42 protein-coding genes (1 of these 42 running past the window's edge) are annotated in these 57671 nt (G+C 68.0%); 21 read left to right on the plus strand and 21 right to left on the minus strand.

The genetic code is table 11. The features are described from left to right. Positions 1-145: 145 nt before the first annotated feature. The 3 genes from VQ042_RS08705 to groES all read right to left on the minus strand — a co-directional run bounded on the left by VQ042_RS08705 (position 146) and on the right by groES (position 2554). Entirely contained in the window at positions 146-328 is a 183-nt protein-coding gene (locus VQ042_RS08705) for a CsbD family protein (protein ID WP_331818226.1), read from the minus strand. Positions 329-519: 191 nt separating this feature from the next. Further along, positions 520-2175 carry a chaperonin GroEL gene (gene groL / locus VQ042_RS08710; RefSeq protein WP_331818228.1) on the minus strand — a complete coding sequence of 552 codons (1656 nt, stop codon included), beginning with the start codon at positions 2173-2175 and terminating at the stop codon, positions 520-522. Between the two features lie 82 nt (positions 2176-2257). Continuing rightward, positions 2258-2554 (minus strand): co-chaperone GroES, encoded by a 297-nt coding sequence (groES, locus tag VQ042_RS08715; protein ID WP_331818230.1) that lies wholly within the window; start codon positions 2552-2554, stop codon positions 2258-2260. Between the two features lie 297 nt (positions 2555-2851). Between groES and VQ042_RS08720 the strand changes: the two genes are divergently transcribed. The 4 genes from VQ042_RS08720 to VQ042_RS08735 all read left to right on the plus strand — a co-directional run bounded on the left by VQ042_RS08720 (position 2852) and on the right by VQ042_RS08735 (position 8920). Next, a complete protein-coding gene (locus tag VQ042_RS08720; protein WP_331818232.1) occupies positions 2852-3745 on the plus strand; it encodes a TIGR01459 family HAD-type hydrolase in 894 nt (297 codons plus the stop codon). After that, complete coding sequence (locus tag VQ042_RS08725; RefSeq protein ID WP_331818234.1) at positions 3742-4725, plus strand: bifunctional riboflavin kinase/FAD synthetase; 984 nt, start codon at positions 3742-3744, stop codon at positions 4723-4725. Before VQ042_RS08720 ends, VQ042_RS08725 begins: the two co-directional genes overlap by 4 nt. Before the next feature lie 226 nt (positions 4726-4951). Beyond that, the gene (gene ileS / locus VQ042_RS08730) at positions 4952-8053 is read left to right on the plus strand and encodes an isoleucine--tRNA ligase (protein ID WP_331818236.1); all 3102 of its coding nucleotides are present in this window, start codon (positions 4952-4954) and stop codon (positions 8051-8053) included. Between the two features lie 183 nt (positions 8054-8236). Beyond that, positions 8237-8920, plus strand: coding sequence for a hypothetical protein (locus tag VQ042_RS08735; protein WP_331818238.1), 684 nt, complete (start codon positions 8237-8239; stop codon positions 8918-8920). Positions 8921-8969: 49 nt separating this feature from the next. Here the strand turns inward: VQ042_RS08735 and VQ042_RS08740 are convergent, their stop codons facing one another. Then, entirely contained in the window at positions 8970-9401 is a 432-nt protein-coding gene (locus tag VQ042_RS08740) for a nucleoside deaminase (protein ID WP_331818240.1), read from the minus strand. Positions 9402-9643: 242 nt separating this feature from the next. On the opposite strand from VQ042_RS08740, the gene VQ042_RS08745 reads away from it, so the two are divergent. The 5 genes from VQ042_RS08745 (at position 9644) to VQ042_RS08765 (ending at position 15777) form a co-directional block, all read left to right on the plus strand. Further along, on the plus strand, positions 9644-11407 hold the full coding sequence (locus VQ042_RS08745; RefSeq protein WP_331818242.1) for a pseudouridine synthase: 1764 nt from the start codon (positions 9644-9646) through the stop codon (positions 11405-11407). Between the two features lie 6 nt (positions 11408-11413). Beyond that, positions 11414-11998, plus strand: a complete 585-nt coding sequence (gene rsmD / locus VQ042_RS08750; RefSeq protein ID WP_331818244.1) for a 16S rRNA (guanine(966)-N(2))-methyltransferase RsmD — start codon at positions 11414-11416, stop codon at positions 11996-11998. A gap of 86 nt (positions 11999-12084) precedes the next feature. Further along, positions 12085-13539, plus strand: coding sequence for a M16 family metallopeptidase (locus VQ042_RS08755; protein ID WP_331818246.1), 1455 nt, complete (start codon positions 12085-12087; stop codon positions 13537-13539). Between the two features lie 28 nt (positions 13540-13567). After that, positions 13568-14899 carry a M16 family metallopeptidase gene (locus VQ042_RS08760; protein ID WP_331818248.1) on the plus strand — a complete coding sequence of 444 codons (1332 nt, stop codon included), beginning with the start codon at positions 13568-13570 and terminating at the stop codon, positions 14897-14899. A gap of 5 nt (positions 14900-14904) precedes the next feature. Next, positions 14905-15777, plus strand: coding sequence for a patatin-like phospholipase family protein (locus VQ042_RS08765; RefSeq protein WP_331818250.1), 873 nt, complete (start codon positions 14905-14907; stop codon positions 15775-15777). A 20-nt stretch (positions 15778-15797) separates the two neighbouring features. On the opposite strand, the gene VQ042_RS08770 is transcribed toward VQ042_RS08765, so the two are convergent. Beyond that, positions 15798-16922: a DNA topoisomerase IB gene (locus VQ042_RS08770; RefSeq protein WP_331818252.1), complete on the minus strand. Its 1125-nt coding sequence runs from the start codon at positions 16920-16922 to the stop codon at positions 15798-15800. Positions 16923-17102: 180 nt separating this feature from the next. Here VQ042_RS08770 and VQ042_RS08775 point away from each other — a divergent pair, with 180 nt between their 5' ends. After that, positions 17103-17321, plus strand: coding sequence for a DUF2945 domain-containing protein (locus VQ042_RS08775; protein WP_331818254.1), 219 nt, complete (start codon positions 17103-17105; stop codon positions 17319-17321). A 51-nt stretch (positions 17322-17372) separates the two neighbouring features. Here the strand turns inward: VQ042_RS08775 and VQ042_RS08780 are convergent, their stop codons facing one another. Further along, entirely contained in the window at positions 17373-19265 is a 1893-nt protein-coding gene (locus VQ042_RS08780; RefSeq protein ID WP_331818256.1) for a monovalent cation:proton antiporter-2 (CPA2) family protein, read from the minus strand. 119 nt (positions 19266-19384) lie between these two features. Here VQ042_RS08780 and VQ042_RS08785 point away from each other — a divergent pair, with 119 nt between their 5' ends. The 6 genes from VQ042_RS08785 (at position 19385) to lpxK (ending at position 25153) form a co-directional block, all read left to right on the plus strand. Further along, positions 19385-20728 (plus strand): TldD/PmbA family protein, encoded by a 1344-nt coding sequence (locus VQ042_RS08785; RefSeq protein ID WP_331818258.1) that lies wholly within the window; start codon positions 19385-19387, stop codon positions 20726-20728. Beyond that, positions 20725-21522: a 3'(2'),5'-bisphosphate nucleotidase CysQ gene (locus tag VQ042_RS08790; protein WP_331818260.1), complete on the plus strand. Its 798-nt coding sequence runs from the start codon at positions 20725-20727 to the stop codon at positions 21520-21522. The genes VQ042_RS08785 and VQ042_RS08790 overlap by 4 nt, the downstream gene beginning before the upstream one ends. Positions 21523-21635: 113 nt before the next feature. Further along, positions 21636-21869: a DUF4170 domain-containing protein gene (locus VQ042_RS08795; protein WP_331818262.1), complete on the plus strand. Its 234-nt coding sequence runs from the start codon at positions 21636-21638 to the stop codon at positions 21867-21869. A gap of 52 nt (positions 21870-21921) precedes the next feature. After that, the gene (locus tag VQ042_RS08800; protein ID WP_331818264.1) at positions 21922-22710 is read left to right on the plus strand and encodes a lysophospholipid acyltransferase family protein; all 789 of its coding nucleotides are present in this window, start codon (positions 21922-21924) and stop codon (positions 22708-22710) included. Beyond that, positions 22707-24125: a 3-deoxy-D-manno-octulosonic acid transferase gene (locus VQ042_RS08805; RefSeq protein ID WP_331818266.1), complete on the plus strand. Its 1419-nt coding sequence runs from the start codon at positions 22707-22709 to the stop codon at positions 24123-24125. The genes VQ042_RS08800 and VQ042_RS08805 overlap by 4 nt, the downstream gene beginning before the upstream one ends. Further along, positions 24122-25153 carry a tetraacyldisaccharide 4'-kinase gene (lpxK, locus tag VQ042_RS08810; RefSeq protein ID WP_331818268.1) on the plus strand — a complete coding sequence of 344 codons (1032 nt, stop codon included), beginning with the start codon at positions 24122-24124 and terminating at the stop codon, positions 25151-25153. The genes VQ042_RS08805 and lpxK overlap by 4 nt, the downstream gene beginning before the upstream one ends. Positions 25154-25160: 7 nt before the next feature. On the opposite strand, the gene VQ042_RS08815 is transcribed toward lpxK, so the two are convergent. The 12 genes from VQ042_RS08815 to VQ042_RS08870 all read right to left on the minus strand — a co-directional run bounded on the left by VQ042_RS08815 (position 25161) and on the right by VQ042_RS08870 (position 48470). Then, entirely contained in the window at positions 25161-25373 is a 213-nt protein-coding gene (locus tag VQ042_RS08815) for a DUF2093 domain-containing protein (protein ID WP_331818270.1), read from the minus strand. 100 nt (positions 25374-25473) lie between these two features. Further along, complete coding sequence (mutL, locus tag VQ042_RS08820) at positions 25474-27324, minus strand: DNA mismatch repair endonuclease MutL (protein WP_331818272.1); 1851 nt, start codon at positions 27322-27324, stop codon at positions 25474-25476. 133 nt (positions 27325-27457) lie between these two features. Then, positions 27458-29512, minus strand: a complete 2055-nt coding sequence (glgX, locus tag VQ042_RS08825) for a glycogen debranching protein GlgX (RefSeq protein ID WP_331818274.1) — start codon at positions 29510-29512, stop codon at positions 27458-27460. Positions 29513-29525: 13 nt separating this feature from the next. After that, a complete protein-coding gene (locus VQ042_RS08830; protein WP_331818276.1) occupies positions 29526-31154 on the minus strand; it encodes an alpha-D-glucose phosphate-specific phosphoglucomutase in 1629 nt (542 codons plus the stop codon). Beyond that, the gene (gene glgA, locus VQ042_RS08835) at positions 31151-32602 is read right to left on the minus strand and encodes a glycogen synthase GlgA (protein WP_331818278.1); all 1452 of its coding nucleotides are present in this window, start codon (positions 32600-32602) and stop codon (positions 31151-31153) included. Before glgA ends, VQ042_RS08830 begins: the two co-directional genes overlap by 4 nt. Next, complete coding sequence (glgC, locus tag VQ042_RS08840; protein WP_331818280.1) at positions 32602-33873, minus strand: glucose-1-phosphate adenylyltransferase; 1272 nt, start codon at positions 33871-33873, stop codon at positions 32602-32604. Before glgC ends, glgA begins: the two co-directional genes overlap by 1 nt. A gap of 158 nt (positions 33874-34031) precedes the next feature. Continuing rightward, positions 34032-36530 (minus strand): glycogen/starch/alpha-glucan phosphorylase, encoded by a 2499-nt coding sequence (locus VQ042_RS08845; protein ID WP_331818282.1) that lies wholly within the window; start codon positions 36528-36530, stop codon positions 34032-34034. After that, on the minus strand, positions 36527-38179 hold the full coding sequence (pgi, locus tag VQ042_RS08850; RefSeq protein WP_331818284.1) for a glucose-6-phosphate isomerase: 1653 nt from the start codon (positions 38177-38179) through the stop codon (positions 36527-36529). The genes VQ042_RS08845 and pgi overlap by 4 nt, the downstream gene beginning before the upstream one ends. Positions 38180-38398: 219 nt before the next feature. Next, positions 38399-39760 (minus strand): NAD-dependent succinate-semialdehyde dehydrogenase, encoded by a 1362-nt coding sequence (locus VQ042_RS08855; RefSeq protein WP_331818286.1) that lies wholly within the window; start codon positions 39758-39760, stop codon positions 38399-38401. Between the two features lie 135 nt (positions 39761-39895). Continuing rightward, positions 39896-40120: a hypothetical protein gene (locus VQ042_RS08860; protein ID WP_331818288.1), complete on the minus strand. Its 225-nt coding sequence runs from the start codon at positions 40118-40120 to the stop codon at positions 39896-39898. Between the two features lie 170 nt (positions 40121-40290). Beyond that, positions 40291-46569, minus strand: a complete 6279-nt coding sequence (locus VQ042_RS08865; RefSeq protein ID WP_331818290.1) for a translocation/assembly module TamB domain-containing protein — start codon at positions 46567-46569, stop codon at positions 40291-40293. Then, entirely contained in the window at positions 46569-48470 is a 1902-nt protein-coding gene (locus VQ042_RS08870) for an autotransporter assembly complex protein TamA (RefSeq protein WP_331818293.1), read from the minus strand. Before VQ042_RS08870 ends, VQ042_RS08865 begins: the two co-directional genes overlap by 1 nt. A 546-nt stretch (positions 48471-49016) precedes the next feature. Between VQ042_RS08870 and VQ042_RS08875 the strand changes: the two genes are divergently transcribed. The 5 genes from VQ042_RS08875 to VQ042_RS08895 all read left to right on the plus strand — a co-directional run bounded on the left by VQ042_RS08875 (position 49017) and on the right by VQ042_RS08895 (position 55858). Continuing rightward, positions 49017-49505, plus strand: a complete 489-nt coding sequence (locus VQ042_RS08875) for a (2Fe-2S)-binding protein (protein ID WP_331818295.1) — start codon at positions 49017-49019, stop codon at positions 49503-49505. A 98-nt stretch (positions 49506-49603) separates the two neighbouring features. After that, positions 49604-51949, plus strand: coding sequence for a xanthine dehydrogenase family protein molybdopterin-binding subunit (locus tag VQ042_RS08880; protein WP_331818297.1), 2346 nt, complete (start codon positions 49604-49606; stop codon positions 51947-51949). A gap of 137 nt (positions 51950-52086) precedes the next feature. Continuing rightward, positions 52087-52893 carry an FAD binding domain-containing protein gene (locus VQ042_RS08885; RefSeq protein WP_331818299.1) on the plus strand — a complete coding sequence of 269 codons (807 nt, stop codon included), beginning with the start codon at positions 52087-52089 and terminating at the stop codon, positions 52891-52893. Between the two features lie 148 nt (positions 52894-53041). Beyond that, a complete protein-coding gene (locus tag VQ042_RS08890; protein ID WP_331818301.1) occupies positions 53042-54286 on the plus strand; it encodes a putative DNA modification/repair radical SAM protein in 1245 nt (414 codons plus the stop codon). A 108-nt stretch (positions 54287-54394) separates the two neighbouring features. Continuing rightward, positions 54395-55858, plus strand: coding sequence for a UdgX family uracil-DNA binding protein (locus VQ042_RS08895; RefSeq protein ID WP_331818303.1), 1464 nt, complete (start codon positions 54395-54397; stop codon positions 55856-55858). Here VQ042_RS08895 and VQ042_RS08900 read toward each other — a convergent pair whose 3' ends face one another. The 3 genes in view from VQ042_RS08900 to VQ042_RS08910 are tightly spaced (at most 13 nt apart) and all read right to left on the minus strand, a layout consistent with a single transcriptional unit that may run on beyond the window. After that, the gene (locus tag VQ042_RS08900; RefSeq protein ID WP_331818305.1) at positions 55859-56011 is read right to left on the minus strand and encodes a DUF2474 domain-containing protein; all 153 of its coding nucleotides are present in this window, start codon (positions 56009-56011) and stop codon (positions 55859-55861) included. It lies immediately after the preceding gene. Further along, entirely contained in the window at positions 56008-57009 is a 1002-nt protein-coding gene (cydB, locus tag VQ042_RS08905) for a cytochrome d ubiquinol oxidase subunit II (protein WP_331818307.1), read from the minus strand. The genes VQ042_RS08900 and cydB overlap by 4 nt, the downstream gene beginning before the upstream one ends. Positions 57010-57022: 13 nt before the next feature. Beyond that, on the minus strand, positions 57023-57671 hold the end of the coding sequence (locus VQ042_RS08910; protein ID WP_331818309.1) for a cytochrome ubiquinol oxidase subunit I. It continues 776 nt past the right edge of the window; the window shows 649 of its 1425 coding nt (coding positions 777-1425); its start codon lies beyond the right edge, outside the window; the stop codon is at positions 57023-57025.

Genomic DNA, 57671 nt, shown 5'->3' on the forward strand with positions numbered 1-57671 from the left:
CTCCATTCGTCGGCAGAAAGGTTCATGGCGGCGGCTCCTCGAATCAAACCGCCCCAATGGAATCAGCCGACGCGCAATCCGTCACCTACTGTCACATGAGTTCGGAGCCCTGGACGGCCTTCGGTGACCATTGACTGGCAGATGGTCAGCTCGTCTGGTCTCTGACCGCGTCCTTGACCTTGCCGTAGTTCTTCTGGGTCTTGCCCTCGATTTCGTCGGCGGCGCCTTCGGCCTTCAGCCGATCGTTGCCCGAGAGATCGCCAGCGGCCTGCTTGAGCTTGCCGCCCGCTTCCTTGAACGCGCCCTTGATCTCGTTCTTGTCAACCATCGGAACACTCCTTCTTCGTTGCCGGCTGTCTGCCAAGCTTCGCCACCTAAACGATTTCCCAGGATGCTGGTTCCGGACGGGAAGGCCGCGGCAGGTTCAGCGCAGGAGGCCGACGGTGCGCACGCAAAAAGGGCCCGGCGATGCCGAGCCCCTCGATTGTCCGGAGTTGATGTCCGGCCGGTTCGGACTTCTTAGAAGTCCATGCCGCCCATGCCACCCATGCCGCCCATGCCACCCGGCATGCCGCCGCCGCCACCGGCCGACTCCTTCTTGGGAGCCTCCGAGATCATGGCTTCGGTGGTGACCAGCAGGCCGGCGACCGACGCCGCGTCCTGGAGAGCCGAACGCACGACCTTGACCGGATCGACGATGCCCATCTGGATCATGTCGCCATACTCGCCGGTCGCGGCGTTGTAGCCGAAGGACAGGGACTCGTTCTCGAGGATCTTGCCCACGATGATCGAGCCCTCGGCACCGGCGTTCTGGACGATCTGACGGATCGGAGCCTGAAGCGCCTTGCGGACGATGGCGATGCCGGCGTCCTGGTCGGAGTTGATGCCCTTGATCGTCACGGCGTTGGAGGCGCGCAGCAGCGCCACGCCACCACCGGCCACGATGCCTTCTTCGACGGCCGCACGGGTCGCGTTGAGGGCGTCGTCGACGCGGTCCTTCTTCTCCTTGACTTCGACTTCCGTCGCGCCGCCGACGCGGATCACCGCGACACCGCCTGCGAGCTTGGCGAGACGCTCCTGCAGCTTCTCGCGGTCGTAATCGGAGGTGGTCTCCTCGATCTGACCCTTGATCTGGCCGACGCGGGCCTCGATCTGGGTCTTCTCACCGGCACCATCGACGATGGTGGTGTTTTCCTTGGTGATGGAGACCTTCTTGGCGCGGCCGAGCATGTCGAGCGTGACATTCTCGAGCTTGATGCCGACGTCCTCGGAGATGACCGTGCCGCCGGTGAGGACAGCGATGTCCTCCAGCATGGCCTTGCGGCGATCGCCGAAGCCCGGCGCCTTGACGGCGGCGATCTTCAGGCCGCCACGCAGCTTGTTGACGACCAGCGTGGCCAGAGCCTCGCCCTCGACGTCCTCGGCGATGATGAGGAGCGGCTTGGAGGACTGCACGACCGATTCGAGGACCGGCAGCAGTGCCTGCAGGTTGGAGAGCTTCTTCTCGTGCAGGAGGATGTAGCAATCCTCGAGCTCGGCGACCATCTTCTCGGGGTTGGTCACGAAGTACGGCGAAAGGTAGCCGCGGTCGAACTGCATGCCTTCGACGACTTCGAGCTCGGTCTCGGCGGTCTTGGCTTCCTCGACGGTGATGACACCCTCGTTGCCGACCTTCTGCATCGCCGAAGCGATCATCTCGCCGATCTCACGCTCGCCATTGGCCGAAATCGTGCCGACCTGGGCAACCTCGTCGGAGGTGTCGATGGAGCGGGCGGCTTCGCCGAGCGCCTCGACGACCTTCAGGACGGCCGCGTCGATGCCGCGCTTGACGTCCATCGGGTTCATGCCGGCGGCAACAGCCTTGGCACCCTCGCGAACGATCGCCTGGGCCAGAACCGTGGCGGTCGTGGTGCCGTCACCGGCCTTGTCGTTGGTCTTCGAGGCCACTTCGCGCACCATCTGGGCGCCCATGTTCTCGAACTTGTCCTCGAGCTCGATTTCCTTGGCGACGGTGACGCCGTCCTTGGTGATGCGCGGCGCGCCGAAGGACTTGTCGATGACGACGTTACGGCCCTTGGGGCCGAGGGTCACCTTCACCGCGTCGGCCAGGATGTCGACACCGCGCAGCATGCGTTCACGTGCGTCGCGGCCGAATTTTACTTCTTTAGCTGCCATGTTCGTATTTCTCCCGGGCGCGCCATCAGAGAGGCTGCGCCGTTTCGAAGTTTCGTGGAATTCGGGTTTCGCAGGCGCCTGATCAGGCGACGACGCCCATGATGTCGGATTCCTTCATGATCAGAAGGTCTTCGCCGTTCAGCTTGACCTCGGTGCCCGACCACTTGCCGAAGAGGACGCGGTCGCCCGCCTTGACGTCGAGGGGCACGATCTTGCCGGACTCGTCACGAGCGCCGGAACCGACGGCGATGATCTCGCCTTCCTGGGGCTTCTCCTTGGCCGTGTCCGGGATGATGATTCCGCCGGCCGTCTTGGCTTCGGATTCCACCCGGCGGACCACTACGCGGTCGTGCAAGGGACGGAAATTCACTGCTGCCATGTTCGTTGAACCCTTCGTTGACGGATGTGGCCGGAGCCGATGGCGGCGTCCGGCATGAACAACTGGCACTCACCCGAGGCGAGTGCTAACGAGGATGGAGATAGTGGCCCGGGCGCCTCGCTGTCAAGCCGTCACGCATGGCTGTCATGCAAGTTTCGTGAATCGCGGCAGGCCATCCAGGTCCGCCCAGAGGCTGGCCAAACGAGGACACACAGGCGCTTGCGACAGCCGCATCCCTTGACCGGTCCGCGGGCCGCCTCTATCGCCACAGGTCAATCAAAGGCAGCGTGGGCATCCATGGAAACTTCTCTCTCCGATACCAGCCGCGGGGCCGCCGGCACCGGGGGGCGTCCGCAGGACGGCCGGCCGATCGCTTCGCTGGCCGAGGTCTGCGGCGCCTACGACGCGATCTTCTGTGACGTCTGGGGTGTCGTGCACAATGGCGTCGTCAAGCATCCGGCGGCAGAGGCGGCGCTCACCGCGGCGCGCCAGCGCGGGATCAAGGTGGTGCTCCTGACCAATTCGCCGCGCCCGGCGGCCGGCGTGGTGGCGCAGCTCGACATGATGGACCTGTCGCGCGACTGCTATGACGCCATCGTCACCTCGGGCGACGCGACACGCGCGCTGATCGCCGATGTCGCGGGGCCGGTCTTCCATATCGGGCCGGAACGCGACTACGACCTGTTCGAGGGCATCGATGTCGAACTGGTCGGCGAGACCGATGCCGCCGCGGTGATCGTCACCGGCCTCAACAATGACGAGGTCGAGACGCCCGAGGATTATGCCGGCCTGCTGGCGCGCCTGCAGGCGCTCGGGCTGCCGATGATCTGCGCCAATCCGGACATCGTCGTGCATCGCGGCGAGCGCCTGATCCCGTGCTCCGGCGCCCTGGCGCGCGACTACGAGGCGATCGGCGGGACCGTGCGCCTCGCCGGCAAGCCGCACCGCCCGATCTATGACGTCGCCTCGCGCATCGTCGACATCGCGTCGCCCTCGCGGGTGCTGGCGATCGGCGACGGCCTGATGACCGACGTGAAGGGCGCCAACGATTTCGGCCCCGACGCACTGCTGATCACGGACGGCATCCATGGCGAAGAACTGGCGGCCTCCGAATCGGCGACGCAGACCGTGGCTGCGGTGCTGCGCGAACGCGGGTTGACGGCGCGCTACTTCATGGCTGCCCTGACATGATCCCAGGCGCCATCGCGCGTCTCGGCTCGGTTGCCGACGTGCCGCCCGAGCTGCGAGGCGCCGTGGTGGCGGTAGGCAATTTCGACGGCGTCCATCGCGGCCATCAGGCCGTGCTGGAACAGGCCCGCGCCATTGCCGCGGCCGAAGCGCGGCCGCTCGTCTGCCTGACCTTCGAGCCGCATCCGCGCTCGGTGTTCCGGCCCGACAAGCCGGTCGCCCGGCTGACGCCGGCGCCGATGAAGGCCCGCCTGCTGCAGATGCTCGGCTTCGACGCGGTGGTCGAGCAGGGGTTCACCCGCGACTTTGCCGGACTGGCGCCCGAGGCCTTCGTCGGGACGGTGCTGGTGCAGGCGATGGGGGCCCATCACGTGGTCGCCGGCTTCGACTTCCACTATGGCGCCCGTCGCGGCGGCACGCCGCAGACGCTGGCCGAGGCCGGCCGCCATCACGGCTTCGGTGCGACTCTGGTGCCCGCTTTCGTCGACGAGGGCGGCGAGACGGTGTCGTCCAGCCGGATCCGGGACCTGCTCGCCGAGGGCGACGTTGCGCAGGCCGGGGGCCTGCTCGGCTATCGCTGGACGGTCGCCGGCGCCATCGTCGGCGGCGCGAAGCTCGGCCGCACGCTGGGTTATCCGACCGCCAACATGGTGATCGAGCCCGACAGCCTCTTGCGGCACGGCATCTACGCGGTGCGCCTGCGCCGCGCCGACGGCTCGCTGCATGACGGCGTCGCGAGCTTCGGCCGGCGCCCCACCTTCGACAATGGCGCGGCGCTGTTCGAGACCTTCCTGTTCGACTTCTCGGGCGATCTCTACGGCGAGACGGTCGCGGTATCGCTGTTCGGCTTCCTGCGCGGCGAGGAGCGCTTCGACGGGGCCGAGGCGCTGATCGCCCAGATGGACCGGGACGCCGAGGAAGCCCGTGCGATGCTCGCCTCCGCCACGCCGCTGGGCGATCTCGACCGGCGCCTGGCGTTCTGAGCCGCCCGGCCGCGGCTGCCCATCCAGGCTCGCCACGGCGCGTTCTTTCCATCCGGGCGCGGAGTTGCTAAAGCCACGCCATGTTGGATCTTCGCGCAATATCCCGCCCGGGCCGAATTAGCCGCCCGGCCTTCTGACCGGCCCGGCCGGAGAAGGTCCGGGTTGCCGGCCATTGCGCCACCACGCCTCCTTTTCTCGCGCCGCCGTTCCGACCGCGGCAGACGACATGGCTGAATTCATGAGCGACACCAAGAACGACACTGCGGCCGGTTCGGCCACCGGCATCGACTACGCAAAGACGCTGTTCCTGCCCGAGACGCCGTTTCCCATGCGCGCCGGCCTGCCCAAGGCCGAGCCCGAATGGATCGGCAAGTGGGACGCGATGGACCTCTACGGCACCTTGCGCAAGGAATCGGCCGGCCGGCCGAAATACGTCCTTCATGACGGGCCGCCCTATGCCAACGGCAACCTGCATATCGGCCACGCGCTCAACAAGGTGCTCAAGGACGTCATCACCCGCTCGTTCCAGATGCGCGGCTACGACGCCAATTACGTGCCGGGCTGGGACTGTCACGGCCTGCCGATCGAGTGGAAGATCGAGGAGCAGTACCGTGCTAAGGGCCTGAACAAGGACGAGGTGCCGGTCAACGAGTTCCGCAAGGAATGCCGTGACTTCGCCGCCCATTGGGTGGACGTGCAGACCGAGGAGTTCCGCCGGCTCGGCGTCGAGGGCGACTTCAAGGACCCCTATCTGACCATGGCCTACGGAGCCGAGTCGGTGATCGCCGGCGAGCTGCTGAAATTCGCTATGTCCGGCCAGCTCTATCGCGGCTCCAAGCCGATCATGTGGTCGGTGGTCGAGAAGACCGCGCTGGCCGAGGCCGAGGTCGAGTATCATGACCACGAGTCGGACACGATCTGGGCGAAGTTTCCGGTGTGGGCTGCGGTCCGTGATGGATCGACCGTATCAAATCTGCTGGACGCTTCCGTAGTCATCTGGACGACGACGCCCTGGACCATCCCGGGCAATCGCGCGATCGCCTTCTCGCCACGCGTTGCCTACGGGCTCTACGAAGTGACGGCGTCGGAGGATCCGGCCACACCTCGATGGGCCAACAAGGGCGACAGACTGATTCTTGCCGACGCGCTGGCTGGCGATGTTTTCGCCAAGGCTCGCGTCCCAGAGGATGGATGGAAGCGGGTTCAGGCCGTTGACTCCCCTGAGTTGGAGGGATTGCTGTGCCGGCATCCCCTGCAGAACGTACCTGGGGGCTATGATTTCGCTGTGCCGCTGCTCGAAGGCGACCACGTCACCGACGAGGCTGGCACGGGCTTCGTCCACACCGCGCCGGGCCACGGCCGCGAGGATTTCGACGCCTGGATGGATGCGCGCCGTGACCTCGATGCGCGCGGCATCGACACGACCATCCCCTTCACCGTCGACGACGACGGCTTCTACACGAAGGATGCGCCGGGCTTCGGGCCGGACGCCGAGGGCGGGCCGGCGCGGGTCATCGACGACAAGGGCAAGAAGGGCGACGCCAACAAGCGCGTCATCGATGCGCTGATCGCTGCGGGCAACCTGCTGGCCCGCGGCCGGCTGAGGCATTCCTATCCCCATAGCTGGCGCTCGAAGAAGCCGGTGATCTTCCGCAACACGCCGCAATGGTTCGTCCACATGGACAAGGACCTCGGCGGTTACGGGGTCGAATCCGCCGCAGGCGGCAAGCCTGACCGGGCGTCGGCCGGCCAGGCCGCCCCCGCGGCGCGAAGCCGCGTGAGCGGCGACAGCGGAAGCGAGCAACAGGACACGCTGCGGGGCCGCGCCCTCAAAGCCATCGAAGACACCCGCTTCGTACCGGCCTCGGGCCAGAACCGGCTGCGCGGCATGATCGCCGACCGGCCGGACTGGGTGCTGTCGCGCCAGCGCGCCTGGGGCGTGCCGATCTGCGTCTTCGCCGACGAGGACGGCAATGTCCTGAAGGACGAAGCGGTCAACGCCCGCATCCTGGAGGCGTTCGCGCAGGAGGGCGCCGACGCCTGGTTCGCCGACGGCGCCAAGGAGCGCTTCCTGGGCAACGAGCACGACGGGACCAAGTGGACGATGATCCGCGACATTCTCGACGTGTGGTTCGATTCGGGCTCCACGCACGCCTTCTGCCTGGAAAAGCGGCCGGACCTGAAATGGCCCGCCGACCTCTATCTGGAAGGCTCGGACCAGCATCGCGGCTGGTTCCACTCCTCACTGCTGGAATCCTGCGGCACCCGCGGCCGGGCGCCCTATGACGCCGTCCTCACCCATGGCTTCGTCATGGACGAGGAGGGGCGCAAGATGTCGAAATCGCTCGGCAACGTCGTCACCCCGCAGGAGGTGATCAAGCAGTCCGGCGCCGACATCCTGCGGCTGTGGGTGGTCAGTTCCGACTATTCGGAGGATCTGCGGCTCGGCAAGACGATCCTGCAGACCAACATCGACAGTTACCGCAAGCTGCGCAACACACTGCGCTGGATGCTCGGGACGCTGTCCCACGACGAGGGCGAGACGGTCCCGCTGGCCGAGATGCCGGAGCTGGAGCGGCTGATGCTGAACCGGCTGGCCGAGATCGACGAGATTGTCCGCAAGGGCTACGATTCCTTCGACTTCAAGCGGATCAGCCGGACCCTGCTCGACTTCGTCGTGGTGGAGCTGTCGGCGTTCTATTTCGACATCCGCAAGGACACGCTCTATTGCGACCCGCTGTCCTCGACCCGGCGCAAGGCGTCGCTGCAGGTGGTCCGGATCCTGTTCGACCATCTCGTGACCTGGCTCGCGCCGATGCTGCCCTTCACCATGGAAGAGGCGTGGCTGTCGCGCTATCCGCAGGCGAAGTCGGTGCATCTGGAGAGCTTCCGTGCGGCCGATCCGGAATGGCGCGACGAGGCGCTGGCCGCCCGCTGGCAGAAGCTGCGCCGGGTGCGGCGCGTCGTCATGGGTGCGCTGGAGGAAAAGCGCCGCGACAAGGTGATCGGTTCGTCGCTGGAGGCCGCGCCGGTCGTGCATGTCGAGGATGCCGATCTGCGCGAACTGGCGGCCTCGGTCGATTTCGCCGAGATCGCGATCACCTCGGGACTGGCGATCTCCGCCGATCCGGCACCGGCGGACGCCTTCCGGCTCGCCGATACGCCGGGCGTCGCGGTGGTCTTCCGCAAGGCGGAAGGCACCAAATGCGCCCGCTCGTGGAGGATCACCGGCGATGTCGGGTCCGACCCGGCGTTCCCGGACGTGTCGGCCCGTGATGCGGCTGCGCTGCACGAGTTGAAGGCGGCCCGGCGCCTGACCGCCGCCTGATCGATCGCCGGGTGAATCATTGCATGCGGCGACGCGGATCGTCGGCGCATGCTTGCAGAAGCCTTTGGGGCAGCCTAGAACTGCGCCCGGAATTCGCCAGATTTCCGTGGCATGCGCATGGTCCGCCGACCGGCCGCATGCCGGTGTGGGGGGCGGAAAGATTCGGCTAGGGGGCCGTACCGGATGACATCGAAGACAGTCCGCATCGCGCTTTACGCTACGGCGATCGGAGCGGCCAGTCTGACGCTGACCGGCTGCTTGGGGCCGACCTACGGCACCGGCAAGTCCCAGGGCGAGACCCTGTTCGACGATCTCAACAACGTCGTTTCCCTCGGCTCGCAGGACAGGGGCTCCGAGATCGCCTATGCGCCACGCCCGGAACTGGTCGAGCCGGAAAATACCAGCGTTTTGCCCGCGCCCCAGACGGCGCGGAACACGACGGGCGATCCCAACTGGCCGGAATCGCCGGAGCAGCGCAGTGCCCGGCGCCAGGCTGAGGCCTATCAGGGTGATGGCCCGATCCCGGCCGATATCGCCACCGCCCGCAAGGAAGGGGTGACCCAGGCCTATCTCGATCGCACCAGCGGCGACGGCTACGATTTCAACAAGAACAGCGATGACGCCGGTCTTCTGACGCCGCAGCAGCTGCGCAGCCGGGGCGAACTGGTGCAGGCCCGCATCAGGGATCAGGCGCAGGGAAGCCCCACCCAGCGCAAATATCTGAGCGAGCCGCCGGTGGCGTATCGTCAGCCCGCGGCGAGCGCCCCTGTCGGCGATCCGGGTGTCGACGAGAGCGTCAAGGAACGCCGGCTGCGTGGCAGCGGCGAAGGCCTCGGCTCCAAGATCCGCGACCTCCTGCCGTTCTGACCGGGCTTCCCGTTACGGTGCGATCTCTGGACCGATCCGGGCGCAGGCGTCAGGGTCGCCTGGCCTGGAAGAACGCGCGCAGAAGCGCCGCGCTCTCGTTCGCGCCGATATCGGGATAGACCTCCGGCGCGTGATGGCAGGTCGGCTGGCCGAAGAAGCGCGGCCCGGCATCGACGCCGCCGCCCTTGGGATCGGCTGCGCCGTAATAGAGCCGCCGGATGCGCGCGAAGGATATCGCCGCCGCGCACATGGCGCAGGGTTCCAGCGTGACGTAGAGGTCGCAGTCCGGCAGGCGTTCCGAGCCGAGCTGTGCGGCCGCCGCCCGGATCACGACGATCTCGGCATGGGCGGTCGGATCGCTGCGGGCCCGGGTCTCGTTGCCGCCGCGGGCAAGAATCTCGTCGCCGCGCACGATGACAGCCCCCACGGGCGTCTCGTGTCTGGCGGCAGCCAGCCGCGCCTCTTCGAGCGCGATATCCATGAAGGTCGGACGGGGCAGGATCGGCTCCTCTGACTGTCGGTCCGGCCGCCTTTCGCGGTCCGAATCCCGTTCCCCTTTGCAGGGCGATGCTGTAGAGCCACCTGCAGTCCATTCGCGGGTCGGCGCAAGCGTTCCTGGTCCATCGAGGCGAACCGGTACGCCGATCCTTCCACCATCTCAACGGTGGTGGGCCGGCCCGGGCGCCGGCCAGGGCAGATAGCCGCCGCATGAGAGGCAGTTGCATGAGCGATACGACGAACGGCGACGACGGAAAAGGTCGGGGGCGCAAGCCCGGTGGCAAGAGCGGGCCCGGCGGCGACAAGGGCCGCGAGCGCGGCGGGCCACCCCGCGGCGACCGGCCGAAGGGCGGCGAGGCCGGCAAGCGGCCCTTCCGGCCGCGCACCGAGCGACAGGCCGATGCCCCGCGCCCGGACCGCCCCAAGGTCGAGCGTCCGCGCGTTTCGCGCCCAGCGGGTGAGGGCGGCAAGCCCTTCGCGCCGAAGAGCCGCGGCATGTTTTCCCATGGCGGCGCACGCGACGAGAGCGGTGAGGGCGGCAAGCCCCGCAGCTACGGGCGCCTGCAGCATGACGGCCCGAAGGGCGATCGCAAGGAGCGCCCCAGTGGTGATCGCCGTCCGCCGCGCGACGACCGGCCCCGGAGCGCCCCGCGCGACGACCGTCCGGCCCGCAGCGAGGTCGAGTCCGCCACGACCGGCTCGATGCGCATCGCCAAGCGCCTGGCGCGCGCCGGCATCGCCTCGCGCCGCGACGCCGAGGGCATGATCGCCGACGGCCGCGTCAAGGTGAACGGCAAGCTGCTCGACAGCCCGGCTCTGATCGTCACCTCGTCCGACCGGATCGAGATCGACAACGCGCCGTTGCCGGCCATCGAGCGGACGCGGCTCTGGCTGTTCCACAAGGCCGCCGGCACGGTAACGACCAACCGCGATCCGGAAGGCCGGCCGACGATCTTCGACCGCCTGCCCCATGACATGCCGCGGGTGCTCACGGTCGGACGCCTCGACATCAACACCGAGGGGCTGCTGCTGCTGACCAATGACGGCGGTCTGGCCCGGATCCTGGAACTGCCGGCGACCGGCTGGCTGCGGCGCTACCGCGTCCGCGCCCATGGCTCGATCAACCAGGCGCGGCTCGACGAACTGCGCCAGGGCATCGCCATCGACGGCGTGTTCTACGGCGCCATCGAGGCGACGATGGACCGGGAGCAGGGCTCGAATGTGTGGCTCACTCTCGGCCTGCGCGAAGGCAAGAACCGCGAGGTCAAGAAGGTGCTGTCGCATCTCGGGCTCGAGGTGAACCGCCTGATCCGCCTGTCCTTCGGCCCGTTCCAGCTCGGCGACCTCAAGGAGGGCGCCGTTCAGGAGATCAAGGGGCGGATGCTGCGCGACCAGCTCGGCGATCGCCTGATCGAGGAATCGGGCGCCGATTTCGACGCGCCCGTGGCCAGGCCCTTCTCCAATCGTCCGGTCGAGGCCGAACGCGAGAGCATGTCCGAGCGGCCAAAGAAGTCCGGCGAATGGATTTCGGCGAGCGAGACGGCGCCAAACAAGAAGCGGGTCCGCGAGGCCAAGCGCGAGGATGCGCTGGGGCGCCTGGACACACGCGCCGGACGGCCAGAGCGTAGCGACCGGGGCGAGCGCAAGGCCTATGGCGATCGTCCGCCCAAGCGCTTCGAGGGGCCTAAGAAGCCCTATGGCGCTCGCGAGGGGGCGGGCCGCGACGATGCGGACAGCCCGCCGAAGCGGCCGATCGATGCGCCGAAGCGCGGTGCCAATGTCTGGATGGCGCCCGGCGCGCGGCCGCAGGGTACCAAGAAGGCCTTGGGCGCGCAGGCCGGCCGGTCAGAACGCGGCATGTCCCGCAGCGAGCGGCCGTCAGGGCCCCGCAGTGCTCCCGGCAAGCCGGCCACCGGCCGCCCGCCCCGTAGCGGGGGCGATGCGCCGCAGCGCGGCGGCCGTCCGCCGCGTCCGCCGCGCAAGGGCTGACCCGGCATGCGGATCGTCGGTGGCGACATGCGGGGACGGCGGCTCGCCGTCCCGAAGAGCGATGCCATCCGGCCGACCACGGATCGCAACCGCGAGACCCTGTTCAACATCCTTCTGCACCGTCCGGGCTTCGAACTCGACGGTGCCCGGGTGCTCGACCTGTTCTCCGGCACCGGCGCGCTGGGCCTGGAGGCGCTGTCGCGTGGCGCGCGCTTCTGCCTCTTCGTCGAGGAGGGGGTCGAGGGCCGCGGCCTAATCCGCGAGAATGTCGAGACCTTCGGCCTGCAGGGGCGTTCGAAGATTTTCCGGCGCGACGCCACCCGGCTCGGCATCGTGGGCACGATGGAGCCGTTCGACTGCCTTGTCGCCGATCCGCCCTATGGGCGTGGCCTCGGCGAGGCGGCGCTCGTCTCGGCGCGCGACGGCGGATGGCTGAAGCCCGGCGCGCTGGCGATCGTGGAGGAAGCCGAGGCGGCACCCTTTGCGGTGCCGGATGGCTTCGACCTCTCCGACGAGCGGGCCATGGGCGAAACGGTGATGCGGTTTCTGGTCGTGGCCGGAGGGCGAGGACCGCAGGTCACGGCGACCTAAACAAACCTTAATTGGCAAGGATTCTCCGCATCCTGCATAGTCGCCGGGCTTGCGACAGGGTGCAACAACGAGGACCTGACCGAACGATGACGCATCATTTCCGCCCAATCGGACTGTCGACGATTGCCGTCGCCTTCGTGTTGCCGCTGGCCCTGCCGGCCGGCGCGCAGACCTCCCCGGCTCAGCCGCAGACCGAGACGACGGCACCTGCCGACGTTCAGCCGGCGACGCCGGAACAGGCCGCGCGGGAGGCCGGGCCCAACCTGACGACCTTCACGCTCGACAACGGCCTGCAGGTCGTGATCCTGCCCGACGACCGCGCGCCGATCGTCACCCAGATGATCTACTACAATGTCGGGTCGGCAGACGAAGCCCCCGGCAAGAGCGGCATCGCGCATTTCCTCGAACATCTCATGTTCAAGGGCACGAAAGATCATCCCGAGGGCGAGTTCTCGCGCCGCGTCGCCGATATCGGCGGCCAGGAGAACGCCTTCACCACCTCCGACTATACCGGCTACTACCAGCAGGTCCCAGCCGACGCCCTGGAAATGGTGATGACGCTGGAAGCCGACCGGATGGAAAATCTCGTCCTGTCCGAGGAAGCCGTGCTGCCCGAGCGCGACGTCATCCTGGAGGAGCGGCGCATGCGGATCGACAACAATCCGGGCTCGCAGTTGTCCGAGGCCGTGCAGGCCGCGCTGTTCCAGAACAGCCCCTACGGCACGCCGGTGATCGGCTGGCGCCAGGAGATGGAAGCGCTGACGCGCGACGACGCGATAGCGTTTTACGACAAATACTACACGCCGAACAACGCGACCCTGCTGATTGCCGGCGACGTCGATGTCGCGGCCGTTCGCGATCTCGTCGAAAAGACCTATGGCAAGGTGGAGCGGCGCGCCGATCCGGGACAGCGCGAGCGCCCGGTCGAACCGGAGCCGCTGGCCGCGCGCACCGTGACGCTGACCGATCCGCGCGTCACACAACCGTCGCTGCAGACGGCCTATCTGGTGCCGTCGGAAACGACCGACGAAAACGGCGAGGCCGAGGCACTGGACATCTTGGCGGACGTCCTGGGTGGCGGCACCACCAGCCGCCTCTATCGCGGCCTCGTGGTCGACCGGGCGCTCGCGGCCGGCACCGGCGCCTATTACGGTGGTACGGCGCTGAAGGAAGGCCAGTTCGTGGTCTATGGCACGCCGCGGGACGGAGCGTCGCTGGACGCCGTCGAAACGGCACTCGACGAGGAGATCGCGACGCTGATCGACGATGGCATCACCGAGGCCGAACTGGAACGTGCCAAGAACCGGGTGCGCAAGAACATGATCTATCTGCGCGACAGCCAGACCTCCATGGCCCGGCGCTATGCGGCCGCGCTGGCGACCGGCCGCACCATTGCGGATGTCGAGGCCTGGCCGGAGCGCATCGAGGCGGTGACCGTCGACGACGTCAACGCCGTCGCCCGCAAATATCTGAGGCCGCAGCGTTCGGTCACCGGCTATCTCCGGCCCGAGCCGCAGCCGGACGCCGACACGCGCTCCTGATCCCTCGCTTCGCAGAAGGAATGTTCCGTTGAAGTCATTCGCCCCCGCGCTTGGCGGCACGATCGCCGCACTGACCCTGTCGCTCAGCCTGTCCCTTGCCTCGGTGAACACCGCCGAGGCCGTCGAGATCCAGAAGGTGACCAGCCCCGGCGGCATCGAGGCCCTTCTGGTGGAGGACCATACCAATCCGCTCCTCGCCATGGAGTTCGCCTTCAAGGGCGGCGGCTCGAGCCAGGATCTGGACGGCAAGGAGGGGACGGCAAACCTCCTCTCCGGCCTGCTCGACGAGGGCGCCGGCGACATCACCAGCCAGGATTTCCAGGCGCGCCTCGACGATCTCGGCGTGTCGCTCAGCTATGACGCCAGCCTCGACAATTTCTCGGGCAGCTTCCGCACCATCACCGAGGTAGACGACGACGCCTTTGCGTTGCTGAAGGCGTCGCTCAACGATCCGCGCTTCGACGAGGAGCCGGTGTCGCGGATCCGCGGCCAGATCATGGCCGGGATCGTCGCCGACCAGAACGATCCCGGCGATCTTGCCGGGAAGGCATTCTCGAAGGCGGTCTTTGCCGACCATCCTTATGCCCGCCCGACCGAAGGCACGCTGGAGACGCTCGGGACGGTGACGGCCGAGGATCTGGAAGCGTTTCGCCGCCGCATCTTCGCGCAAGACAATCTCTATGTCGGCGTGGTCGGTGCGATCACCCCCGAGGAACTGGGCAAGCGGCTCGACGAGGTCTTCGGCGCGCTGCCCAAGCAACCGGACCTGACGCCGGTCGCCGATGTCCAGCCGATTCTCGGCAAGACCGAGGCCGTCGACCTGGCGGTGCCGCAGACGACGATCCAGATGGCGCTTCCCGGCGTCATGCGCGACGACGATTCGTTCTTCGCGGCCTATCTGATGAACCACATCCTCGGCGGTGGCTCCTTCACGTCGCGGCTGTACGAGGAGATCCGCGAGAAGCGGGGCCTGGCCTATGGCGCCGGATCGTTCCTGGCCAGCTACGACCATGCAGCGCTGCTGGGCATCAGCACCGCGACGCGCGCGGAAAAGGCCGAGGAGAGCATCGCGATCATCCGCGAGCAGCTCGCCGATCTCGCCGAGAACGGCCCGTCTGCCGAGGAACTGGAGAAGGCCAAGGCTTACGTGAAGGGGGCCTATGCCATCCGCAACCTCGACTCTTCCCCGGCGATCGCCTCGACCCTGCTCGGCATCCAGCTCGACGATCTCGGCATCGACTACATCGACGAGCGCCAGGAACTGATCGACGCCGTCACGCTCGACGACGTGAAGGCCCAGGCCAAGGCGCTGTTGTCGGTGGCACCGACCATCATCACCGTCGGCCCCGCGGGAGCCTGACGGCGGTGACGACCCTGGGACTGGCCCTCGGCGGCGGCGGCGCGCGGGGGCTTGCCCATATCCATGTGCTCGAAGCCTTGGACGAACTCGGCGTCGTGCCGGACCGAATCGTCGGCTCGTCGATCGGCGCCATCATGGGCGCCGGTCGCGCCGCCGGCATGGGCGGCAGCGATATCCGCGACTTCGTGCTCGACTGTTTCGCCGGCAAAAGCCTCGTCTTCGGCCGGCTGTGGCGGACACGGCCCGGCAGCTTCCAGGAATTCCTCGCCGATGGGGGCCTGCGCTTCGGCCAGCTCAATGCCGAGCGCGTGGTGCGGGCCTTCCTGCCGCTCGACCTGCCGCTGCAGTTCGAGGATCTGCACATCCCGCTCGGCGTGATGACGACCGATTTCTACGGCAAGCTGGAATGCGAGATCGATTCCGGCGACCTGTTCAGCGCGCTGGCGGCGACCGCGGCCCTGCCGGCAGTATTCCGGCCGGTCAGGCGTTCCGGCCGTGTGCTGATCGATGGCGGCATCTTCAATCCGCTGCCCTTCGACCGGCTGCAGGGGAAGGTCGACAAGGTGATCGCGGTCGACGTGAATGGCGGACCCAGGGGCGGTCCGGACACCATGCCGACACCGCTGGAGGCCCTGTTCGGCGCCTCGCAGCTGATGATGCAGTCGATCATCGACAGCAAGGTCCACACGCATCCGCCGGATCTCCTGATCTGTCCGCCGGTATCCCATTACGGCGTCCTCGACTTCCTGCGGACCAAGCAGATTCTCGAAGAGACGTCTCCGGTGAAGGAAGAGACCAAGCGGGCGCTCGACGGGCTGCTGTCGGGTCGCAAGGCTCACGCTCGCAAGAACAGGGTCGCCGCCGCCGAGGCCGGCTGATCGGACGGCCGGCAAGGCCGTCACTCCGCCGCTTCCAGGATGACCGTTTCCGCAACGTTATCGAGCGCTGCTTCGGCGGGTTTTGTCGGGGCGCCTTCCGGCAGGCTGGCGGGCTGTCGCGCGGCCTGTTCGAGAAAGCGCATCAGGCCGGTCTCGACGCGGGTCAGGCCTTCGCGGCTGCGGCCCTTCAGGAGATCCGGCGACAGGCGCCCCTCCTCGAAGGCCGAGACGATCTGGGGGTGGACATAAGACGCGCGGGCGACGGCTGGCGTGTTGCGCAGGATGATCGAGACCGCGCGCATGGCTACGGCCACGGCGCGCTTGCGCCGGGATTTCGTGTCGGCCTTGCCGCCGACCTCTTCCACGAGATAGCGCAACGCCTCGGCCGAACCGTGGAACGTGCGAAAGTCCTTGGCCGAGACGGCGGCCTCGGCGGCCTCGTGAAGATAGTCGTTCAGGAGGTTGGCGGTCAGTTCGCGCTGCCCCTTGCGCTCGTCGGGAAAGCGGAACAGGCGCTTGCCCTTGCCGGCGCGGACCCGCTTCAGCGACTTGACCATCGGGCGGTCGGTGATCTCGATGCGCTGGGCCTTGTTGGACTTGGCGACGAATTTCAGGACCGCCGCCTTCTTGACGATGCGCAGATTGTCCTTGCGCAGCGAGGCCACGCCGCGACCTCCGTCGCTGGCATATTTTTCGTGGCCGGGGCGCATCGCGGTCAGGTCGATCAGCCGCGTGGCGATCGCCGACGTGGTCAGCCGGTCGAGCTTGCGGCGGCGCATGTCCTTGTCGACCCGATGGCGCAGCCGCGGCAGTGCATGGCCGAAGCGTAGCAGCCGCTCGGTCTTGACCGCGTCGCGCACGTTCACCCACTCGTCGTGATAGCGGTATTGCAGGCGCCCCTTCTCGTCGCGGCCCGTCGCCTGGATGTGGCCGCTCTCTTCCATGCAGAGTTTCACATCGGTCCAGGCCGGCGGGATGACCAGCGCCTTCACGCGCTTGCGCAGCCGCTTGTCGGTGATCGTCTCGCCGTTGGAGAAGCAGATGCGGAAGCCCTTGCCGCATTTGCGGCGCTCGACGTCGAACAGCTGCGGGTCGGTGAGAGCAAGGCCGAACTGCTCGGCATGATGGGCAAGGCGCGGATTCATGGGCATATGGCCGATGCGAGGATGGCCGCCAAGGGCCGGGAAGATTCCGCAAACGGCTGCCTGGAGCCAGCGGTTCCGTTGCGGATCTGCGACGATTTGGCCGGCCGGGGCGCAGGGCCCTGCGGGAACGCTTCCTGCGCGAAATCGCTTCGCGGCTATCTGACGAAGGGATAGTATCCGATGGCGCGTTATCGCAAGGGCGAATGGGTGGAATGGAACTGGGGTGCAGGCACCGGCACGGGAAAGGTCAGCGACACGTTCACCTCGAAGGTCACCCGCACGATCGAGGGCAGCGAGATCACCCGCAATGCCGACGAGGACAATCCGGCCTATCTGATCGAGCAGGAGGACGGAGCCCGCGTGCTGAAGTTGCAGTCCGAACTCAAGAAGCCCGATTGAGGCAGACACCGTACGACGCGCAATGACCGTGTTGGCGCGAGGGAGCGCTGCTCAGCGGGACTGCACCTTGTCGAAATCCCGCCGTCGGCCGCGAAACGGACGGCCGCGGCGCCGCTTGATCGGGGCGCCGTCCTCTGCGCTCGCGCCATCGCTGTCTGTGTCGGTTGAGCGATCGATCTCCTTGAGGGCCGGGTGCGGCTTCACCAGCGGCTCGGGGGTGACAACCCGGGTCGTCATCATGTCGCTGCCGGCAAAGAAGCCCTCGGCCTCCTGCAGCTTCAGTCGCGCCAGATCGCGCTTGCGGACGTCGTCGGTGATGCGGTCGGCCAGTCTCTCCTCGATCCCGAAGGCATCGAGCGTCGCCCGCCCGAAGGCGAGCGCCGATTCGACCGTCTCGCGGATCTCGAAGTCGACGCCGCGGGCGCGCAGTGACAGGGCGTGGCTCCGGTCGTAGGCGCGCACATACAGCCGGACATTGGGAAAGTTGGCGCGGATCATGTCCACGACCCGGTCGGTGGTCTCGCGCTTGTTCGTGCAGACGGCGACCAGCCGGGCCTTGCGGATGCCGGCCGCCTCCAGCACGTCCTTGCGCAGGCCCGAGCCGAAATAGATCCGGAAGCCGAATTTCTCCGCCGTCCGGATGCGCTCGGCCGAGGAATCGATGATCGTCACGTCGGTGCCGCTCGACAGGAGCACCTGCGCGGCCATCTGGCCGAAGCGGGAGAAGCCGATCATCAGCACCGTCGCGCCGGCACCGTCGAAATCCTCGTCGAGCACTTCTTCGTCATCGGGCGTCTCGACGGTCAGGCGGCGGCCGAGCCAGGTGGTGAGCGGCGTAAGCATCATCGACAGGGTGACGACGGCGATGAGGAAGGACGCGGTCTCCTGCGAAAACAGGACCGCCGCCGAGGCGGCGGTGAACAGCACGAAGCCGAATTCGCCGCCCTGCGCGAGCAGGCCCGAGACCCGCGTCGCCGTCTTGCGGGTCTCACCGAAGGCCCGTGACAGGAGAAAGATGATCGCCGCCTTGCCCAGCATCAGCGCCGGCGTGAGGGCGAGGATGGCCAGCCAGTCCCGCATGAGCACGGCAAGATCGAGCGACAGTCCGACGCCCATGAAGAACAGGCCGAGCAGCAGTCCGCGGAAGGGCTCGATATTGGCCTCGAGCTCGTGGCGGTAGCTGGATTCGGCGAGGAGCACGCCCGCAATGAAGGCTCCCATGGCCATGGAGAAGCCGGCCGCCTCCATCAGCATCGCCGACCCGAGCACGACGAAGAGCGCCGCGCCCAGCATGACCTCGCGGGCACCGGATGTCGCCATGAGCCGGAACAGCGGATTGAGCAGGTAGCGGCCGCCGAGGACGAGGGCCGCGAGAGCACCGAGCGAGACGGCGATCTGCGCCGGATCGATCGCCGTGCCGCCGGAATAGGGCGCCAGGAAGGGAATCGCGGCCAGAAGCGGGACGACGGCGAGATCCTGGAACAGGAGGATCGCGAAGGCGGACTGGCCATGACGGGTGTTGGTCTCGCCGCTCTCCTCGAGCAGTTGCAGGCCGAATGCGGTGGAAGACAGGGCGAGGCCGAAGCCAATCATCAGGCTGGCCTGCCACGGAAAGTCGAACAGGAAGGCGACGCCTGCCAGGACGATGCCGGACAACACCACCTGTGTGAGTCCGAGCCCGAAGATCTGGCGGCGCATGGCCCACAGGCGGCCGACCTTCAGTTCGAGGCCGATGATGAACAGAAGGAAGACGACGCCGAGTTCGCCGATATGCAGGATTTCCTCGCCATCGGTCACGACCCTGAAGACAGGGCCGAGCACGATGCCGGCAAACAGATAGCCGAGAACGGTTCCCAGGCCGATTCGCTGGAACAGCGTGCCGGCGACGATTCCACCGCCCAGAAGCAGCACGATTTCCAGAAAGACCGACGTTGCGTGTTCCACTGCAGCTCGCGATCCTGAATGCTCTGCATGCGCTCGGCATCAATCGGTTGCGATGACGCCTTGATGGCTATGGCATCGCACAATAAATGGTTCGGTGACGAACACCAGCAGGCAGGTTCATGGACGACGACAGCACGCGGCTCCTTTCGGTCGCCGAGCGGCTCATCAAGACCGCACGAAATGCCGGGGCCGACGCCTGCGACGTGGCGGTGGTCCGCTCCTTCGGGCGGTCGGTCTCGGTTCGGCTCGGCGCGGTCGAGGACACGGAGAATTCCGAGAGCGAGGACATGTCGCTGCGGGTCTTCGTCGGTCGGCGCGTCGCCACCGTTTCGGGCGATATCCACAGTGATCCGCAACCGCTGGTCGAGCGGGCGATCGCGATGGCGAAGGTCTCGCCGAAGGATCCGTTCGCGAGTCTGGCCGATCCCGACCGCCTGGCCGATGGCAGCGACGATTTCGCGCTCGACCTCCATGACGGGACCGACCTCTCGACAAAGGCGATGATCGCCGAGGCGCTGGAGATGGAAGACGCGGCGCGCGGCGTCGAGGGCGTGACCAATTCGGGCGGCGCATCGGTGTCGGCGGGCGCCTCAGGGCTGGTGCTGGCCACGTCGTCGGGGTTTGCCGGCCATCGCATGCGCTCGGGCTTCTCGCGATCGGTCAGCGTCATCGCGGGAACCGGCGTCGGCATGCAGCGCGATTATGATTTCGACTCCCGCATCCATTATGGCGATCTTGACAGGCCAGAGGCGATCGGCCGGCGGGCCGGCGAACGGACGGTGCGCCGCGTCAACCCGCGCACGGCCGCAACCGGTCGCATGCCGATCATCTACGATCCCCGGATCGCGCGGGGCCTCGTCGCCAGCATCGTTTCGGCCGTCAACGGCGCGGCGATCGCTCGCGGGACCAGCTTCCTGAAGGACCGCATGGGCCAGCCGATCCTGCCGGCCGCCTTCACCCTCATGGACAACCCGCTGATGGTGCGGCGGCCAGGTTCGCGCCCCTTCGACGGCGAGGGCGTGCGCGGCGAGCCCATGCCGCTGGTCGAGGACGGCGTACTGCGGAACTGGCTGCTGGACACGGCGACCGCCAGGGAGCTGGGACTGCGCAGCAACGGCCGCGCGTCGCGCGGCGGCAGCGGCGTATCGCCCTCCGCCAGCAACGTGATGCTGTCGCCCGGGCAGATGTCTCGCGAGGCACTGATCCGTGACACCGGCGAAGGCCTCTACATCGACGAACTGATCGGCCACGGCACCAATCTGGTCACCGGCGACTACAGCTGCGGCGCCTCGGGGTACCTGATCGAGAATGGCGAGCTGACCACGCCGGTCTCCGAACTCACCATCGCCGGCAACCTGACCGACATGCTGGCGTCGCTGACGGCGGCCGACGACCTCGACGAACGCTTCTCGATCGTCGTTCCGACGTTGCGGATCGAATCGATGACCGTGGCGGGCAAGTGACCTCGACCCGATACCGCGAGGATCTGGACCTGTTGAAGGCGGCGGCCATCGAGGCCGGCGAGATCGCCCTCGGTTTCTTTCGCCGCGACCCGCAGGTCTGGTGGAAGGAGGGCAATTCGCCGGTGAGCGAGGCCGACTTCGCCGTCGATCTGATGCTGCGGGACACGCTTGTCGGCGCGCGACCGGATTACGGCTGGGTGTCGGAGGAGATGCAGCCGGATGACGCGCGCAACATATCGGCCAACCGGTTCTTCGTAGTCGACCCGATCGACGGCACGCGGGCCTATCTGCGCGGGGAAAATACCTGGTGCGTGTCGATCGCCATGGTCGAGGACGGCCGTCCGGTCGCCGGCGTGATCGCCGCCCCGGCAATGGGCGAGATCTTCGAGGTGACCGCCGACGGCGCGCCGCTGATGAACGGCGCGCCATGTGCGGTGAGCCAACCCGGCGAAGGCGAGCCCTTGCGGCTCGCGATGCCGGACTCGATGCGCAAGCGGGTCGAGTCCTCGGGCGGCGAAGCCTTCGTCAGCGAGCCCGCGGTGCCGTCGCTCGCCTACCGCCTGGCGCTGGTCGCAAGCGGTCGGCTCGACGGCACACTGATCCGGCCGCGCGCAAGCGACTGGGACATCGCCGCCGCCGACCTTCTGATCGAGCGGGCGGGAGGGCTGCTGTGCGGCCGCGCCGGAACGCCCACGATCTATCGCAGCGAGGGGCGACGGCACGACATCCTGATGGCCGCCTCGCAGACGGCCATGCCGCGGCTCCAGCGACTGGCCAAAGCCGTTCCCGACTGAATATCAACGCTCTCGCCTTGGTGCCGGCAGGATTTTGGTGCAGGACACGCCTGCGCTAGGTAACAGCACCGAAGGTTCGCCGCGCGGCGCAATGCAGGACCAAAGGGGACACGATGGAAGAGCAGAAACCCAAGCAGCTTCTTCACCTCGTATTCGGTGGTGAACTGGAAAACCTCCAGAGCGTCGATTTCAAGAATCTCGACGATCTGGATATCGTCGGGATCTTCCCGGACTACGCTTCTGCGCTGGCGGCGTGGCGGTCCAAGGCGCAGCAGACCGTGGACAATGCCGCGATGCGTTACTTCATCGTCCACATGCATCGTCTGATGGACCCTGAAAAGCAGTGAGAGCCGTCTGCCCCGCGACAGGCGACCGGGCGCGTACATGTCGGATGAATTGATGGTACAGGCTCGGACCGGCGAGGGCGGCAAGCCGCCGCCCAGGCGTCAGCAGGGCATCCTGCGTGCGTGGCGCAAGCACGTGCGCCGGCTGGGCAGGCAATTGTTGCACAGCCGCCCTGCCATGGCGCTCGGGGGCAGCGCGATCTATCGCGGCCTGCGCCTCGTGCATGCGACCCAGAGCGAGGCCGCCGGCTCCGCGGACTGGCGCGCCAAGTTGACCGCGGAGCATCCGGCGATCGTCGGGCTGTGGCACGGCCAGCATCTGCTGGCGCCGTTCTTCCGGCCGGACGAACTGCCCTACGTCGCGCTGCTTTCGCGCAATGCCGACGCCGAGATGAATGCGGCAGTGGTCGCGCGGTTCGGCATCGAGACGGTGCGCGGTTCGGGCGGGCGCGCAGGTCCGGTGCGCAGCCAGAAGGGCGGCGCCCGGGCGCTGATCGCGCTGCGGCGCTATCTCGGCCGGGGCTTTGGCGTCTGCATGATTGCCGACGTGCCGAAGGGCGTGCCGCGGGAGGCCGGGCTCGGCATCGTCACGCTGGCGCGGATTTCCGGCCGACCGATCCTGCCGTCCGCAGCGGTCACCAGCCGTCGCTATGTAGTCGCGAGTTCCTGGGACAAGACCACCCTGCCGCTGCCCTTCGGCCGGATTGCTGTCGTGGTCGGTGACCCGATCACCGTGCCGGCCGACGCCGACGCGGCCGAGATGGAGGCCAAGCGCCGCGAGATCACGCTGGCGATCGAAGCGGCCAATGTCGCGGCCGAGCGGCTGGTCGGGAGGCTCGCTTGAGCGATCTTCTGGCACGCGTCGCGCTGGCTTCGTACCGGGCCGCCGGTACGCTCGTCTATCCGCTGCTCGGCCCCTATGTCGGCTACCGCGCCTCGCGGGGTAAGGAAGACCGACTGCGCCGCCGCGAGCGCTACGGCTATGCCAGCGTCGCGCGCCCGGCGGGTCCGCTGGTCTGGGTCCATGCGGCCAGTGTCGGCGAGAGCGCCGCGGTCACGCCGCTGGTGCGGGCGATCGCCGCCGACGGCATCTCGGTGCTGATGACCACCGGCACCATGACGTCGGCCACTCTTGTGGCCGAGCGGCTGGGCGACTGCGTGATCCATCAATATGTTCCGCTCGATCTCGGGCCCTCGATCCGGCGTTTCCTCGACCACTGGCGTCCCGACGTGGCGATCGTGGCGGAAAGCGAAATCTGGCCGACGACGCTGATGGAACTCAACCGGCGGCGCNGTTTCCTCGACCACTGGCGTCCCGACGTGGCGATCGTGGCGGAAAGCGAAATCTGGCCGACGACGCTGATGGAACTCAACCGGCGGCGCATTCCGCAGGTGCTCGTCAATGCCCGCCTGTCGGATCGCTCCTTCAAGCGCTGGAAATCGGCGCCCCGGCTGGCCGAGACGCTGCTGGAGGCGCTCGCCCATGTCGTCGCCCAGTCGGATGTCGACGGCGAGCGCTTCCACCTCCTGGGCGCCCGGGCCGTCACCGTGGCCGGCAATCTGAAGGCCGATACCAGCCCGCCGCCGAACCCGGGCGCGTCGCTCGACGAGATCACCGCGGCGCTGGGAGAGCGCCCGCGCTGGGCCGCACTCTCGACCCATGCCGGCGAGGAAAAGCTGGCCGGCGAGGCGCATCGCAATCTCGCCGATCGCCACCCGGGGCTGCTGACCATCATCGTGCCGCGCCACACCATGCGCGGCGGCGAGATCGAGGCCGAACTCACCGCCGCCGGTTTCACCGTGGCGCGCCGCAGTCGCGGCGACATCCCCGACGCCTCGACCGACATCCTGCTCGGGGACACGATGGGCGAGATGGGGCTGTATCTGCGGCTGACCGACATCGCCTTCCTCGGCAAGTCGGTGACCGGGGAGGGCGGGCAGAACCCGCTCGAGGCGGCCATGCTGGGAACCGCGATCCTGTCGGGCCGCTACGTCCAGAACTTTCGCGATGCCTATCAGCGGCTGTTGAAGAACGGCGGCGCCAGGATCGTGCGCGACAGCGATACGCTCACCGCCTGCCTCGACCAGATCCTTCAGGACCCGGCGGTGCGGGCGCGCATGAAGCAGGCTTCGGCGGCGACGGTGGAGGAGATGCGTGGGGCCTTGCCGCGCACGATGCGGGCACTGCAGCCCTTCCTGCATCCACTCAGGCTGTCGGTGGGGCTGGATCGCTGCAACCGTCCGGCGGCGCCGCGATGATGCGGGCCGAGACGCCGCCTTTCTGGTGGCGGCCGAACGCCTGGCAGAGCCGTCTGCTGGCCCCGGCGGCGGCGGTCTACGGCCGGGTCGCCCGGCGCAATCTCGAAAACGGCGAACGCGCCGATGTCGGGGTTCCGGTGCTGTGCGTCGGCAATTTTACCGTCGGCGGCGGTGGCAAGACGCCGACCGCGATGGCGCTGGGACGGGCGGCGCTGGCCGCAGGGCTGCGCCCCGGCTTCGTGTCGCGTGGCCACGGCAGGGCCAGCCGCGGTGCCGTACTGGTCGACCCGGCCCATCACAGCGCGGCGGAGGTCGGCGACGAGCCGCTGCTGCTCGCCGGTGTCGCGCCGACCTGCGTGGCGGTCAACCGTCGGCAGGCGGCGGAAGCGCTGCTGGCCGAGCGCGGCGTCGATTTCATCATCATGGATGACGGCTTCCAGAGCGCCCGGCTGGCGATCGACTACGCGCTGATCGCGGTCGATGCGCGGCGCGGCCTCGGCAATGGCGCGGTGGTGCCGGCCGGGCCGGTGCGGGCGCCGATCATCGACCAGATCCGCTTCGCGGACGCCCTCCTGGTGATCGGACAGGGCGAGGCCGGCGACAGCATCATCCGGCGGACGGCGCGGGGCAACAAGCCGATCTTCGAGGCCTCCCTGGAGCCGTCGGACGGCGCGCGCTTCGCCGGCCTCAGGGTCCTGGCCTTTGCCGGCATCGCCGACCCGGCGAAATTCTATGCGAGCCTGACCGCCCTCGGGGCCGAGATCGTCGAGAGCCGGGACTTTCCCGACCACCACGTCTTCTCCAAAGACGACATGGACGAATTGTCGTCCTCGGCCTGGCGTTCGGGCCTGCAGATGGTCACCACCCGGAAGGACGCGGTGCGGCTGTCCACCGGATCGGCGGCCATGCAGCTCTTCCTGAAGGAGTGCGAGGTGCTGGACGTCGCGCTCGTCTTCTCGCCGCAGAGCCTGGGCGCGCGCATCGTGCGCGACACGCGGCGGGCCTTCCGGCGACGCCGATTCGGCTGAGCCGGTCTCAGCTCTTGCCGGCGACGTCCATCTCGCGGCGGAACGAGGTCTCGCCGTCGACATAGGCTTCCTGCCGTTCGACGCTCCAGTAGCGCAGGAGATCGAGCGGGATCGCCTCGCCGGTCACCGCGCAGCGCACATAGGCGCCGGGCCGCACGACCTGAAAATCGGGCGTGCCGTAGCGCAGCTTCGCCTCGCCGCCATTCTCCATGCGGTTCATGGATGTCTCCGCTGTCGGTGAACCGGCATCATAGGCCGGTTGGTCGGCTTCTGCCTAGCGCCGGGCCGTCGGTGCGTCAAATGCCGTTCGCTCGGAGCCGTCAGCGACGGCCGAACATCTTCTCGATGTCGGCGAGCTTCAGCTCGATGAAGGTCGGCCGGCCATGATTGCACTGGCCGGAGCCGGGCGTCGCCTCCATGTCGCGCAGGAGGGCGTTCATCTCCTCCGGCTTCATCAGCCGGCCCGCGCGCACCGAGCCGTGGCAGGCGATGGTGGCCGCGACATGGTCGATGCGGCCGCGCACGCCGTCGGTGGTGCCGGCCTCGGCCAGTTCGTCGGCGAGATCGCGCACCAGCTTCTGGCAGTCGACGGTGCCCAGGATCGCCGGTGTCTCGCGCACGGCGACCGCGCCGGGGCCGAAGCGCTCGATGGCGAGGCCGAGCCTGGCGAAGGTCTCGGCCTGTTCGGCCAGGCGGTCGACATCGTCCTCGGGCAGGTCGACGATCTCGGGGATCAGCAGCAGCTGGGCAGCGAGCGGACGGCCGTGCAGCGCCGTCTTCAGGGCTTCGTAGACGAGCCGTTCATGGGCCGCGTGCTGGTCGACGATGACGATGCCGTCCTCGGTCTCCGAAACGATGAAGTTGCGATGGAACTGCGCCTTGGCGGCGCCGAGCGGATGGTTCGCCGCCGCGGCCGGCCTTTCGTCCCGAGTCGGAGCGGTCGCCGGCTCGAAGGAATTTGGCTCCAGCTCATGGGGGCGTCGGTCGAGCGTGGCGGCCTCGGCGCGCTCGTCCAGTGGCCGGTAGGGTGAGGCCTCCGCGGCATAGGCGGCCTGGCGCTGCGCGGCAAAGCCGCCCGGGGCAAACCCGTCGAAGCGGCGCGGCGCGGGCGTGACCGGTTCGGGATCTGCCGATCCGCGGAAGCGCGCCATTAGCCCGGCGGCGTTGGTGGTTGCCGACCGCAGGCCCGCCTCGTTGAAGGCCTGGCGCAGGGACCCGACGATCAGGCCACGCACCAGGCCGGGATCGCGAAAGCGCACATCGGCCTTGGCCGGGTGGACGTTGACGTCGACCAGGGCCGGGTCGAGGTCGAGAAGCAGGACGGCCACCGGATGGCGGTCGCGGGCCAGCACGTCGGCATAAGCCCCGCGCAGCGCCGAATGCAGCATCTTGTCGCGGACCGGCCGGCCATTGATGTAGAAGAACTGCTGCTGGCCGTTGCCGCGATTGTAGGTCGGGATGCCGGCAAAGCCGCGCAGGCGCACATCCTCGCGGATCGCATCCACGGGGATCGCGTTGTCGGCGAATTCGGCCGTCAGCACGTCGGCGATCCGCGGCAGCGGCGCATCGCCCGGCACCGCCTCGAACACCGCCGTCGAGCGGTCGGGGCCGGACAGCTCGAAGCGCACGCCGGGAAAGGCGATGGCGATCCGCCGGACGATCTCGGTGATGGCGCCGGATTCGGCGCGGTCGCTCTTGAGGAACTTCAGGCGGGCCGGGACGGCGTGGAAGAGGTCTCGGACCTCGATGATCGTGCCCCGCGACAAGGCGGTGGGGCGAAGCTCGGAGGGCCTTCCCGCCTCGACGGCAATCTCGTAGGCCTCCGCCGCGCCGGCGGCGCGCGATTTCAGGCTGAGCCGGCCCACCGAGCCGATCGAGGGCAGCGCCTCGCCGCGAAAGCCGAGCGTGGCGATGGCGTCGAGGCCGCCCGAGAGCTTGGAGGTGCAGTGGCGCCGGACCGCCAGCGGCATTTCGCCGGCGGGAATGCCGCAACCGTCGTCGCTGACCCGGATCAGGTTCTTGCCCCCGCCGGCGGTGGCGATCTCGATCCGCCGCGCGCCGGCGTCGAGGGCGTTCTCGACCAGTTCCTTGACGACGCTCGCCGGTCGCTCGACGACTTCGCCGGCGGCGATCTGGTCGATCAGGGCGTCGGAGAGCTGCTGGATGGGCATGACGGAACGGGCCCGGTTCGCGGTGACTGGCGCGTGGATCGCGGCGCGGCGCGGCGCGGCGCTCGCCGTTCTTACCGCTTCGACCCGGCGCCGGCAAACCTCGCAGATGCCGGGCCTGTGGACGGCGCGGCGTTCAGAGCCGCTCCTCCAGGGTGACGAAGACCGAGCGTGCCTGGACGACGAGAGGCTCATCCCAGGCGATCCGGCGGGGTTCGAGCCGCGGCCAGTCCGACTGGATGTGCAGGCAATAGGCGTGGCCCTCGCGCGGCTGCGGCAGGGTGATTTCGATATCCTCGTGAGCGCCGTTGACATAGATCACCGCCCGTTCGCTCTCGGTGTCGGTCGCGCGCCGCGGCGCATAGACCGACATGCCGAGAAAGCGCCGCTCGGGATCGGCCCAGTCGGCCGCCTCCATGGGCTGGCCTTCCTCGTTGAGCCAGATCACGTCCTCGACGTCGCCGCCCTCGACGGGACGGCCGGTGAGGAACCGGTCGGCATTGAGGGCGGGATGCTCGCGGCGCAGTCTGGCGAGCCGGGCGACGAAGTCGATCAGCCCCGCGTCGGCACTCTCCCAGTCGAGCCAGGTGATCTCGTTGTCCTGGGCGTAGCCGTTGTTGTTGCCGCGCTGGGTGCGGCCGAACTCGTCGCCGGCGACGATCATCGGCGTGCCACGCGCGACCAGCAGCGTCGCCAGCATGGCGCGGACGTCCTTGGCGCGGGCTTCCAGGATGGCCGGATCGTCGGTCTCGCCCTCGACGCCGTTGTTCCAGGAATGATTGTCGTTGTGGCCGTCGCGGTTGCCCTCGCAATTGGCCTGATTGTGCTTGTGCGCATAGGCGGCGATGTCGGCGAGCGAGAAGCCGTCATGGGCGGCGACGAAATTGACGCCGGTGGACGGGTGGCGGCCCTCGCGGTCGTAGAGATCGGCCGAACCGGCCAACCGCGTCGCCAGGGCGCCGACCATACCCGCGTCGCCCTTCCAGAATCGGCGGACATCGTCGCGGAACTTGTCCTGCCATTCGAACCAGGGCTTGGGGAACTGGCCCACCTGATAGCCGCCGGGCCCGATGTCCCAGGGCTCGGCCACATGGATCCGGTCCTTCAGCAGCGGGTCGGCGGCGAGCATGCGGAAGAAGGGCGCCTCGTCGGAGAAGCCATCGTCCAGACGGCCGAGCACCGGGGCGAGATCGTAGCGGAAACCGTCGATGCCGGTGGCCTCGACCCAGGTCCGCAGCGCGTCGATGCACAGGCGTGCCACCGGCTCGCGGTGGGTGGCCAGGGTGTTGCCGGTGCCGGTGTCGTTGATCAGGAACTGCGGCTCGTCCTCGGCATGACGGTAATAGAGAAGGTTGTCGAGGCCACGATAGCAGATGGTCGGGCCGTCCTCGTCGCCCTCGCCGGAATGGTTGAGCACCACGTCGAGAAGGACGCGGATGCCGCGCGCGTGAAAGGCGTCCACCACCCGCCGGATCTCGGCGAAGCCGCCGGGCGCCAGCCGGGGATCGGGCGCCATGTGGGTGATGGGATTGTAGCCCCAGGCATTGGTGAGGTGGAATCCGGCCAGATGGCTCTCGTCGAGCCAGGCCGCCAGCGGCATGAGTTCGACCGTCTGGACGCCGATCTTCTCCATGTGATCGAGGAAGACGGGCTCGGCCAGGGCGGCCACCGTGCCGCGGATCTCGGCCGGAACGTCCGGATGGCGCTGGGAATAGGCGCGCACCAGCACCTCGTAGGTCAGGCCGGGCGCGGCGAAGGGCAGGGGCCGGGCGCTGCGGTCCGGTGACGTGACGATCGCCCGCGGCACGAAGGGCGCGCTGTCGAGGTTGCTCTGGGGCGGTGCGGCGAGGGCCGGCTGGTAGACGAAGGGCCGGTCGAGATGGACGGCATTGGGATCGACCAGCAGCTTGGAGCGGTCGAAGCGGTGGCCATCCTTCGGCCGGTAGGGGCCGAGGGCGCGCAGGCCGTAGCGGGCGCCTGCGGCCAGTCCCGGCACGAACCCGTAGCGCCAGCCGCCGTCCTGGCCGGGCAGGACGAGCCGGTCGGTTTCCCGCGTGCCGATCGCGTCGAAGAGGCAGAGCTCGATCGCGTCGGCGTTCTCGGAATAGACGGCGACATGCACGCCCTCGCCGTCGATCGTCGCTCCGAGCGCGGCCGGCCTGCCGCGCTCGTCGGTGATGGCATACTTCATGAGGTCTCTGCGCTCAGGTGATGACGTCAGGCGCCGAGCGTCCGGTCCGCTTGCCGATCTCGCCGATGACGGACGCCGTGTCGATCAATTCGGCCAGGGCCTGTTCGGGCGGCGTGTCGTGGCGCGCACGGTCCGACTCGAAGCGCTCGATATAGACACGCAGGGTGGCGCCCTTGGTGCCGGTGCCGGACAGGCGATAGACGATGCGCGAGCCGCCCGAGAAGACGATCCGCACGCCCTGGCCGGTGGAAACCGAGCCGTCGACCGGATCCTTGTAGGAGAAATCGTCGGCCTCGGAGACGACGAGGGTGCCGAAGCGCTGGCCGGCCATGGAGGCGAGGCGGTCGTGCAGGGAGTCCATCAGGCCCTGGGCAGCCTTGGAGTCGACTTCTTCATAGTCGTGGCGCTGGTAGAAATTGCGGCCGAACTCGGCCCAATGGCTGTCGAGGATCGCCTGCACGCTCTCGCGGCGGACCGCCAGGATGTTGAGCCACAGGAGCACCGCCCACAGACCGTCCTTCTCGCGCACATGGTCGGAGCCCGTGCCGGCGCTTTCCTCGCCGCAGATCGTCACCTTGCCGGCGTCGAGGAGATTGCCGAAGAACTTCCAGCCGGTCGGCGTCTCGTACATGCCGATGCCGCGCTTGGCAGCGACCCGGTCGGCGGCCTGGCTGGTCGGCATGGACCGGGCAATGCCGGCGATGCCGTCCTTGTAGGCCGGGGCGAGATGGGCGTTGGCGGCCAGCACCGCCAGCGAATCCGACGGCGAGACGACGATGCCCTTGCCGACGATCAGGTTGCGGTCGCCGTCGCCATCGGAGGCCGCGCCGAAATCGGGGCCGTTGGGCGCCATCAGCTGGTTGATCAGCGTCGCCGCATGGACGGCGTTGGGGTCGGGATGACCGCCGCCGAAATCCTCCAGCGGCTCGCCGTTGATCACCGTGCCGAGGAGGGCGCCCAGCCGGTTCTCCAGGATGTCCGTGGCATAGGGGCCGGTCACGGCGTGCATGGCGTCGAAGCGCAGGGTGAAGCCGGAGGCGATCAGGTCGCGGATCTGGTCGAAGTCGAACAGGGTCTCCATCAGCGCGGCATAGTCGGCGACCGGATCGATGACCTCGACCACCATGTCGCCGAGGCGGGTCTCGCCGAGCTCGGAAAGGCTCGGCGCGTCGCCGGACCAGATCCGATATTGCGCCATCGCTCGGGTCCGCTCGTAGATGGCGGCGGTGATCTTCTCCGGTGCCGGGCCGCCATTGGCGACATTGTACTTGATGCCGAAATCGCCCTTCGGGCCGCCGGGATTGTGGCTGGCTGACAGGATGATGCCGCCGGCCGCCTTGCGGATGCGGATCAGATGGGAGGCGGCGGGAGTCGACAGGATGCCGCCGCGGCCGACCACGACGCGGCCATAGCCGTTGCCGGCGGCCATGCGGATCGCGGTCTGGATCACCTCGCGATTGTAGAAGCGGCCGTCGCCGCCGATGACCAGCGTCTCGCCGTCATGGCTGTCGGCGGCGTCGAAGATCGCCTGGATGAAGTTCTCGGCATAATGGGTCTGGCGAAAGTGCGGAACACTCTTGCGAAGGCCGGACGTGCCGGGCTTCTGGTCGTTGAAGGGCTTGGTCGCGATCGTTTCGATCATGGCCGCTGGTCTCCGATAAGATCGCGGAAGAGTTGGGCGTAGTGCCCGGCGCTGGCGCGCCAGGAAACGTCGGCATTCATCGCGCTGAGCTGCAATTGCCGCCAGCCTGCCGGGTCGGCAAAGAGCCGCAGCATCCGGTCGACGGCGTCCATGAGCCCCTCCTGCGAGGGGGGCGAGAAGATGATGCCGGTGGCGACACCGGCGGTGACGGCGGCATAGTTGGCATCGATCACCGTGTCGGCGAGGCCCCCGACCTTGGCCACCACCGGGATGCAGCCATAGCGCAGGCCATAGAGCTGCGTCAGGCCGCAGGGCTCGAAGCGCGAGGGCACCAGGATCGCATCGGCGCCGGCCTGGACGCGGTGGGACAGGGCCTCGTCATAGCCGATGCGCACGCCGATGCGGTCGGCATGGCGCACATGGGCGGCCTGGAAGCGGCCCTCGATCATCGGTTCGCCGGAGCCGACGACGACCATCCGCACGCCACGCTCGACCAGGCTGTCGCAGGCGTCGGCAACGAGGTCGAGGCCCTTCTGCCAGGTCAGGCGGCTCACCACGGCGACGATGGGGCCGTCCTCGTGGGGCAGGCCGAACTCGGTCTCCAGGGCGCGCTTGTTGCGGCTGCGCGATTTCGGCGAACGCGGACTGTAATGATGCGGGATATCCGGGTCGGTCTTCGGATTCCAGACCGCGGTGTCGATGCCGTTGACGATGCCGACCAGGCCTTCGCCGCGCCCGCGCAGCAGGCCGTCGAGCCCCATGCCGCCGGTCGGCGTCAGGATCTCCTCGGCATAGGTGGGGCTGACGGTGGTCACCATGTCGGCGGCGTGCAGGCCGCCCTTCAGATAACCGACATCGCCGTAATATTCGACGCCCTCGATCGACCAGGCGGCCGGCGGCAGGCCGAGGCCGGGAAAGATCTGATAGGGGAAATTGCCCTGGAAGGCGAGGTTGTGGATGGTCAGCACGGTCTTCGGCCGGGCCCTGCCGGAGACCGCGAGATAGACCGGCGTCAGCGCCGCCTGCCAGTCATGGGCATGGACGATGGCCGGCGCAAAGCCGCTGATCGCGCCCTGGCCGATCTCGGCGCCGACCTTCGACAGGGCGGCGAAGCGGGCCCAGTTGTCGCCATGGTCGTGGCCGGCGCTGGTCACGTAGGGGCCGCCGGTGCGGTCGTAGAGATGCGGCGCGTCGAGAACGAGGAGGTCGAGCCCGCCGACATTCGCGGCCAGAACCCGGGCCGGACCGCCGAAGAGATCGGCGAAGCGGCAGGCGACCGGCGCGTCCCCGACCTGCCGCATCACGTCGGGATAGCCGGGCATCAGCGTGCGCACGGCGAAGTCGTGGGCGGCGAGCGAGGACGGCAGTGCCCCCGCGACGTCCGCCAGTCCGCCGGTCTTGATCAGCGGGAAGACTTCAGAGGCAACGGACAGGACGCTCGTCGTCATCAGTAGGTGAGCCTGTCGATCATCGGCTTGGTCACGAGGCAGACGCCGCTCGCCGTGCGGCGGAACCGCTTGGCGTCGAGTTCCGGATCCTCGCCGATCACCAGCCCGTCGGGAATCTCCACGCCGCGGTCGAGCACCGCCCGGGTGATGCGGGCATGGCGGCCGATATGGCACTGGGGCAGCACCACCGCATGGTCGAGCTTGGAATAGGAGCGCTGGCGCACGCCGGTGAACAGCAGCGACCGGTGCAGCTGGCCGCCGGAGATGATGCAGTCGCCGGAGACCAGCGAGGAGACGGCCATGCCGCGGCGGCCTTCCTCGTCATGCACGAACTTGGCCGGCGGGACGACATCGGCATAGGTCCAGATCGGCCAGTCCCGGTCGTAGATGTCGAGCGGCGGGATGATGTCGGTGAGGTCGATATTGGCCTGCCAGTAGGCGTCCACCGTGCCCACGTCGCGCCAGTAGGCCTCGTCGTCGGGCTCGTTCTCCGAGCGCACCACCGACAGGTTGAAGCGGTGGGCGACGGCCCGGCCGTGCTTGACGATATGCGGGATGATGTTCTTGCCGAAGTCGCGGCTCGAGCCGGGATCGGCCGCGTCGCGGCGCAACTGGTCCATCAGGAAGTTGGTCTCGAAGACGTAGATGCCCATGGAGGCCAGCGCCGTTTCGGGACGGCCCGGAATGGAGGGCGGATCGGCCGGCTTCTCGACGAAATCGGTGATCGTGTAGTTCTCGTCGACATGCATGACGCCGAAGGCGACGGCCTCCATGCGCGGCACTTCCAGGCAGCCCACCGTCACATCCGCACCCGAATCCACATGCTGCTGGAGCATGATCTCGTAGTCCATCTTGTAGACGTGGTCGCCGGCCAGGATGACGATGTAGCGCGGCGCGTAGGATTCGATGATGTCGATGTTCTGGTACACCGCATCTGCGGTGCCGGCATACCACTGATCCTCGGAGACGCGCTGGCTCGCGGGCAGGATGTCGAAGCTCTCGTTGCGCCCGGGGCGCAGGAAGTTCCAGCCGTTCTGCAGGTGCCGGATCAGGCTGTGGGCCTTGTACTGGGTGGCGACGCCGATCCTGCGGATGCCGGAATTGATGGCATTGGACAGGGCGAAGTCGATGATCCGCGTCTTGCCCCCGAAGAACACCGCCGGCTTGGCGCGACTGTCGGTCATTTCCATCAGGCGGCTGCCGCGTCCGCCGGCCAGCACATAGGCCATGGTCTCACGGGCCAACGGGCCCACACGTCTGTTCTCGGCCATGAATCCCTCCCTGGATCATCCGCGGGTCAGACGGATTTGCGGGCATCCGCGTCGCTGCCGACGGACGCCCGACCATTCCTCCCCCCGCACGGGAGGAACATAGCGCAGACGCGGCCCGACGCCATGCCGGATCGGGCCCGTCGCGGGTCTCCGCCGTGTCAGGCGGTCGGGCCGGCCTGCCAGATGTCGCGCGCATATTCGCGGATCGAGCGATCGGAGGAGAACCAGCCCATGCGCGCCGTGTTGCGCACCGCCTTGGCCTGCCATTCGTCCTGGTCCTGCCAGAGCGCGTCGAGACGGCGCTGGGTGTCCCAATAGGCCTGGAAGTCGGCGCAGGTCATCCACCAGTCGTTGTTGTAGAGGTTGGAGACCAGATCGTGGTAGCGCGCCGGGCTCTCGGGCGAGAACACGCCGGACGAGATCGCATCCAGCGCCTCGCGCAGGAGCGGCAGTTCGGCGATGATCGAGCGGCCGCTATGGGCTTCGCGGCGGCGCTGGGCCACCTCCTCGGCGGTCAGGCCGAAGATGAAGATGTTGTCCTCGCCGACATGCTCAAGCATCTCGACATTGGCGCCGTCCAGCGTGCCGATGGTCAGCGCGCCGTTCATGGCGAACTTCATGTTGCCGGTGCCCGAGGCTTCCAGGCCGGCCGTCGAGATCTGCTCCGACAGATCGGCCGCCGGCATGATGATCTCGGCCAGGCTGACATTGTAGTTCGGGATGAACACGACCTTCAGGAGGTCGCGAACCGCCGGATCGCTGTTGATCGTGCGGGCGACGTCGTTGGCGAGGTGGATGATCTCCTTCGCCTGGACATAGCTCGGCGCAGCCTTGCCGGCGAAGATCTTCACGCGGGGTGCCCAGTCGCGCTCGGGATGCGAGCGGATCTGGTCGTAGAGCGCGATCGCCTCGATGATGTTGAGGAACTGGCGCTTGTATTCGTGGATGCGCTTGACCTGGATGTCGAAGATCGCCCCCGGATCGACATGGGTCGCCATGCGCTCGCCGATCAGGTTGGCCAGCTGCTCCTTGTTGCGGCGCTTGACCGCCGCGAAGCGCTCGCGGAAGCCGGCATCATCGGCCAGCGGGTCGAGCTCGGAAATCTTCTCGATGTCGTCGAGGAAGCCCGGCCCGATCGCGTCGGTGATCAGCTGGGTGAGGCCGGGATTGGCCTGCATCAGCCAGCGGCGCGGCGTCACGCCGTTGGTCTTGTTCTCGATGCGGTCGGGATAGAGCAGGTGCAGATGGTGGAACACCGTCTCCTTCATGAGCTCGGTGTGCAGTGCCGACACCCCGTTGACGGCGTGGCTGCCGACAAAGGCGAGCTGGCCCATGCGCACGCGGCGGCCATTGCCCTCGTCGATCAGCGAGATCGCGGCGACCTTGGCGTCGTCGAAGCCCTTTTCCTGCGCGGCCTCGCGAATGACGCCGGCATTGATGGCGTAGATGATCTGCATCTGGCGGGGCAGCAGGCGCTCGAACAGGTGGATCGGCCAGTGCTCCAGCGCCTCGGGAAGCAGCGTGTGGTTGGTGTAGGAGAAGGTATTGCGGGTGATCTCCCAGGCCTCGTCCCAATCGTGACCGTGCACGTCGACCAGAAGCCGCATCAGTTCGGCCACCGAGACCGCCGGATGGGTGTCGTTGAGCTGGATCGAGAACTTGTCGGCGAGGTTGGACAGGCTCTCATTGGCATGGAGATGACGCCGGATGATGTCCTGCAGCGAGGCGGACGAGAAGAAATATTCCTGTCGCAGGCGCAGTTCCTGGCCGGCCTGATGGGAATCGGCCGGGTAGAGAATGCGGGTGATCGCCTCGGCCTTGTTGGATTCCACCAGGGCGCCGATGTGGTCGCCGGAATTGAAGGCGTCGAGCAGGATCGGGTCGAGTGGCTGGGCGCTCCACAGGCGCAGCGTGTTCACGCGGCGGCCGCGCCAGCCGACGATCGGGGTGTCGAAGGCGACGGCGAGGACGCGCTCGGCCGGACGCCAGACCTGCCGGGCGGGTCGGCCGGGCTCCTGGATGGTCGCCACCTTGCCACCGAAGCCGATCTCGTAGGCCAGTTCGCGGCGCTCGAATTCCCACGGATTGCCATGGGCGAGCCAGGTCTCGGGCAGCTCGACCTGGGCGCCGTCGGCGATCTCCTGGCGGAAGAAGCCGTGAACATAGCGGATACCGTAGCCGAAGCCGGGAATGTCGGTGGATGCCATCGACTCCATGAAGCAGGCGGCGAGGCGTCCGAGGCCGCCATTGCCAAGGGCCGCGTCGGGCTCCAGCAGTTCGACGAGGTCGAGATCGACGCCATAGCGGGCCAGCGCCTCGCGGATCGGCTCCGTCAGGCAGAGATTGTTGATCGCATCGCGCAGCAGGCGGCCGATCAGGAATTCCATGGACAGATAGCAGACGCGCTTCTCCCCGCTGGTCTTGGCACGCTGGGAGGATTCCATCCACTGGTCGATGATCCGGTCGCGGATCACCAGCGTCGTCGCCTCCAGCCAGTCGTAGCGGCGGGCCTCCGCGGGCGTCTTGCCGACGGCGTAGGTCAGCTTCTCGACGATCTGCCGGGCCAGCGTCTCGGGATCGTTCTGGCGCGGGGCGGGTTTCGGGGCGCCGGTCCCGTCCAGCGCGGCGTCGACGTCGTTCAGCGTGTCGGCCATCATGACCCTCTCAATTTTTGGATTGCAGCAACAAGTCCGGCCGTGGAGCTGTCGCGCCCCTCCGCCGTAGACTCGCCGGTGATGACGGGAACCAGCCGGTTGGCCAGTTCCTTACCGAGTTCGACGCCCCACTGGTCGAAGGCGTTGATGCCGTAAAGCTGGGCTTCAACGAAGACCCGGTGCTCGAAGAGCGCGATCAGGCGGCCCAGCGTGGCCGGGTCGAGCTGACGATACAGGATGGTGATCGACGGCCGGTCGCCGGGAAAGACACGGTGCGGCGCGATCCGGTCGGCCTCTTCCGGTGAGTTGCCGACTTCCAGGAGTTGCTGGCAGGCTTCGTCCAGGGTGCGGCCGCGCATCAACGCCTCGCTCTGGGCGAGGCAGTTGGCGAGCAACAGATCCTGGTGCACCCGCATCTCGGACGGCTCATGGGCGTTGGCGCCGACGAGAAACTCGACCGGGACGATGTCGGTCCCCTGGTGCAGCAGCTGGAAGAAGGCGTGCTGGCCATTGGTGCCGGGCTCGCCCCACACGACGGGGCCGCTCACCGCGACCGGCCGGCCGTCGAGCCCGACGCGCTTGCCGTTCGATTCCATGTCGAGCTGCTGGAGATAGGCGGGAAAGCGCGCCAGCCGCTGGTCGTAGGGAATGACCGCGCGGGTGGGATAAGCGCACAGGGCCCTGTGCCAGTATCCGACCAGCGCGAGCAGCACGGGCAGGTTCTGGTTGAGGGACGCCGAGCGGAAATGCTCGTCCATCTCCCGGGCGCCGGCAAGGAATTCGCGAAAACGCGGGGCGCCGATGGCGATCATCAGCGGCAGGCCGATGGCCGACCAGATCGAATAGCGTCCGCCGACCCAGTCCCAGAAGCCGAAGATCCGCTCCGACGCGATGCCGAATTCCGCGACCTTGTCGGTTGCGGTGGAGACGGCGGCGAAATGCTCGCCCACCGCGTCCTCGCCGAGAGCGTCGATGACCCAGCGACGCGCGGCCGCGGCGTTGGTCATGGTCTCGATGGTCGTGAACGTCTTCGAGGCGATGATGAAGAGCGTCGCGGCCGGGTCGAGCTTCGCCAGGGTGTCGGCGATGTGGGCGCCGTCGACGTTGGAGACGAAATGGGTGCGCGGGCCGTCGTGATAGGGCGCCAGCGCCAGCGTCGCCATGGCCGGGCCGAGGTCGGAGCCGCCGATGCCGATGTTGACGACGTCGGTGATCGTCGTGTCGCCGGACCCGGTGATCGTGCCGTTGCGCACGCCCTCGGCAAAGGCGTTCATGGCACTCAGCACGTCGGCGACGGCGCCGCTGACCGGGCTGCCGCCGGCGCGGTAGCCGTCCATCGGCTCGGCGCGCAGCGCCATGTGCAGCACCGCCCGGTCTTCCGTGAGATTGATCGCCTCACCGGCGAACATCGCGTCGCGCCGCGCATCGACGCCGCGTGACTGCGCAAGTGCGATCAGCGCGTCGCGTGCCGCGTCGTCGATCGCCGTCTTGGAATAGTCGAGGACGAGGTCGCCGAGCGCCGCCGAAAACTCTGCGTACCGGCTCGGATCCTCGGCGAACAGCGTACGAATGCCGCGATCGGCAGCCTGCCGTGCCATGCCGGCCAATTCCGCGGGTGCCGGAGAGGCGCCGAGATCGGACGTCTGGCCCATGGATTACCCTGCCGTGATGTTCGTGGATGTCGTCCTGAGCAAGTGCTCACCTGCCGCCTTCTATGCGCGTTCCGGGTGGGAGGCAAACGCCGCGTCGGCAATGTCCATCGGAAGATATGCCGCCTTGTAGGGCATATTCCGTCGGTGCTGCAATTCGCGCCGCCGGTCTCATCGAGTCACGGCCGCCGAGCAGTCTGCCCGGCGGCCCGCAGGCTCCGATCAGTCGATGGTGACTGTCTTGACGTTCATGAACTCCAGCATGCCCTCGTGGGCCAGTTCCCGGCCGTAGCCCGAACGCTTCACGCCGCCAAAGGGCAGACGCTGGTCGGAGGCGGTCATGCGGTTGATGTGGGTGCCGCCCTGGTCGAGCTCGCGAATGAAGCGTTCCTGCTCGGCAGGCTCCGTCGTCCAGGCCGAGCCACCGAGACCGAATTCGGAATCGTTGGCCAGCGCGATCGCTTCGTCGATGGACTTGACCTTGAACATGATGGCACACGGCCCGAACAGTTCGTCGCGATAGGCGGGGGCCGATTCCGGCACGTCCGCCAGGATCGAAGGCTGGAAGAAATAGCCCGGACCCTCGGGCGCCTTGCCCCCGGTGACGAGCTTGGCGCCCGCCCGGGTGGAGTCGTCGATCTGGCCCTTCAGATCCTCGACGCCGGCCTTCATGGCGAGGGGGCCCATGCCGGTGTCCTCGGCCATGGGGTCGCCCAGCCGAATCTTCTCCACGGCCTCGGTGTAGCGGCCGAGATAGTCGTCATAGACGTCTTCGTGGACGATGAAGCGCTTGGCGGCAATGCAGCTCTGGCCGTTGTTCTGCATGCGCGCGGTGACGCCCACGTCCACTGCCTTGGCGATGTCGGCGGACGGCATGACGATGAACGGATCGGAGCCGCCGAGTTCGAGCACTGTCTTCTTGATCTGGGACCCTGCGGTGGCAGCGACGGCAGAGCCGGCGCCTTCGCTGCCGGTGAGGGTCGCGGCGCGGACGCGGTCATCCTTGAGGATGCCTTCTACCTTGGATGAGGAAATCAGAAGGGTCTGGAACACGCCCTGCGGCGCCTCGGCGTCGAGGAAGATGCGCTCGATCTCGAGCGCGCACTGGCTGACATTGGACGCGTGTTTCAGGATGCCGACATTGCCGGCCATGATGGCAGGGGCGGCGAAGCGCATGCATTGCCAGTACGGGAAGTTCCACGGCATCACCGCCAGGACCGGACCGATCGGCAGATAGGTCACGAAGTTGCGACCGGCCGGGCCGTCGCGCACGTCGTCGGCGACGAATTTCTCGGCGTTCTCGGCATAAAAGCGCAGCGCGTTGGCGCATTTGGCGACTTCTGCCTCAGCTTCCTTGAGGCGCTTGCCCATCTCCATCGTCGCGATACGGGCCAGGTCCGCCTTGCGGGTCTCCATCTGGTCCGCTGCCCGCATCAGGACGTCGGCCCGTTGCGCGAAGGAGGTCTTGCGCCAGTCGCGGAAGGCCAGATCGGCATTGGCGAGCGTGCGCTCGATGTCCGCGTCCGTGTGCTCGGCGAATTCCTCGATGGTTTCGCCCGTTGCCGGATTGATGCTCTTCGGCATGAAGTCTCCTGATGGTCCCGCGTGATATCGCGGCCCTGCCGCGCCTTCCGGCCGGGCCGCTGTGCTAATTAGCACGAAGCTGGCGCACGGACAGAGGCGCGGCGTGACCCTCGGGAATGGTCCCTCGGAACCGCGTCAGGTGCGCCCGGCCGCCAGGTTCTCGATCGCGGTGTCGAGGGACTCGCTGGTGGCCTTCACTTCCGGCGCGTTCGGGTCGTTGCTGAGAATGTGCTGCAGCGACGCGCGCCATTCGGTCAGGACGGTTTCCTTCTCGCCGTCGGACAGACGGTCGTCCTTCAGTACGTCCTGGGGCTTCTCGTAGCTGCCATGATGGGGGTGATCGAATTTCGACGACATCATCTGTCGGTCTCCTGCCTGTCATTGGAAAACTGGCGGGTGGACCGGGCATGCCGGCGCCGTCACCGCCTTGCACCCCCAACGGGCCGGCGGCGGGAAAGGTTCATCCGGGAATGTCGTCGCAATGCCCGGGAGGGCGGCGATACTGCGTCACCGTCGGGTGAGCGCGAACGCTAGAACTCGCCCTCGTAGAAGACGCCCACTTCGCCGCCGCCGGACGACGTGACGGCGCCGCGCGCGGTCAGGCCGGCGCCGAGGTCGAGATCGATCGACACACGGCCGCTGGTATCGACCCCGACATAGGTGTTCTCGTTCAGATACTTGCCGACGCCGACGGCGGTGGTGCCGTCGGCCGCGGTACGAATGTCGAGGTCGTCGACGCCGAGCTGCGAGCGCAGATTCTCCAGGAGACCGCTGCTGCCGCCGACGCCGGCGAGCGAGGCCGCAGCCTCTGCGAGCTGGGCAATCTGCAGCGGCGACAGGTCGGACGTGCCCTGCCCGAAGATCAGCCGTGCCAGCACCTCGTCCTGGGGCAGGTTGGGTTCGGAGGAGAAGTTGAAGCTCGGATCGTCGGCGGGGCCGGTGACGGTGATGAACACGGTCGCGTCGCCGGCCGTCGACCGTGCGACGAGGTCGAGATAGGGCGTCAGGCCGCCGGTGAAGCTCAACCGGCCCCGGTCGAAATCGAGGCGCTTGCCGAGGATGGAGAAGCGGCCGCGCTGCAGCTCGAAGCCGCCGACGACGTTCGGGGAGGCCGCGGAACCTGTAATGTCGATCCGGCCGCCGAGTTCAACGTCGAGGCCGCGGCCGCGCACGAACACCTGGTTGGGCGCGTTGAAGGTGAGGTCGAGATTGATGCCGCCGCCGCCGCCGTTTCCACCGGCTTGCTCCGGCGAGATCTCGCGCTGCTGCTGGTAGACTGCGGGCGCCGCATTGCGGTGGGTCACGTCGATGCGGGCGAGGGAGCTCGGCAGGTTTTCCGGGACGAGGACGTTGATCTCTTCGGCATTGATCGTACCGGCGAGAAGCGGGGTTGCGGCCAGCGGTCCGGTGAGGGTCAGATCGGCGTCGAGCCTGGCGGTGACGAGTTCGCCCTTGTTGTAGCGTCCGCTCTCGAGCTGGATCGCGATGTCGGCCGGAAAGCCGGAATCGAGGCCGACCGTTCCCGAGACGTCGAGCGTACCGCCGCCGGACAGATTGGCGTCGAAGGACTGGATCGTCGCGGTGCGCCCGTCGAGCGAGATGGTGGTGGCGATGTCGTTCAGCGCAAGATTGGCGCCGGTGTCGAGGAAGCGCGCGCCCGTGGTGGAGACCGTGCCGACGACATTCGGCTGGGAGACCGGCCCGGTGACGCGGGCGTCGACAAGGACCGTGCCGTCGATCGAGCGGCCGCCCTCGGCCAGGATGCGGTTGGCCAGCGACAGGGGCGCCGAACCATCCAGCGACAGGTCGAGCTGCGGTGCGCCCCCTGCGAGGTTCACCGAGCCGTTGGCGTTGAAGTCGAGTCCGTCGCCGCTCAGGCTGGTGGTCGTCGTGACGACCTGGCTGGCGAATTGACCGCTGGTCGAGAGCGCCAGCGCGCCGATGCCGGCCTCGCGGGTCTGCTGGATCGACACGCCGCTGGCCTCGATGTCGTAGGAGACCGCCGGGTTGGCGGGTGAACCGGTCGCGCGGACCGTGCCGTTGATGGTGCCCTGGGGGGAAATGCCCGATGCAGCCGCGCCGGCGATGGAGGCGGGCAGGGCATTGATCTCGGCGGTGAGGTCGAGGGCGTCGGGGCCTGCCGAACCGGTGACGGTGATCGCGCCGCTGCCGACATCGATACGGGCATTGCCGAGGGTCAGCGTGCTGTCGGCATAGCGGCCGGACGCCGTGGCCTCGAGGTCCGGTGCGCCGGCTGCCCGGCTCTGGGCGACGGAGACGCCGGAGGCGCGGAGGTCGAAGCTGGCGTCGGGATCGGACAGCGATCCGGTGGCCGAGGCCGTGCCCGAGACGGTGCCGCGTGCGCCGAGATCGTCGACGAAGCCGTTGGCGAGGCCGACCGGCAGGGCATTGATGTCGACATCGATATCGAGTTCTTCGCCGATCGTGCCCGAGGCCGCGAGCGAGCCGTCGCCGACGCTCACATCGGCACGTGCGATGGTGGCGGTGCCGTCCGCATAGGAGCCGGCGGCATCGAGGCTGAGGGGGGCGACGCCGGAGCGGGCGATCTGGCTGGTGGTGATGCCGCTGCCGGTCAGGTCGAAGCGGGCCTGCGGATCGGCGAGCGAGCCCATCGCCGTGGCGGAGCCGGAGATCGTGCCTTCGGCGCCGAGACCTTCGACGAACCCGTTGGCAAGGCCCACCGGCAGGGCCTCGATGGCAAGGCGCAGGTCGAGTTCCTCGCCGACGGTGCCGGATGCCCTGAGCGAGCCGTCGCCGACGGTGAGGTCCGCGCGTTCGATGGTGGCGGTGCCGTTCGCATAGGCGCCGGCGGCATCGAGGCTGAGGGGCGCGACGCCGGACTGGGCGATCTGGCGAGTGGTGATGCCGCTGCCGGACAGGTCGAAGCGGGCCTGCGGGTCGGACAGCGACCCGGTCGCGGTGGCGGTGCCGGAGATCGTGCCCTCGGCGCCGAGATCGGGAACGAGGCCATTGGCCAGCCCGACGGGGATGGCGTTGACGTCGACCCGCAGGTCGAGCGCCTCGCCGATGGTGCCGGACGCGGTCAGCGAGCCGTCGCCGACGGCGATATCCGCCTCGGCGAGGGTCAGCGTCCCGTCGGCGTAGCGGCCCGAGGCGTCGAGGGTGAGGGGGGCGACACCGCTCTCGGCGATCGCATCGGCGGTGATGCCGGTGCCGGTCAGGTCGAAGCTGGCGGTGGGGTTGTCCAGCGACCCGGTCGCGGCGCCCGTGCCAGACACCATGCCGCGGGCGGCGAGACCGTCGACGAAGCCGTTGGCGAGGCCGACGGGCAGGTTGGTCATCGTCACGTCGAGATCGAGATTCTGCCCGACGCGGCCGGAGGCGACGAGCGACCCGTCGCCGACATTGACGACGGCGGTTTCCAGTACGGCGGTCTCGTCGGCATAGGTGCCGGTCAGGCGCAGCGCCAGCGGCGCGACGCCGGAGCGGGCGATCTGCTGCGTGGTGATGCCGGTTCCCGAGACGTCGAAGACCGCTTGCGGGTCGGAGATCGAGCCCGAGGCCGAGGCCGTGCCGGACAGGGTGCCGGTGGCGTCGAGGCCGGGCACGAAGCCGTTGACGAGCCCCACCGGCAGCTGGCGCATGGCGACTTCAATGTCGAGGGTCTCGCCGACCGTGCCGGAAGCGCTGAGTGAGCCGTCGCCGACGCTCAGATCGGCACGCTCGATGGTCGCCGTGCCGTCGGCATAGGCACCGGCGACATCGAGGGTGAGCGGATCGATCCCGGCGGCGGCGATCTCCTCGGCGGTGATGCCGGTGCCGGACAGGGCGAATGTCGCCTGCGGATCGCTGAGCGAACCGGTGGCGGTCGCCGTGCCAGAGAGGGTGCCTTCGGCGTCGAGCCCGTCGACGAGACCGTTGGCCAGCGCCACGGGAACTGCGTCCATGGCGACCTCGATGTCGAGTTCATCGCCGATCGTGCCCGATGCATCGAGCGACCCGTCGCCGAGATCGAGCTGTGCGGTCGCCAGCCGCAGCGTTCCGTCGCCATAGCTTCCGGAGACATTCGCCTGGATCGCCGGCACGTTGGCGGCGCGCGATTGGGCGACGGCGAGGTCGGCGCCGGCGACGGCGAAGGTTGCTGCCGGATCGCTGGCCGGGCCGGAGACGGTGGCGGTGCCGTCGATCGTGCCGGCGGCGGCAAGGCCGGGCACGAAGGGATTGGCGACGGCGGCCGGCATGTCGCTCAGGCGCAGCGACAAATCGAGGGTCTCTCCGGCGCTACCTTCGAGGGTCAGGGCCCCTTCGCCGACAGCGAGACGGATGCCGGACAGGGTGGTGACGCCGGCCTCGATCCGCACGAGGGCTTCCTCGGCGAGGCGGACTGCGGCATCCTCGATATCGGCAGTCAGCCGCGTCAGCCGGATCAGGGTCGTGTCCGGCTCGAACAGGACGTTTCCGGCAAGGGCGATCGGCACGCCGTTGACGCTTGCCCCGGCGGCCAGGTCGGTGCCCTGTTCGTCCTCGCGCAGTGCGACGTCGAGATCGCGAACGGTCACGCCGGGCGCATCGATGCCGCTGGCGGTCACGGTGCCGGTCGGCCGCGGAATGCCGAGATAGTCCTTCACCGACAGATCGATGCGGGCCCCGTTCAGCGTGTTGCCGGCAACCGCCAGCCGTTCGCCGGCAAGATCGATCGCCGCGACGGGCATGCCGTCAGCCTCGACCGAAAGCTCGACCTGGCCCTGTACGTCGCCGGAGGCGTCGACGCTGCCGAGCGCGGCGAGGGGGCCGATGTCCTCGACATCGACGACCAGCGTGCCGACCGGGGCGAAGGCTTCGGTCAGGCGCAGATCGCCGGTGATGCTGTTGGGGCCCTGGCGGATGGCGAGGTCGGTGATCCGCCGGTCGCCATTGTCCAGGGTCTCGACGGTGGCGTTGCCCGACAAGGGCTGCCCGTCGAGCGTGCCGGTGATGGCGACCGTGCCCGAGGGCGAGGCCGGATTCAGGGTCCCGCGCGCCTCGACCTTGAGGTCGGCGAGTTCGCGGCCGTTGATCGACAGGCCGTTGCCCGAGACCTGCAGGTCGATGTCGGGCTTCTCGACCGGGCCGGAGGCGGTCAGGCTGAAGGTGGCGGCCCCGGCGAGGGCGCCGCTGAGGGAGCCGGCTTCCGTCAGCGAGCCGGCGATGTCGGCCATGACCGTGTCGCCGGTCAGTGCGGCGGTGCCGTCGACGGTCAGGCCGTCGCCGCGCACGGTCAGCGCCTCGGCGCTGAGGGCACCGTCGGCGGCGCGGGCAAAGCGTCCCCCCACGGCCAGTTCCTCGCCGGCGAGCGGCACCACGGCAGCCGACAGGGCGGCGGTCTGGAAGCGCGACTGGACGTCGAGGGCGAAGGTGGAGAAGTTCAGCGCCGCCTGGCCTTCCAGCTGCAGCGTGGCGACATCGGTGGTCGCCTCGCTGGGCCGGAAGGTGAGACCGTCATCGGTGAGCGTGCCCGCGAGCGCGATCTCGACCGGGCCGTTGAGGAAGCGCTGCTGGATGCCGTCTGGCGCGGCGACCGACTGCGCCGTCACGACGGCATCGAAGGCGCCCTTGAAGCCGGTCAGGTCGAAGGCGGCGCTGTCGATCTCGGCGCTGATCCCCTGTGCCTGATAGGGCCCGTAGCCGGCGCGCGGCAGGCGCAAGGTCAGATCGAGCGCCGCCGCCGAAAGGGCGCCTTTCAGCGTGCCGTCGATGCCGGCGACCTCGATCGCGGCCTCGTTCGGCTGAGTGCCGAAGGCGAAGGGGATCGGATCGCCGTCCCGGGACTGGATCGCCACGCTCAGGTCGTTGGCGGTGCCGGACAGATCCAGCGCGCCAGCAACCCGCGCCGACAGGGCGTCGGAGGACAGGACGGCTTCCTCGATGGCGTAGGTGCCGTCATCGCGGATCACCATCTGCAGGTCGAGCGCCGTGCCGCCGGAGACGTAGCGCTGGAACTGTTCGGGCACGAACCGCTCGGCGGCGACGTTGAGCGAGGCCGAGACGCGCCGTCCCGCATCCACGTCGTTGACACGGGCGGTGAGGGTGGCGGCCGTCTCCTCGCCGACTTCGAGCGAGCCGTTGGCCATGAAGGCCGAGAGGGGGCCGGACCCGTTGATCGTCAGGTCGACGGCCGGGCGGTCCGGGATGTCGAGCAGCGTCGCGACGAGGCCGCCGGCCGGTTCGCTGGCCTTCACGTCGAGCCTGAGCTGGTTGTCGGCCGGCGCGTAGGCGATCTCGAGCGCGATCTGGCCCGGCTGGTCGAGCCGCTCGATCTGGGCCTCGACCATCAGGTTCGTCGGCTCGGCGGAAAGCTGCAGGCTGGCATTCGCCCGCAGCCGGGCGCGCTCGCCGGCAATGGCTTCGCCCAGCACGAATTCCTCGATCGCCAGGCGGCGGATGTCGGCCGTGATCGAGGGCAGCGAGAAACCGCCGGACTCATCGCCCGGTGCCGCGGGCGGCTGGCCCGTCGGCAGCCGCTCCAGGACGATGCTGCCCGCCGTGAGCGCGTCGATCGAGACATTGGAGCGCACCAGCGCCAGCGGCGACCAGTCCATGGCCAGGTCGCTCGCCGTCAGGAAGACGCCCTGCGGATCGGAGACGGTGACGCTCTCGATGCGGATGTCACCGGTCAGCGCGCCCGACAGCCCCTCGATCTCCACCTGCATCGTGTCGGTCGAAACGAGGTTTTCGATCTGCGTGGCAAGGAATTGCTGCGCCTTCGCCGGCTGGATCGACGCGAGCGCCAGGAAGCCGCCCATCAGGCAGGCCGCGGCACACTGGAGAAGGCGTCCGGCACGTGTCATCAGAAGGCCTGCCCGATTCCTGCGTAGAACTGGAAGCTGGCGTCGCGCGGCCCCCGATCGAGGGGCACCGCGACGTCGACGCGGATCGGCCCGAAGCTCGTCAGGTAGCGAAGGCCGACGCCGGCGCCCAGCTTGAATTCGGAAAAGTCCGGCACGAGATCGTCCGACACCGTGCCGCCGTCGATGAAGGGGACGAGCTGGATCGTCTCGGTCACCGCGATGCGGGCTTCCACGGAGGCTTCGAAGACCGACAGCCCGCCGGTCGGCGTGTCGGTAAAGTCGGGATTGAAGCCGCTGCCCGCCGGGACCGTGGACGGATAATAGGGGCCGATGGACTGGAATTCATAGCCGCGGACCGAGCCGCCACCGCCGGCGAAGAAGCGCCGGTCGTTGGGAATATCGTCGAGGTCGGCGCCGAAGATCGTGCCGTAGCCGACGCGTCCGGCGAGAACGAAGCGGTCGGTCTCGCTCAGCGACAGATAGCTGGACCCATCGACCCGTGTCTTCACGAAGGCGGTGCCGTCGTCGATATTGTAGGTCGGCTCCACATAGGCCTTGGCGAAGAAGCCCTCGGTCGGGTTCAACTCGTTGTCGCGGTTGTCGAAGGTGTAGGTGACCGGCACGGACGCCAGCAGATAGTCCCGCTCGCCGAGAAAGTCGCCGATGGTCTCGTACTCGCCGCGCACCGTCGCCACGACCGTCTGCTGTTCGTCGATCTTGTATTCGACGCCGCTGGTCGCTGCGAAGAACTCGCGGTCATAGGCGAGCGGCTGCTGCCGCCCCGCCTCGAGCGAGCCGACATAGACCGAATCCGGGCCGAGCACGCCCGGCTTCTTGAAGACCAGCGACGCGGCATAGTCCGGTCCGTCGATCTCGCGCGCGGTGTCGCTGACCGCGGTCGCGCCGATCCGCGAGATCGAGGCGTCGAGGCGGATCGATTCCGCCCGGCCGAACAGGTTGCGGTGGCCGACATAGCCCGAAGCACCCGCGCCTTCGGTGTTGGAATAGGTCGCGCCGATGCCGTAGAACCCGAACTTGCGCTCGGCGACCTCGACCTGGACCGGCAGCGTGCCGTCGGTGGCCTGGGCGGTGCCAGGCTTGACCGTCACGCTGGAGAACACGCCGAGTTCGACGAGGCGCTTGCGGGCGGCGGCCAGTTCGTCGGGCGAGAACACCTCGCCTGCCTGCACGCCGGCCATATAGGCGATGAAGCCGGGATCGATGTCCTCTGCGCCGTCCACCCAGGTTTCACCGAAGGGCACCACGTCGCCGGGGGAGACGGCGAGGGAATAGTCGAGCCGGTCGGTCGCGGCGTCGGCGATGGTCTCGCGGTCGGTCACGGCGACGAAGGGGCGGCCCTGATTGCGAAGATCGCGCAGGAGCCTGGCCTCGCCCTCCAGGACATCGACGGAATTTGCCGAACCGCCCGTCACCAGGCCGTATTCGGCCGGGTCGACCGGCAGGCCGCCGGTGGAAATTGCCACCTGGCCGAGTTCGTAAACCGGTCCCGGCGTGACGCGGATCGACACCGGCACCGGGCGCGACGTGTCGAATTTGGTGTCCGGCGGCAAGTCGGCGATGTTGCGGCCTTCGATGAAGATGTCGACGAGGCCGTCATAGCGGGCGTTTTCGTAAAGGGCGGCGACGAGGCGCTTGCGATCGGTCTTGGCCTTGGCGATCAGGCCGAGCGAGCCGGAGACCGGGTCGTCCACATCGGACAAAAGCACCGAGGCTTCGCGCACCGCCGTCTCGATGTCGCCGTCGGCCGGGCCGCCGGGTGCGACCGAGAGCGTGGCGGTGTAGGTGATGGGGTTGATCACGTCGGCTGCGGCGTCGGACTCGTCCTCGAAGAACTTCCAGCCGAAGATCTCGAAGGCCGCGGCGCGCTGCGGTGCCGCCATGAGCAGGACTGCCCCGAGGGTGGCATGCACAAGCAAATGGCTGGTGTGGAACCGATACCGCAAAGACGCCAGCTTCCCGTTGACCGCATTGACCGTCGGAGCGGCACCACAGATGCCGTGATGATCGGGGTCGGCGCGAATGGCAGCCGGGTACCCCCTCCTTGGGCTGGCGGCCAGCATGCTGGGATTTGATGAAATAACAACCTACTGGCCCCGGTATTTCGTCCAGTGACGTTAACGTGCAGCGGATTCGCGCCGTCCCCGTGCCGTCCGGGACACACCTGCCGGCAGGGCATTGCGACGGTTGGTCGCGACACGGCTCAACCGGATCGGCGCTCTTGCGATGGGACGGGGGGAGAGGCCGTTTCGCTTGCAACCGGATGGCTCGCGCACGGCGCCAACATGGAACGGTTCTGAAAAGCGCTTGAAGCGATCCGCGGCAAAGGGCAAGCTCCGCCCGGAGCCGCGGCGTCGACCTTGACGCTGCGCAGACACAAGACCGGCAGACATGCCGGACGATGCGACCAGAGTTCCGGGAGGAAATTGATGAGCGACGTGACGATCACGGTGAACGGTCGGGAGATGAGGGGCACGGTCGAGGACCGCACGCTGCTCGTCACCTATCTGCGCGAAAATCTCGGCCTGACCGGCACCCATGTCGGCTGCGACACGTCGCAGTGCGGGGCCTGCGTCGTCCATCTGGACGGCAAGGCCGTGAAGGCCTGCACCATGCTGGCTGTTCAGGCATCGGGTTCGTCGGTGACCACCATCGAGGGCCTGGCCGATGGCCCCGAGCTGCATCCGGTGCAGGCGGCCTTCCGCGAGCATCACGGCCTGCAGTGCGGCTTCTGCACGCCGGGCATGATCATGACCGCGGTGGATCTGATCCGCCAGCATGGCAGCGCGCTGGACGAGAAGGCGGTGCGCGACGGGCTGGAAGGCAACATCTGCCGCTGCACCGGCTACCACAACATCGTCAAGGCGATCCTTGCCGCGGCCGGCGCGTCGCAGCCCCAGCAGGTCGCAGCCGAGTAGCGCTCGGGGAGGGCGGCCCGAGGGCTGCAGACGGATCAGGACGGCCGCAGCGATCCCGACGGTGATCCCGGCCACCACGGAAGATTGGGAGGTTTTCTATGGGTCTCGAAGGCATCGGCGCAAAAGTTCTGCGCAAGGAGGATCGCCGGTTCATCACCGGTCGTGGCCGCTATGTGGACGACATGGTCGTGCCGGGGATGAAATATGCGGCGTTCGTGCGCTCGCCCCATGCCCATGCCACGATCCGCGGCATCGACATGGCCGAGGCCTCGGCGATGCCGGGCGTCATCGGCATCCTGACCGGCGAGCAGCTCCAGGGTGACGGCATCGGCAACCTGATCTGCGGCTGGGCGGTGTCCTCCAAGGATGGCACGCCGATGAAGATGGGCGCCTGGCCGGCGCTTGCGGTCGGCACGGTCCGCCATGTGGGCCAGGCGATCGCGGTGGTGGTCGCCGAGACGCAGATGCAGGCGCGCGACGCGGCCGAAGCGGTGATGGTCGACTACGACGAACTGCCGGCGGTGGTCAGCGCGGTCGAGGCGCTGAAGGACGGCGCACCGCAGCTGCATCCCGAGGCGCCCGGCAATCTGATCTTCGACTGGGAACTGGGCGACAAGGCTGCGACCGACGCGGCCTTCACCAACGCCGCCCATGTCACCAAGCTGCACATCGTCAACAACCGGCTGGTGCCGAACCCGATGGAGCCGCGCGCCGCGCTGGGCCATTACGACGCCGCCGACGACCACTACACCTGCTGGACGACGTCGCAGAACCCGCATGTCGCGCGGCTGGTGATGAGCGCCTTCTACAATGTCGCGCCGGAGCACAAGCTGCGGGTGATCGCGCCGGATGTGGGCGGCGGCTTCGGCTCCAAGATCTACATCTACCCCGAGGAGATCGTCTGCCTGTGGGCGTCGAAGCGGACTGGCGTGCCGGTGAAGTGGACGTCGGATCGCACCGAGGCGTTCCTGACCGACGCCCATGGACGCGACCACGTCACCGAGGTGGAGATGGCGCTGGACGCCGATCACAAGATCCTCGGCCTGAAGGTCGACACGGTGGCCAATCTGGGCGCCTACATGTCGCTGTTCTCGTCGGCGACGCCGACCTATCTCTACGCCACGCTCCTGTCGGGCCAGTACGACATCCCGGCGATCCACGCCAATGTCCGCACGGTCTACACCAACACCGTGCCGGTGGACGCTTATCGCGGCGCCGGGCGGCCGGAGGCGACCTTCGTCGTCGAGCGGACCATGGAGACGGCCGCGCGCGAACTCGGCGTCTCGCCGGCGGAACTGCGCCGCAAGAACTTCATCCGCTCCTTCCCGCACCAGACGCCGGTCATCATGGCCTATGACGCGGGCGATTTCGACGCCACGCTGGATGCCGGCATGCAGGCAGCCGACGTGTCCGGCTTCGAGGCCCGCCGGGCCGAGGCGAAGTCCCGCGGCAAGCTGCGCGGCCTGGGCATGAGCTGCTACATCGAGGCCTGCGGCATCGCGCCGTCCAAGGCGGTCGGCTCGCTCGGCGCCGGCGTCGGCCTGTGGGAATCGGCCGAGGTCCGGGTCAATCCGGTCGGCACGATCGAGATCCTCACCGGCTCGCACAGCCACGGCCAGGGTCACGAGACGACCTTTGCCCAGCTCGTCGCCGAACGCTTCGGCCTGCCGGTCGACAACGTCCAGGTGATCCACGGCGACACCGACAAGGTGCAGTTCGGCATGGGCACCTACGGCTCGCGCTCCGGCGCGGTCGGCATGTCGGCGATCCACAAGGCGCTCGACAAGGTCGAGGCCAAGGCCAAGAAGATCGCCGCGCATCTGCTGGAAGCCGACGAGGGCGACATCGTCATCGAGAATGGCGAGGTGAAGGTCGCGGGCACCGACAAGAAGCTCGGCTGGCACGAGGTCTGTCTCGGCGCCTATACCGGGCACAACCTGCCGGACGGCATGGAACCGGGCCTGAAGGAAGGCGCCTTCTACGATCCGACCAATTTCACCTTCCCGGCCGGTTGCTACATCTGCGAGGTCGAGGTGGATCCGGACACCGGCACGACGGAAATCATCCAGTTCGTCGCCGCCGACGATTTCGGCCGCGTGATCAACCCGATGATCGTCGAGGGCCAGGTGCATGGCGGTCTCGCCCAGGGCATCGGCCAGGCGCTGCTGGAAGGTGCCCATTACGACGAGACCGGCCAGCTGGTGACGGCGTCCTACATGGATTATGCGATGCCGCGCGCCTGGGACATGCCGATGTTCGACGTCTCGACCCACGAGACGCTGTGCCCCGGCAATCCGCTCGGCATGAAGGGCTGCGGCGAGGCGGGGGCGATCGGTTCGCCGCCGGCCGTGATCAATGCCATCACCGATGCGATCGGCAACAACGACCTGACCATGCCGGCGACGCCGCAGAAGGTCTGGCGGGCAATCCACCACGTCGCCTGACGGCGACCCGTTCATCCGGCGGCCATCGACCGGCCGCCGGCTTTCTTCCGGGACCGTCGGTCCCGCCTTCGACTGAGCCGCGCCGTGCGGCCCGCGCCATTCACGACAGGCGCGGCCCGGCGCCAAGGGAGACCAGGATGTACGAGACCACCTATCATCGCCCCACGACCATCGACGAGGCCATCCGGCTGGTCGGCGACAGCGGCGGGGAGGGCAAGTTCCTCTCCGGCGGCATGACGCTGATCCCGACCATGAAGCAGCGCCTGGCCGCGCCGTCGACCCTGGTCGATCTGCGCCATGTCGCCGAGCTGAAGGGCATCACCGTCAACGGCCGTGACATCCGCATCGGCGGCGGCACGACCCATGGCGAGATCGCCGGGCATGACGGCATCCGGTCGGCCTGCCCGGGCTTTGCCGCGCTGGCCGGCCTGATCGGCGACGTGGCCGTGCGTCACATGGGCACGATCGGCGGCTCGGTCGCCAACAACGATCCGGCGGCGGACTATCCGGCAGCGCTGAAGGCGCTGGGCGCGACCATCCACACCTCCCGGCGCGAGATGCCGGCCGACGAGTTCTTCGTCAGCCTGTTCGAGACGGCGCTGGAAGAGGACGAGATCGTCACCGCCGTATCCTTCGAGGCGCCGGAGCAGTGCGGCTACGAGAAGTTCCGCAACCCGGCATCGCGCTATGCCATGTGCGGCGTCTTCGTCGCCAAGCGCGGCAATGGCGTGAAGGTGGGAGTCACCGGCGCGGGCTCGAACGGCACCTTCCGCTGGGAACCGGCAGAACAGGCGCTGTCGCTGAATTTCGACGGCGCGGCGATCGACGATTTGTCGGTCGATCCGAGCGACATGCTGTCCGATCTGCACGGCTCGTCGGACTACCGGGCCAATCTCGTCAAGGTCGTCACCAAGCGCGCGGTCGCCAAGGCGCAGTCGCACTGAGCGTCAAACCGCATCACAGAACCAGACGGCCGGGCCCTTCGCCCGGCCGTCGTCGTTTCGGCATACGGTCTGCCCTGCGACAGCCTGTAGCAGGCTGTCCGGCCACCGGCCCCTCGCCGGAACATTCCGAGAACGCTATACAGGCGGGATGGCCAAGACCACGCTCATCGACAAGCTGGCGATCCTCTCGGACGCCGCCAAATACGACGCCTCCTGCGCGTCCAGTGGATCGACCCGCCGCGACTCGGCGAAATCCGGCGGTATCGGCTCGACCGAGGGCTCGGGCATCTGCCACGCTTATGCGCCGGACGGCCGCTGCATCTCGCTGCTCAAGATCCTGATGACCAATTTCTGCGTCTATGACTGCGTCTATTGCGTCAATCGCTCGTCGTCCAACGTGCCCCGGGCGCGCTTTTCCGTACAGGAAGTCGTCGACCTGACGATGTCCTTCTACCGGCGCAACTACATCGAGGGGCTGTTCCTTTCCTCCGGCATCATCCGCAACTCCGACTACACGATGGAGGAGATGGTGCGGATCGCCCGCAAGCTGCGGCTGGAGGAGAATTTTCGTGGCTATATCCACCTGAAGACGATCCCCGACGCCGCGCCGGCGCTGATCGAGGAGGCGGGTCTCTTCGCCGACCGCCTGTCGATCAACATCGAACTGCCGACGGATGTGACGCTGGAGGCCTTCGCCCCGGAGAAGAAGCCCCGCGACATCCGCCGGTCGATGGGGCATCTGCGCGCCAAGATCGAGGAACACAAGGGCGAGAAGCGCGACCGGGCCCGGCCGGCGCGCTTTGCCCCCGGCGGTCAGTCGACCCAGATGATCATCGGCGCCGACGGGTCGGACGACGATGCCATTCTCGGCCGGTCGGAAAATCTCTACGGCAATTACCGCCTGAAGCGGGTCTATTATTCGGCCTTCTCGCCGATCCCCGACGCCTCCAGCCGGCTGCCGCTCGGCAAGCCGCCGCTGATGCGCGAGCACCGGCTCTACCAGGCTGACTGGCTGATGCGCTTCTACGGTTTCGACCGGGGCGAAATCGTTGCCGGCGGCGACGCCGGCATGCTGGATCTGGCCATCGATCCCAAGCTCGCCTGGGCCCTGAAGCACCGCGAACGTTTCCCGGTCGACGTCAATCGCGCCGATCGCGAGATGCTCCTGCGGGTGCCGGGGCTGGGCACGCGGGCGGTGAACCGCATCCTCTCGACACGGCGCCACCGCACGCTGCGCCTCGACGACGTCGCCCGGCTCTGCCAGTCGGTCGACAAGGTGCGGCCCTTCATCGAGGCGCTCGACTGGTCGCCGGGTGCTGCGACCGACAGCGCGGGGTTACGGGAGCGGTTCGTACCCAAGGCCCGGCGGTCGGCGCAACTCGAACTGTTCTGAGCTGGACGACAAGCCCGGGCAGTGCGGGCGCGCCGCTTCGTCGGCCGTGTCGGAACCGTCTCGCTGGCCAGCAGGTTTAGTCCGTCCCCGCAGGCGATCCAGGTCCCCATGTATTCTGCCCGTCTCTCCTTCCCCGCCGATTTCGACGGTTGGCGCGTGGCGTGCCGCACGGCGCTGGCGCTTGGCGTGCCGCCCGAAGAGATGAGTTTCATGATCGGCGAAGAGACGGCCGGCCTGTTTGCCGAGCCGTTGCCGCCCGCGCCGTCGGACGCGCCGCAGCCGACCGTGCCGAAAGCCTTTCCGGGCCTCACCGCCAAGCTCGTCTGCCATGCCGACGGCGACCGCTTCGTCTTCGCCTATCGCCTGTTGTGGCGGCTGCAGCGGGAGAGGACGCTTCTGGAAATCGCGTCCGACCCGGACATCCTGCGGGCGACGGAGATGGAAAAGGCGGTCCGGCGCGACAGCCACAAGATGAAGGCCTTCGTGCGGTTCCGCGAGGTCGAGGACGGCAAGGGCGCGCGCCACTTCGTCGCCTGGTTCGAGCCGTTCCACCATGTGGTCGAGCACACCGCGCCATTCTTCGCCCGACGGTTCGCGGGCATGGTCTGGACCATCCTGACGCCGGAGCGCAGCGTCCACTGGGACGGAAGCGACCTGTCCTTCCTGCCCGGTGCGACCCGGGACATGCGGCCGGATGGCGACGACATGGAAGCCCTGTGGCTGACCTACTACGCCTCGATCTTCAATCCGGCGCGGCTGAAGGTGAACGCCATGCGGGCCGAGATGCCTAAGAAATACTGGGCAAACATGCCCGAGACGGCGCTAATCAAGCCGTTGATTGCCGGGGCGGAGGCCGCCTCGCGCCGGATGATCGAGACGGCGCCGACCCTGCCGAGCCTTCGCCACGAACGCCAGATGGAGCGCGCGAAGACCGGACAGCCGGACATGGCGGCCAAGAAGGCGGAGACGCGTCTCACATCGCTTGCGCAGGCGCGCGACGCTGCCAGTCATTGCCGGGCCTGTCCGCTCTGGGAGCCGGCGACCCAGACGGTGTTCGGGCGCGGCCCCGAAAACGCGCCGGTGATCTTCGTGGGCGAGCAGCCCGGAGACCAGGAGGACATTGCGGGCGAGCCCTTCATCGGCCCGGCCGGCAAGGTGTTCGATGCAGCGCTGGCGGAGGCCGGGATCGATCGCAGCCTAGCCTATGTCACCAATGCGGTGAAGCACTTCAAGTTCGCACCGAGGGGCAAGCGCCGCATCCATGCCAAGCCGAATGGCGGCGAGATCCGCGCCTGCCGATGGTGGCTGGACCTGGAGCGCGAGCTGATCCGCCCGAAGCTGATCGTGGCGCTGGGCGCGACGGCGGCGTCCGCCGTGCTCGGCAAGACGGTGACGATCCGCGACGCGCGCTCCAGGCTGATCGACCTGGATGACGGGACCCGGGCCCTCGTCACGGTGCACCCGTCCTACATCCTGCGCCTGCCCGACAAGGTCTCGCAGGACGAGGAACGACGGGCCTTTCATGCCGACATGGCGCTGGTGCGCCAGACCGTGCCGGAACTGGCGCTCTGATCAGCCGATCAGCACGAGGCGGATGGCATATCCAACCGCGGTGACCGCGGCGACGCCGCCGAGCCACAGGAGGATGAACCAGCCAATCCGGCCCTTCAGGCTGCCCGGTGTCTCACGGTCTGCATCGGGGCGGCCGTCCTGGGGCGTCTTCAATGGTGATAACCCTCGCCCTCGCGGACCTTGCCGCGGAAGACCCAGTAGGAATAGGCGGTATAGATGAGGATCAGCGGGATCAGCACCGACGCCCCGACCAGCAGGAAGATCAGCGAGGCGTCCGGCGCTGCAGCTTCCCAGATGGTCAGGTGGGGCGGGATGATGTCGGGATAGAACGTGATCCCGAGCCCGGCGAAGGACAGGACGAAGATCGCCAGCGCCGACAGGAACGGCCGTATCTCCTTGCCGGCGGCCAGCGACTGGAACAGGCTGAAGGCTGCCAGCGCCACCATCACCGGCACCGGTGCAACGTAGAGGAGCTGAGGGAAACCAAACCAGCGATAATAGAACTCGGCTTCCAGGAACGGCATCCACAGGCTGACGACGCCGATCAGCGCCAGCGTCCCGACCCCTGCGATCCAGGCGAAGCGCTTGGCGATGTCATGGAGTTCGCCCTCGGTCTTCATCACCAGCCAGGTGGCGCCGAGCAGCGCATAGCCGACGACGACGGCGACGCCGGTCATCAGCGAGAATGGCGTCAGCCAGTCGAACCAGCCACCGGCATAGGCGCGGCCATCGACGTCGATGCCCTGGACCAGCGTGCCGAGGGCGATGCCCTGGCTGAGTGCCGCCACGACGGAGCCGATGAAGAACGACACGTCCCACATCCAGCGGCCCCGCACCGTCTTGAAGCGGAACTCGAAGGCGACGCCCCGGAAGATCAGCGCCAGCAGCATGGCAATGATCGGTGCGTAGATCGCCGGCATAATGATCGCGTAGGCCAGCGGGAACACCGCGAACAGGCCGCCGCCGCCCAGAATCAGCCAGGTCTCGTTGCCGTCCCAGATCGGCGCCACGGTGTTCATCGCCGTATCGCGGTTCTCGTGGCGCCCCAGCAGCGGAAAGAGGATTCCCGTGCCGAGGTCGAACCCGTCCAGGATGACGTAGGCGATGACGGCAAAGGCAATGATGAATGCCCAGAGGACGGCGAGATCCATGGTCCTGTCTCCCTCAGCTCTTCGCCGGTTCGGGCGTATCGCGACCTTCGAGCGAAGGCGACGGCGTGATGCCCGCCGACCGCGTGGGCTGATGCGGCGGCGTGTCCTCCTCGAACGGTGTCGGCGCCTTCCCCATCAGGCGCAGGATGTAGAATGTTCCGGCACCGAACAGCAGGAAATAGACAACGATGAAGGCAACAAGCGAGGTGCCGACCGCTTCTGCGGCGACCGGGGAATGACTCTCGGAGGTCCGCAGCAGGCCATAGACAGTGAAAGGCTGGCGGCCGACCTCGGTGGTGATCCAGCCGGCGACGACGGCGACGAACCCCATGGGTCCCATGGCGAGCATCGCCCGCTGCAGCCACGTGCTGGAATAGAGCGAACCGCGATAGCGCTTGAACAGGGACCACAGGCCGATGCCCAGCATGGCGAAGCCGATCGCCACCATCACCCGGAAGCTCCAGAACACGATGGTGGCGTTCGGCCATTCGTCGCGCGGGAAGGCGTCGAGGCCCTGCACTTCGCCGTCGAGCGAATGGGTGAGAATGAGCGAGCCGAGATAGGGCACGTCGACGGCGTAGTCGGTGCGCCCCGTCTCCATGTTGGGGATGCCGAACAGGGTCAGCGGCATCGAGCCGTCCCTGTTGGTCTCGAAATGTCCT

The sequence above is a fragment of the Aurantimonas sp. A2-1-M11 genome (genome assembly GCF_036549475.1).
Lineage (GTDB): Bacteria > Pseudomonadota > Alphaproteobacteria > Rhizobiales > Rhizobiaceae > Aurantimonas.

Excerpts from the sequence above, each read along its gene's own strand:
- VQ042_RS08705 (WP_331818226.1), bottom strand. The coding sequence starts at position 328 with ATGGTTGACAAGAACGAGATCAAGGGCGCGTTCAAGGAAGCGGGCGGC.
- groL (WP_331818228.1), bottom strand. The coding sequence starts at position 2,175 with ATGGCAGCTAAAGAAGTAAAATTCGGCCGCGACGCACGTGAACGCATG.
- groES (WP_331818230.1), bottom strand. The coding sequence starts at position 2,554 with ATGGCAGCAGTGAATTTCCGTCCCTTGCACGACCGCGTAGTGGTCCGC.
- VQ042_RS08720 (WP_331818232.1), top strand. The coding sequence starts at position 2,852 with ATGGAAACTTCTCTCTCCGATACCAGCCGCGGGGCCGCCGGCACCGGG.
- VQ042_RS08725 (WP_331818234.1), top strand. The coding sequence starts at position 3,742 with ATGATCCCAGGCGCCATCGCGCGTCTCGGCTCGGTTGCCGACGTGCCG.
- ileS (WP_331818236.1), top strand. The coding sequence starts at position 4,952 with ATGGCTGAATTCATGAGCGACACCAAGAACGACACTGCGGCCGGTTCG.
- VQ042_RS08735 (WP_331818238.1), top strand. The coding sequence starts at position 8,237 with ATGACATCGAAGACAGTCCGCATCGCGCTTTACGCTACGGCGATCGGA.
- VQ042_RS08740 (WP_331818240.1), bottom strand. The coding sequence starts at position 9,401 with ATGGATATCGCGCTCGAAGAGGCGCGGCTGGCTGCCGCCAGACACGAG.
- VQ042_RS08745 (WP_331818242.1), top strand. The coding sequence starts at position 9,644 with ATGAGCGATACGACGAACGGCGACGACGGAAAAGGTCGGGGGCGCAAG.
- rsmD (WP_331818244.1), top strand. The coding sequence starts at position 11,414 with ATGCGGATCGTCGGTGGCGACATGCGGGGACGGCGGCTCGCCGTCCCG.
- VQ042_RS08755 (WP_331818246.1), top strand. The coding sequence starts at position 12,085 with ATGACGCATCATTTCCGCCCAATCGGACTGTCGACGATTGCCGTCGCC.
- VQ042_RS08770 (WP_331818252.1), bottom strand. The coding sequence starts at position 16,922 with ATGAATCCGCGCCTTGCCCATCATGCCGAGCAGTTCGGCCTTGCTCTC.
- VQ042_RS08775 (WP_331818254.1), top strand. The coding sequence starts at position 17,103 with ATGGCGCGTTATCGCAAGGGCGAATGGGTGGAATGGAACTGGGGTGCA.
- VQ042_RS08785 (WP_331818258.1), top strand. The coding sequence starts at position 19,385 with ATGGACGACGACAGCACGCGGCTCCTTTCGGTCGCCGAGCGGCTCATC.
- VQ042_RS08795 (WP_331818262.1), top strand. The coding sequence starts at position 21,636 with ATGGAAGAGCAGAAACCCAAGCAGCTTCTTCACCTCGTATTCGGTGGT.
- VQ042_RS08800 (WP_331818264.1), top strand. The coding sequence starts at position 21,922 with ATGGTACAGGCTCGGACCGGCGAGGGCGGCAAGCCGCCGCCCAGGCGT.
- lpxK (WP_331818268.1), top strand. The coding sequence starts at position 24,122 with ATGATGCGGGCCGAGACGCCGCCTTTCTGGTGGCGGCCGAACGCCTGG.
- VQ042_RS08815 (WP_331818270.1), bottom strand. The coding sequence starts at position 25,373 with ATGAACCGCATGGAGAATGGCGGCGAGGCGAAGCTGCGCTACGGCACG.
- mutL (WP_331818272.1), bottom strand. The coding sequence starts at position 27,324 with ATGCCCATCCAGCAGCTCTCCGACGCCCTGATCGACCAGATCGCCGCC.
- glgX (WP_331818274.1), bottom strand. The coding sequence starts at position 29,512 with ATGAAGTATGCCATCACCGACGAGCGCGGCAGGCCGGCCGCGCTCGGA.
- VQ042_RS08830 (WP_331818276.1), bottom strand. The coding sequence starts at position 31,154 with ATGATCGAAACGATCGCGACCAAGCCCTTCAACGACCAGAAGCCCGGC.
- glgA (WP_331818278.1), bottom strand. The coding sequence starts at position 32,602 with ATGACGACGAGCGTCCTGTCCGTTGCCTCTGAAGTCTTCCCGCTGATC.
- glgC (WP_331818280.1), bottom strand. The coding sequence starts at position 33,873 with ATGGCCGAGAACAGACGTGTGGGCCCGTTGGCCCGTGAGACCATGGCC.
- VQ042_RS08845 (WP_331818282.1), bottom strand. The coding sequence starts at position 36,530 with ATGATGGCCGACACGCTGAACGACGTCGACGCCGCGCTGGACGGGACC.
- pgi (WP_331818284.1), bottom strand. The coding sequence starts at position 38,179 with ATGGGCCAGACGTCCGATCTCGGCGCCTCTCCGGCACCCGCGGAATTG.
- VQ042_RS08855 (WP_331818286.1), bottom strand. The coding sequence starts at position 39,760 with ATGCCGAAGAGCATCAATCCGGCAACGGGCGAAACCATCGAGGAATTC.
- VQ042_RS08860 (WP_331818288.1), bottom strand. The coding sequence starts at position 40,120 with ATGATGTCGTCGAAATTCGATCACCCCCATCATGGCAGCTACGAGAAG.
- VQ042_RS08865 (WP_331818290.1), bottom strand. The coding sequence starts at position 46,569 with ATGACACGTGCCGGACGCCTTCTCCAGTGTGCCGCGGCCTGCCTGATG.
- VQ042_RS08870 (WP_331818293.1), bottom strand. The coding sequence starts at position 48,470 with ATGGCGGCACCGCAGCGCGCCGCGGCCTTCGAGATCTTCGGCTGGAAG.
- VQ042_RS08875 (WP_331818295.1), top strand. The coding sequence starts at position 49,017 with ATGAGCGACGTGACGATCACGGTGAACGGTCGGGAGATGAGGGGCACG.
- VQ042_RS08880 (WP_331818297.1), top strand. The coding sequence starts at position 49,604 with ATGGGTCTCGAAGGCATCGGCGCAAAAGTTCTGCGCAAGGAGGATCGC.
- VQ042_RS08885 (WP_331818299.1), top strand. The coding sequence starts at position 52,087 with ATGTACGAGACCACCTATCATCGCCCCACGACCATCGACGAGGCCATC.
- VQ042_RS08890 (WP_331818301.1), top strand. The coding sequence starts at position 53,042 with ATGGCCAAGACCACGCTCATCGACAAGCTGGCGATCCTCTCGGACGCC.
- VQ042_RS08895 (WP_331818303.1), top strand. The coding sequence starts at position 54,395 with ATGTATTCTGCCCGTCTCTCCTTCCCCGCCGATTTCGACGGTTGGCGC.
- cydB (WP_331818307.1), bottom strand. The coding sequence starts at position 57,009 with ATGGATCTCGCCGTCCTCTGGGCATTCATCATTGCCTTTGCCGTCATC.